A 57671-nucleotide genomic window follows, 5' to 3' on the forward strand; every position below is an offset into this window, starting at 1 on the left:
TCGTCTTTAAATTTTTCTGACATGCAAATTTCAAATACAATATCTTGACACATCCTATTTATAGTTTTGTAGCCATCAAAATATTTAAACGCTTTTAGTTCTTCTACTGATTCTTTTATTGTATTAACTGCATCTTCTGTAAATTCTAAGCCATACTTACTTAATTTATCTATGATATACTTTGTTAAATCATTTGAAGATGGATAATCTAATTTAACTCTTCTGATTCTAAAAAAAGTTGAAAGTATATATTCAGCCTCTTTTAATTCATCTTCGGTAAAATTCTCAGCAATGAAAATTATACAAACTCTATCATCAATGCTTGACAAGTACTCCATTATTCTATTAAAATAAATTTCTTTATAGTGATTTTTCCATGCACTTATATCTAAGGCAAGCAATCCACCATATTCACATCTAAAACCCGCTTTAGTATTAACTTCTCTAATTAATCTGGTTAACTCCATTAATTCAGTTCTAGGCTCGCAATAGTCTAATAAAAATTCAAAATACTTTACATCACCGTAAAAATCTATTAACCTAACAGAATTTAAGTATTCTGACAATAATTTTAATAAATGCGTCTTTCCAGCACCCGAACGTGTATCCCACAATAAATCTGGCAATACTATGACCATATCATCTGGAATTTTTTTCAAATTAGTTGATACCTTGTGAAATTGTTTCAATAATTTTTTAATATCATCTAACCCCGGCATTTCCATTATTTGATTATAGTATGGATTATTTTTCATATATTTCCCCTTGTTTAATTTATAAGTTTCTATTTTTTGACATTTATATTAATTATAGTATGTTATAATATATATATCAAGTATTAAAAAAAGTTAAGATTTTACATAGAAGGATGTAAATATCCAATTACTTTTCAAAAAAAAAGATTAAGATAAACATCATCTTAATCTTTTACTTATTATCATCAACTTTATATTCTACATCTTCAATAATTTCTTTACCATGTAAATCTTTTTTTGTCTTTTTACTTTCAGTTGTATTATCTCCATAATACTTTTGAGTTTTATTTTGAATCATATGTAAAGTAAAAATAAGTACTACTAAGTCATCTATTAATGAGAATCCCAAAATCGGAAATGGAATTAAATCTATCGGACTTATAATATAAATGGCAGGTAAAATTATCCACCATTTGTCTCTTAGTGGTATGTTTTTGTCAAATAAAAATTTAATCATTAATCTCAATCTCATAAAAATACTCATTTTAAATATCCTTTACGATATAAATTTTACACTACTTATTTTTTTTCTAAGCTTTTGTTCAAAATTTCTTGATGCTGTAATACCTGTTGTGTTACCTATAACAATATGTGTTATATTCTTATCCATTGCAAAATCTACTAAAGATGCTATTACATCCTTTGACCTCTTAATCACTAAATCTGCACCCAACTCTTTAGTTATCTCAAATAAATATTCTAGAGCATCACCATCACTTAAATTAAATAAAAGTTTGTCATTTTCATTTACAACGTGAATTACATATAATGCATTATTGTCATCAATTAAATCCTTTTTATACAACTCATACCCAGTTCTTATAAGTTTTTCGCAAGTTCTCTGTTGTGTCACACAAACCATTATATTTTTTTGCATATTATCTCCTTATTTTAGGAATTATATTTATTCATCCAATACTTTGTTAATAATTAAACAATGAATTATACATTCCTCATGTTTGTTACTATTGACTTATAATTTCATATACATTATATATTATTTCTATTTCTTTTTCAAGATTATTAAAATAATAATCTTAAATAATATATATATTAAGTCAGTTAATTTTCATTGTAATATACACAACTATATGTATGTATTATAACATTCCAATCTTTAAGAAATATTTAAACTAAACAAAAGATATTTAAACATAAAAAAAAACTAAGAATATACTATAATAATCCTTAGCTTTTTCCCTTTGGCGGGAATATGTGGGAATCGAACCCACCTAGGACGCTACTAACGCCCAACACGCGGTGTTGAAGACCGGGGAGCACACCAGCACTCATCTACTCCCATTACTTTGATAATATAACATATTTCCCTTGTACTATCAACTGTTATTTTTTAGTAACTTTCCACTTTTTTTGCTTACTACTTACTTCTTATTTCTAAAATAATATCCTGAGCCCCATTTTGTCAGTATATATTCATAGTTATGTGAATCTTTTTCTATTTTTTCTCTTAGTCTTCTAATATGAACATCTACTGTTCTTAAATCTCCAAAATACTCATATCCCCAAATTATTTCTAAAAGCTCCTCTCTTGAATAGATTTTACCTGGATTTGTAGCAAGTAAAAGCAATAAATCAAATTCCTTTGCAGTCAAATTAATATTCTTACTACCAATGCTAACTTTTCTACCTAATGTATTAATTACAAAATCATCTGCAAGTATTGTTTGCTCATTTGGCTTTTGGTTATTAAATTTAGTTCTTCTGAGTATTGCTTTTATTCTTGCTTTTAATTCTAAAATATTGTATGGTTTAGTTAAATAATCATCCGCTCCGTATTCTAAACCTAAAATTTTATTCATATCTTCATTTTTTGAACTTAAAATAATTATTGGTATATTATATTTTTCTCTTATTTTTTGGCATACTTCCAAACCATCAAAATCAGGTAAGATCAATTCTAGTATGATAATGTCAAATTCTTCAGTTGCAATAATATTTAGTGCCTCCTTACCTTCAAATACAGATACAACTTCATATTCGTCCTGTTCAAGGCTATATTTTAAGTTTTTAACTGAAATAAGTTCATTATCTACTAACAGTACCTTCATAATATATTCTCCTAATACTTCTCGATTTGCATTTATAGTATTTTATAACAATTTATAACATTTATATATATTATCATAACTAATTAATACTTATTTTTTACAATTTTGTAGGATAGTTGTTACAAAAATTAAATTTTTATCATAATAGTACATTTATTTCATCTTATTTGTCAAGTATTTTAATAATTTAAATTGAGTTTAGTTAAGCTTGTTTAAAATTCTATCATTTTCGATTCTTTTCGTAAATTTTATGCTATCAAAATATTCAAGTAGTGATATTGCTGATTTTCTATTTGTATTAAGTATATCCCTACACTCACCTGCTGTTATTTTACCATTTTTCTCTAAGTATTCTGTGATACATGTCTTGGTATTTTCAATGATAGTTGATGATGTAAATGTATCTTCGCAAACTTTTACAATTTCTTCTGTATCAAGTAATAAATTTAGTATATCCTCTAAACTAATGTTATCACTATCCAAAGCTAGTATTTCGCTTAATCTAACAAAATCCAACTTAGATTTATTTATTAAATTCACTATTTTTTTATAAAGTACATTATATTTATCGTCTTTTTTTATGATATATTCAGCTAAAAATAAATAATCTTTAAATTGACTGATTAGATTTTTGTTTATCATATTATTTATTATTTCATCAAAAACATTTTGCTTTAATTTTAAAAAGAATTTACTTTTTATTTCAGATTTTTTAATACCATATTTATATGGGTTTGCAACATTATAGTCTCCGATAAATTTGCATATTTCATCCTCTATCTGTCTTTCGTATCTTTTATGCCATATATACCTATCTTTTTTTAATTTGAATATAGTTATTTTGCCTTCTTCGTCAAGCTTCTTTATATTTTCACTCATTTCTTCTAATGAAAGCGCTGTGATTTTAGCTAGTTCACCTATAGTTGGTATGTTTTTGCTATTTTCAAGAATTATATTCTCTATAACATCTGTATGAGAACCTTGTTCTTTAATCTTCAAAATTTCAATTAATTCATTATCAAATCTCTTTTTTTTATTTGGAACTGGCTCTATTATTTCTCCTCCACCAACTGTCTCCATAGGTGAATAAAATCTTACAATAAACTTGTCCCCTCTTCTAACCGCTATTTCCTCTTCAAGTCTTAATTGAGCATAGCAGCTTTCTCCAGGAGATAGCAATTCTTTATCTAATAAAACAATCCTACACAATACTTCGCTTGTACCAGTATAAAGATGTAATCTACTCCTATTTTCTATAATACGCTTTGAAGACTTTAACAAATTAATTTTAACATCAAGCATCATAGTATTTTTCATACTATTGATAGGTGCTAAAACACAACCTCTATATAATTCCTTTTTTTTGATATTTGATAAATTTATAGCTGCTCTTTGACCTGCAAAACAACATTCCATATCAATTCCGTGTACTTGAATATTTCTAACTCGACATACTTTGTTTACAGGATAAATTTCGAGTTCATCACCTTTTTTTATTTGTCCTGAAATCAATGTTCCAGTTATAACAGTACCAAATCCAGAAATAGAAAATACTCTATCAATAGGTAATCTAGGAATAGTAGTAATATCTCTTTCTTCTAAATTTTCACTTGTAAGTTCTTGAATTTTATTTATCAACTCATCAATTCCTTGTCTTGTTACAGAGGATACCTCTATCATGGGTGAATCTTTAAAAAATGTATCTTCTAATTCATCCTTTATATCATCCTTAACAAGCTCTAACCATTCTTTATCTACCAAATCACATTTCGTTAAAACAACTATACCATTTTTAATACCAAGTAAATTCAATATATTTATATGCTCCTCAGTTTGAGGCATAATACCTTCATCAGCAGCTATAACTAGTAAAACCAAATCCATACCGATAACTCCAGCCAACATATTCTTTATAAATTTTTCATGACCTGGTACATCGATTATACCAATTCTGTTTTTGTTTGGAAGATCAAAATAAGCAAAACCTAAGTCAATAGTAATTCCTCTTTTTTTCTCTTCTTCCCATCTGTCTGTGTCTTTTCCTGTCATTGCTTTTATCAGAGTTGTCTTTCCGTGATCAATATGGCCCGCAGTACCTACTATAATATTCTTCATAAATAATTCCTTCCGTTAAATAAATGCATTTTTTATAGTCTGTGAAAGTATTTCTATTTCATTTGTAGCTATTGTTCTCATATCTATTATGGCCTTATCATTAGCAATTCTAATAATAACTGGGATTTGAGAATTTCTAAGCCTATTTTCAAAAATTTGTGTTGTAATACTATTAGGTTTTATAGATATACACTTACTTTTTATTCTTTCAAGTGGTAATGAACCACCACCTATTTGTGATAAACAATCTTCTATTTCTATCGTTGCCTTTTCTTTACAGCCAGATAATTTTGTCATCAAACTTTCTGCTTGCTTTTCTATCTCTTTAATATCTCTTGTAATCATTGAAAGTACAGGTATATTTTTTATAGCACTTTCTTCATCTAGGTACTCATGAAAAACTGCTTCTAATGCTGTTGCTGTGAATTTATCTATCCTCATAGCACGAGTTAACGGGTTTTTCTTCATTTTGTTAATTAAATCTTTACGCCCAACAATAATTCCTGCCTGTGGGCCTCCAAGTAGTTTGTCGCCACTAAAGCATACTACATCAGCACCATTTCTTATTGACTCTTGTACAGTAGGCTCATAAGCCAAACCATATTTACTCAAATCTATCAAAACTCCACTCCCTATGTCCTCGATAACTGGCAAACTGTGTTTTTTACTTAATTCACTAAGTTCCTTGATTCCTACAGACTCTGTAAATCCAACTATTCTATAGTTACTAGTATGAACTTTTAGGAAAGCCTTCGTTTCCTCTGTTATAGCATTTTCATAGTCTGATAAATGTGTTTTATTGGTTGTACCAATCTCTACGAGCTTAGAACCACTTTGAATCATAACATCTGGCACCCTAAAAGAACCACCTATTTCAACTAATTCTCCTCTTGATACTATTACTTCATTGCCTTTAGCCATAGTACTAAGAATTAACATTACTGCTGCTGCATTATTGTTAACTGCCATACATGCTTCAGCCCCAGTTATTCTGCATACAATATCCTCGAAATGAGAGTATCTTTCTCCCCTCTCGCCTTTTTCAATATCATACTCTAAATTAGAATAACCTGTAACAATTTCTTTAATTCTATCCGCTATTTTTTCAGATATTATAGCTCTTCCTAAATTAGTATGTAAAATAGTTCCTGTACCATTTATAACCTTTTTCATGTTTAGTTCAGTTATTTTATTAACACTTTTTACTATATCTACGATTAGATTGGCTATTCTTTCTTCTATAGCTTGTTCACTGTCAGAATTGGTTATGAATTTTCTCAATTCATCAGTTCTTTCCCTAATAATTTCTATCACTAAATCTCTATCATTTTTTTTAATAATATTCTTTATTCTTTCATCTTCAATAAGTATATCTACTTTTGGAATATTTCTAAAATAAGCATTCTTATTCATTATTTAAATTATCCTTTTCTCATGTTAATTGTGTAAATTTATATATTTATCCTGTTTTTCAACAACCTTTCCTATTATTGAAAATTTCGTATCAATACCTGATTTTTCTAAATCATTTATAATACTTTCGGCTTCATTTTCATTAACACTAACTAAAAGTCCACCTGATGTTTGTGGGTCAAACATTACATCTATATATTCTTCTTTTACTTCATTATAGTTAACTTTACCCTTAAAGTATGCTTGATTTTTATATGCCCCAGCAGGTATAAGCCCCATCTGTGCATATTCAATAATATTTGATATCATTGGAACATCTTTTATATTTATATCGAATGTAACATTGCTACTTTCAGCCATTTCAATGCCATGACCTATCAAACCAAACCCTGTTATATCAGTACAACTACTAATATTGTATTTTTCAAATACTTCTTTTGCTTTTTTATTTAAAGATGTCATAACAATTATAGCTTCATCTACAATCTCTTTTGAAGCCATATCTGCCTTTGCTGCTGTGTTTACAATACCAGAACCTACCTGCTTTGTTAAGATTAATACATCACCTGGTTTCGCTCCATAATTCTTAAATATTCCTTTTGGATTTACAAATCCTGTCACACATAATCCATATTTCGGTTCATCATCCTCTATCGAATGTCCACCTGCCAATGTAGCACCTGCTTCAATAACTTTGGATGCTCCACCACTCAATATATCAGCCATAACTGACGGATCTAGGCAATTTGGAAACCCAATAATATTTAAAGCAAGTCTTGGCTCTCCTCCCATTGCATATACGTCACTTAATGAATTTGCTGCTGCAATTTGTCCAAATACATATGGATCATCAACTACAGGTGTAAAAAAATCTACTGTTTGAATCATTGCTATTTCATCATTTATTTTATAAACTGCTGCATCGTCAGATGTTTCTAATCCAACTATTAATTTATCATCCTTAAATTTAGGTAACTTACACAAAACTTGTGCAAGGGTCTCAGGACCAATTTTAGCTGCTCAGCCAGCAGTTTTTGTCATTTGTGTTAATCTAACTTCTTTTTTGCTCATAAATGTACCACCTTATAATATATTTAATCGACTTTTATAAAGTCTTTTATATTTGCAAATCTTTTTTCGCCTATTCCACTTACATTCATAATTTCTTCAATACTATTAAACTTATGTTTATTTCTATATTCAATAATTCTATCTGCATATGATTGACCTATACCATTTAGTGTCATAAGTTTTTCTTTCGAAGCAATATTAATGTCTATTTTATTGGTAATGCTTTTGTTATCTTCACAATTATCATTAGTTTTGCTGTTATTTTCAATAAACTTTATTTGATCTACATCATCATCCATATTTGGTAAGTATACCTTATCTTCATCCTCTAAAACTTTAGCCTTGTTTATATTCTGTGATATATAATCCGAATTTGCATTTTCTGTAATTCCACCAGCCATTAGTATTAAATCATCTACCCTTGAACCATATTTCAATTCATACACACCTGGATTTTTAATTGCACCACCAATATCAACTTTAATGGTTTGCTTTTGTTTTTCAGTATTTTCACTGTCTTCAATGTTTTTTTCTTCAATTTCACTATTACTTATAGATTCTACTTGTTGCTCTTCCTTAGATATATAGTACCCCACAATCGTTATTATAGCAATAATTATTAAACATAACAATACTAATCCTTTTTTATAAATATCATTTTTCATACATACCCCTCCCTAAAACAAAATTCCCATCTAATTATACACAATATTATAAAAAATTACAAAAATTTTAATTTTATTTTTATAATTTTTCTGGTATAATATTGTTTGTGTGCAATTATTGTACATACACACATTAATATAGGAGCTAATTAATGAAAAAAAAATTTTTTGCTTTTTTTATACTTATATCATTACTATTATCTAACTTAACCAACATATACGCTTTAAGTACTAGTTGTGAAGCAATTTTACTATTCGATTTGAAAACACAAGATGTTTTATATAAAAAAAATTCTGATGTAAAAATGTATCCCGCAAGTATAACAAAGATAATGACTGCTACATTAGCTTTGGAACTTGGCAAGTTAGATGATGTCATAACCGTTGATGATAAAACACCATTTGAAATTTATGGCAGCCACGTAGCTCTTGAGCCTGGTGAGAAACTAACTCTTAAAAATTTACTATATGCACTACTGCTACCTTCTGCAAATGATGCCGCCGCTGTTATAGCAAAGCATTATGGTGGAAGTATCGAAGGTTTTGTAAAGCTAATGAATGACAAAGCTGTTGAATTAGGTGCTACAAATACACATTTCGTGAATCCACATGGATTACATGATGATAACCACTATACAACAGCACAGGATTTGGCTAAAATTACTACATACGCTATGAAAAATGAAACATTTCGTGAAATAGTTAAAACTCCAAGGTATGAAATACCAGCTACTAATAAAAAGGAAGCCAGAAAAATTATAACTACTAACAATTTATTGTTAAATACTTCCCCTAATTATCTGTATATTGATGGAAAATATGTAACTCGTGAATACGAGGGTACTCTAGGAATTAAGAATGGATATACTTATGAAGCTGGTAATTGCTTAATATCTTACGTTAAGAAAAACGGATTGTCGCTTGTTGCAATTGTACTAAAGGGTACTGGAGAACAATTGTACACAGATACGCATAATTTACTTAATTATGGATTCAACAATTTTAAAATTGTTAATATAGTAAATGCAAATGAATTTGTTGATGAGATTTCTGTTTTAGATGATACAAAAAAAATACCAGTAGTTACTGAAACAAGCGTAAATATAGTACAAGCAAAAGATAGTACCTCGAATTTAACACCCAAAACTACAATATATAAAAATATTTCTTTACCTATAGAAAAAGGCGATATAGTTGGTAAAATTGAATACTTTAAAGATGGCAAATCTGTAGCGTCAACTAATGTTGTTTCTACTACAACAGTCAATCCTAAGTCTGTAACTACAAATACAATAGGAAATGAAGATAAATCCAACACTACTAAAACAATATTAAGTATTTCATCTGGTTTGGTTATAGCATTCATAGTTTTTGCTATTTATAATAGAATAAGAATTAATATAATTAGAAAAAGAAAGAAAAAACAACGTGCTAAAAGAAGAAAAGAATATTTAAATAAATAAAAATCCGGCTATTAGCCGGATTTTTGTTTATTTCCAATTTTTAATTCCAAATTCTTCAGAATCTATAAATTCACCTTCATTCCAAAGTGTATCTAAATCATAGATTTCTCTTTCATCCTTATGGAATACATGTACTATAATGTCACCCATATCTATAAGTATCCATCTACCAGTATTCATTCCTTCTTTGTGGTATACCTCACAGCCTGCTTGCTCAGCTTTAAACTCTACCTCTTCTGCAATAGCCTGTGTTTGTCTATCACTACTACCATTGCATATCACAAAATAATCACATACTGAACTAACTTTTGAAATATCAATTACTGAAAAATTGTATCCTTTTTTATCATCACATGCTTCTAATATCATTTTAATTTTGTCTTTTATATCTACCAATATTTCCTCCTAATAATAAATATTATATATTTATTATATTTTATTTATTGCATTTCAGATACTCCAAGGTATCAATTGATTGTTTGTCTATTTCTATATCTTTAGATTTTAAATATGAAAATGTATTTTCCAGTGATTTAATAATTGCATAATCTATATCATTATACACTAATTTTCTTAATTCTGCTACACCATAATAATGTCTATTTGGCTCAATTTTGTCAGAAATATATATTATTTTTTCAAGCATAGTCATGTTTTTTCTTCCAGTTGTATGATAAAGTATGGCATCTAAAATTTCTTTATCTTCAATATTATATTCTGTGTTGGCTAACTTACTACCTAAAGCAGCATGTTCAAGAGAACCTATATTTTTTAGTTTCCCGCAATCATGTAATAATCCAGCAATAGAAGCCTGTTCAGTGTCCACACCATAAAATAATGCTAATTCTTTTGCTGTATTCATAGTATTGTTACAATGAAAAAACAATTTTTCTCCAATTTGAGTTTTTAATTTTATTTGCATTTGTTCTATATCCACCATTTTAACACCTCGTTAAATTATTAGACATATAATTTGTTTTTTAGTATGTAATCATTAACTGAATCTGGTAATAAATATCTAACTGTTTTACCTTCTCTAACTCTTTGCCTAATTTGAGTAGAAGACAAATTAATATCATGTCCATTTAACAAAAATATTTCTCCACCTAAATTATTTTTGATTATATTAATTTTATTTACTAAATTTTCATCTACATAATTAGGTCTGTTTACAGAAACAAATTTACATAATGACAATAATTCACGTGGTTCTTTCCATGTTGGAAGCTCCAAAATAGCATCTGTACCTGTAATAAAATAAAACTCTATATCAGGATGATTTAATTTTAATTTTCTAATAGTATCTACAGAATAACTTACATTGCTATTTAAAACTTCTAAATCACTAACTAAAAAATTAGGATTATTTGATACAGCAAGCTTTGTCATAGTATATCTATGAAAAGCATCTATATTAATATTTTGTTTATGCGGTGGTGTTCCGGTAGGCATGAATAAAATTTTATCTAATTTAAAGTTATCCAAAACCTCTTCTGCTATAAATAAATGTGCATAGTGTATCGGATTAAATGTTCCACCCATAATACCATATTTTAATGTTGACATATTAACATCTCCTAAGTAAATTGCGATTTTTCTGAATTTTTATTATATATCATCTATTTAAAATATGCAAGATTGATTTTTAGATGACTATTTAACAGCATTGTAAATTATACTTAATTATTTTTAATTTTTCTGTTCTTGATAATATTATATAAAATACCGGTTGACCTAATTATAATTGTTATACCTATTGATATAAATAAGTCAGTCGCTCTAAGTTTTAAACTATTTATCAAAGCTAAAGAATTATAGGTAATCAATGCAAATAACACTATATTTATCAAACTATAATTTCTTTTTATATGGCTTTGTTTTACTTCATTTATCCTATCCATTAAACCATTTTTTTGATTATAATACCCTTTTATAAAACCTGTGTAAGATATATAAAGTATAACAAATGATAGTGCCAAAGCTGTAATAATAACACCATATATATTTTTATTAAATGCAAAGACAACACAAATACTAATAAAAATTGGTGTTAATACTGTTTGAGTAAATGAATCACCCAGACCTGATACAACTCCCATCATGCTTCTTTTTAGTGTATTTATATCTCCATTGTATTCATTTTTAGAAAACTTTTCTTCAAGTGATATGACATAACCATGTATAGGTGTTCCCAAATTAGGCTCGGTATTAAAAAAATCTGTATAATATATTATTCTCTCAAGCCTTTTTTCTTTATCTATATATAATATATTGATAATATTTTTCATACAATGTGCAAATGCAAGTCCTTGCATTCTTTCAAAATTGTAGCAAGCATGAGAAAAATTCATCCATACAACCCAAGATTTTAATAAATCTTTATATTTTATAGTATAATTATCATTTCTATTAGCTTTTTTAATCAATTTAAAATCCTTATACATTAAGTATAATAAAAATCCAATGCATAAATAAAGTATACTAATTGATTTTGTAAAAACTAATACTAAAAGAGCAAATACAAATATAATAAGTAAATTTATTTTTTTAATTTTTTTAATATTTGAAATTATAAAATTAAAAACTAAAACTAAACCTATTAACATCAAAATGTAAGTAAATACACCATAGCGTAAGTTTATTATTACCATTAGTAATTTAATAATTACATAGCTAACTAATATAATAATTACACAAGACAATAACAAAAGTAACTGTGGATATAATACATTATATAGAAATATATTTGCTTTTTTATTGGCAGCTTTTTTAGAAAATTTACCAACAAAACATATATTCACCTTTAAACGATACTTCCAAATTAACACTCCTATAAATCCAACTGGCCATGCTATTGCTAACGCCTCTAACACTCCAATTTTTAATAAAATAGCACTTATAGCTGCTATTATTGCAGACAAGCATGGATCACCCTTTAAACTTCCACCAGTTGACACAAAATCTAAATATACTACATTTACAAGTGCTCCTACTAAAAAACCCGTTACTGCGTCACCAAATATTGCTCCAGCAAGCCCACCAGCAATTACAGGCCTATATAATGTATAATACCCTACTCCAAACGTCCAAGATGTACTACTTCCTAAAAAGTATATTAAACTAATTAATATGAAATTTACAATATTCATAATTAACCCTTCAATAATTCACTAAGAATATATTTTTTATCATTTGGTACCATCTGTATTTCCAAACTGCATTTTTTACTTTTATCAAGCTCAATCAATAAATTTTTTTCTTCATCATTTAGTGATATAAAATTCAAATATCTTGTTCTATCATTATTAAATCCTAATCCGCCAAGATTTATTCTATTAATATCAATATTATTATTAATTAAAATACAAAGGTTAGAAATTTTTTTGGTAAGAATTAATATCTTTTCACCATTTGTTTGTTCACTTAAGTATGATATAGATTCATTAATTGTTAAAATATTTACTAAAATATTATCAGGAGCTGTAGCTTTGATTAGTTCCTTTAAAAATTCATCTTGTGCACTTTCATCGTCTATAACCAACACCTCGTTTACATTTAATTTAGGTATCCATGACACTACAACTTGACCATGCAACAATCTGTCATCTATTCTTGCCAAAATAACATTTTTCATTAATTTAATCCTCCGCTTTAGTCAAATGTAAATCTTTCATTTACAAACACTATACTTTTCTTACCATTTTTTATTACCTTTTGCGCAATTTCCTCTATTGAATATGAAGTTCTATTAATTGCAATATCTATAAAAAGAGGGAAATTAATTCCTGTTAGATGATAAAAATTATTGTTTTTCATAAGTTTTGCTACTGCATTGAATGGGCTTCCACCATACATATCAGTAAACACTATCAAATCATCTTTATTTAGTCTTTCAACAGCTTCCTCTACACATTTTACTAGTTCATCATAGCTTTCACCTTTATTAAATGAAATTGATTCAGCATTATCTATCTTTCCAATAACCAATTCAGCGCTTTTAAGTAGCTCTTTTCCGAAATTTCCATGTGTCACTATTAATATATTTATCATTACATTTATCCTCCTGTATGTTTGTTTGATTTCTCAGTTATTCAAAATTTATTATAACATATAATTTCTTTTTTTAAAATTTAATGTTATAATAAATTATAAAAATATTTTTTTGACAATTTAGGAGGTTATATGTGTAAAGATAATTGTAAAAATAATTGTAATGATAGTAACAAGAAACAAACTGAGCATTATAAATTTTTTCAAAACAGAGAATGTGAATACTTTCCATGTCATAAAACTGATGATATAGAAAACTTTAACTGTCTATTTTGTTATTGTCCATTGTATATGCTAAAGGACAAATGCGGTGGTAATTTCGTTAAAAACCACGATGTTAAAGATTGTTCAAATTGTTTAGTACCTCATGCCAAAGGTTCATATGAAAGAATAATGTCTAAAATGAAAGAAGTTTTAGATAATGGTAGTGATTTTTAATACATACAAAGGGAGGTAGTAACACCTCCCTTTTATACATTTATTATGCAATTATTTTATATTAATTTATTTTCCTGAAAAATATTCTAAAAGTCCAGAATATATAGCCCATGCAACTTTTTCTTGATATTCTTTCGTACAGAGTAATTTGCTTTCAGTTGGATTTGAAACAAAACCACATTCAACTAGCACTATTGGTTTTGTCGCGCAGTCAATAATTCTAACGTCTCTTTTTATTTGAGGTACCCTATTGTTATTTTTGTCTAAAATATTTTTCATATTCTTTTGTATAATTTGTGCCGCTTTTTTACTATTTTCGTCCTTTGCTTTGTAAAATGTTTGTGCTCCATAGTACTTATCCTGTGAAAAAGCATTTAAATGTATGGATACAACAATATCGGCATTTGAATTATTGATTAATTCTACTCTATTCTTTAAGTCTTCATTTTTCTTTTCTCTAATTGTTGTATTTGCACCTTGATTATACAAAGCATCATCTGTGTATCTTGTCATTTCAACATTAAAACCAGTACTATCTAAAAATGACATTAGGTATTTTGATATTTTTAAATTTAGAAATGCCTCGTGCTCTCCATACTTGTTAACAGCACCTGAATCAACACCTCCATGACCAGGATCTATTAATATGCTAATCTTATCTTCCACAACATCTACATTTGTTTTCTCTGTTTCAGTATTCTTATATACAAAATAAAACACTACATTTATTAACAATAATATAATTATGGCAATTAAAAATACTATATTAACACTTTCTAATTTTTTCTCCATTACTCCTCCAAAAAAAAAGATTAATTATATCTATAATTAATCTTATGAGACTTTAGCTAGGTTAATGTATTAAATAATATACTTACTATATATTATTTTTCTTAAGAAAATATACAAACATAGAAGGAAGTAAAATTCCTCTAATTACACTCGAAATAGTAAGTGCCCACCATATTCCATTTAGTCCACCAAATAATTTAATTAAAACTATCGCCATAGGAATTCTGATAGCTGTAAACACAACATTTATTATTGAAGGAACAGTAGTCCTTCCAAATGCAGCAAAAGCACCACTTGTTACAATTTCTGTGCACATAAATAATTGTGAATATCCAAGTATTCTCAAATAATCGATACCTAAAGGTAAAAGCCCTTTTTCAGGTAAAAATATGTAAAAAATCGGTCCTGGTAAAAAAACTAAAAGTGAGGTTGTAAATAATCCTAAAATTATACTGATTTTGATAGATGTATAATAACCTTCTTTAGCCCTTTCGTTGTTATTAGCCCCATAATTTTGAGATATAAACGAATTCAATGCACTGGCAAATCCATCGGCAGTCATCCAAGACATTGATTCAATCTGCGAACCTACTTTTTGCACCGCTATAGCACTTGAACCAAAATCAGCAATTATTCTAGCTATTATAATAGCAATAATTGTAAACATTGCACTTTGAACCCCTGGTGGCAATCCGATTTTTACTATATCATTTACTAATTTTGTCTTTATTTTAGAGAATACATTTAAATCTACAAATATTAAATTCTCATTTCTCATATAATGTACATACAATGAAAAAACTATTCCTTGAGCTAAAACTGTTGCAATAGCAGCGCCTATCACACCTAAGCTTGGTATAATGCCTATACCAAATATCAAAATTGGGTCTAATATAATATTTACAACTAAGCCTACTGAATTAACCAGAAATGGTGTTTTACTATTGCCCGTTGCTGTTATCAAACCCGTAATTATTTGATTTAAGAATGTAAAAACAAGACCAATACTAATGTATATCAAGTATATTCTTGCATCATTAATTACATCTATTTCAGAAAAATTAAAAAATCCTATAAGTGGCTTTGAAAACACAATCATAACTAAAGTATATAACAATGCCAAAATCGCACCCATTTGTATAGCAGTTTTTGTATAGTCCTTCGCAAGATTAATATCGTTAGCACCAAGTGACTGTCCAACCTTAACTTGTCCACCTATTCTACATAATGTTATTAATCCCTGTGATAGCCACATAAACATTCCTGCGGTACCTACTGCAGCTAAAGCTTTACTACCTACTCTACCTATCCAAATCATATCTGTCATATTATAAGCCATTTGAATAAGTGAAGTACCCATAATAGGAATTGCTAATTTCGTTAATGTCGATAATATGTTACCTTTTAATAAGTCAATTCTTTCTTTCATGTCTCCCCTTCATACGTTGTAAACTAAAAATTATTTTTTAGTGTTTAAAAATAATTAGTCCAATATCCTACTATTTTATAATCCTTTTAATGAATTTGATATAAAGTTTTTATCATTTTTAATTTTTATAAGTTTATTCAATAATATTTCTTTATCTTTATTTAAAGTACCTTTTAGTATTACATGATTTGATATATGGTTTGCTCTAAAAATACAGTTTGTTAATTCTAAATTCTTTAGCATTATAATGTTTTCTTCAACAATTTCTTTTGGACTAAGCAATATAAATCTCTTGTCCTCGATATCCTTCATTAAATCGGATTCTTTATCAAGAGTTAAGCTTAATAACCCAAAATAGTCAGGATTAATTGCTGAAATTACTCTTGCTGACTCTATGGCATGTTCTTGAAAGTATTTTTTTCCACCAAGTCCTGAAATTATCATACACGATAAAATATATCCTGTATTTTTTGCTTTTCCACAACCTTCAATCATCTGAGATGAGTTTGCGCCTTTGTTGACATAAGATAAAACATTGTCAGAACCGCTCTCAACACCTATATATAACATACTTAAGCCTGCTTCCCTTATAATTGCTAAATCCTTACTTGATTTATTTATTAAATCATTTGCAGAACAATAAGAGCTTATTCTTTCAATTTCAGGAAAACTTAGTTTAACCTTGTTTATTATACTTAATATTCTTTCTATTTTAAGGCACATAAAGTTTCCATCTGCCAAAAACACCCTTTTTGGCGGAGTCTTATAATAATCTTTTAATTTTTCAAGGTGCGAATCTATTTCTTCATCAGATTTAACCCTAAAGGGCTTATTTTTGTACATATAACAAAATCTGCACTTGTTATAAGAACATCCTTCTGTAATTTGAATAATAAGGCTATATGCCTCACTTGGTGGTCTGTATAATGGATATGAATACACGTTTCTTCCTTCCTGTCTATTATTTATTATTTTATACTAGCGTATATATTGTTATCTTAATTTATCACTATAATAATATCATAAATACTATAATTAGCAACATTAAATTTAAGAGTTAATTAAGCAAAAAAACATAATAAAATAGCAGGTAATTTATTAAAAACTATCCTGCTATTTTGCTTTTTTCTTCTTTGTTAACTCATCAACAAAAACTGATGGAACATATGGAGCTATAATATTTAATTTTTCTTTTGCTCTTGTTAGCCCTACATAAAAAATTCTTCTTTCCTCTTCTAACGATTTCAAATATTCTTCAACTGATTCTTTTCGTCTATCTGGTGGAAATTCTCCATCAATATTGTCTATGAGGTAAACTATATCGTACTCAAGTCCTTTTGAGCTATGTATAGAGGACAAGGTTATTGCTGAATTTCTATTTTTAGATGATTCAGTTAATATACCTTGCAAACTATTAATCTTATCTTTAAATTCTTGTATATCTCTACAGTAGCCTGCAATTTCGTCAAGTATTTCAAGAATAATCAACGTAGATGACAAATTGTTTCGACCATCGTCATCCAGTTTTTCAAGATAACCTAGATACTCTAAATCTCTTTTTATGAATTTTATGATATCTTTCGGAGGTAGCTTTTCTAATTTTCTTATATCATACTCAAAATTTTCAATCCTATCTAACATATAGTACTGTAAATTCGGACACCTTTTTAGTATAGAAAATACAGATAATTTATCATTATCATAGTTCAAAACAAAATTGCACATATTTTTATTAAAGTAAGTATAGCTTTTATAATATATTCTTGAAAATGCATCTCTATCTTTGCTGTTTATAGCAAGATTTATAAATGAAAGCACGTCATATAGTACAAAGCTTTTAAAAAATTTTGTTTTATTATCTTTTATATAAAAACTAATATTATTCTCATAAAGTGAATTTGCAATTATCAAAGAAGAAATATTGTTTCTGTACAAAATACCAATGCTTTTGCCAGTTGTTTCTTTAATTTCTCTAATAATATATTTGCATTGTACTGCTCTACTAGTTGCTTTTATGATTTTCACTTCGTTTTTGCATTCTTTTATTGCTTCTATTGGTTTTTTATATCTTGTAGTATTATTTTCTATAAACCTTTTTGATATTTTAACTATATTTCCATCCGAACGATAATTATTGCTTAGATAAAATACTTTACCATCTTTATAAATATTATTAAAATTCAACATATACTCTGGAAAGCTTCCTCTAAAAGAATATATTGATTGGTCATCATCTCCAACCATAAACAAATTATTACTTGAAATTTGTCTTATAATAGCATGTTGAATTTTCGAAGTATCTTGCATTTCGTCAATTTGTATAAAATCATATTCATTGATTAGTTTATCTTTATAATAACTAACCTTAGATAAAAGCTTATATCCGTAATGTAATATATCATCAAAATCCATCAATAAATTTTTTCTCTTAAACTCATCATATTTTAAGCATATATCTTTTAAATTTTTCACATCAAAGCCATAGGTATCAATATCATCATAAGAAATCATCATATTTTTAATAAAACTTATCTTTGATACTATATTTTCAATTTCATCATCATTTACAGTACTAAAATATTCTCTTGAATATTGCTCTTTAAGTATTTGCCCAATAATCTTAAAGTTACTATCTAATAAGGTAAATTTTATGTTTTTCTTTCTGAAATAATCTAATATAATTTTATATAAAAAAGAATGAATAGTCGAAAAATATGTTTTGCTTCTAAAGCTATCATCAAAAACAAGGCTGAATCTACTCTTCATATCTTCAGCCGCCATTTTTGAAAATGTTATAGTTAAAATTTTCTTTTTTGAAATCTTTTCGTATATAAGTCTACCTGTTCTGGCAACTATAACTGTCGTTTTTCCAGAGCCTGCTGTAGAAAGTACTAATGCATTACCTTGATTAAAGCTAACAGCCTTTTTTTGCTCAGGATTAAGTTTTATTTTCTTATTTGTTTCTAAATACTCAAAATAATTCATATCATAATCTAAAAGTTAAAAAACTTTTAATATCCTTTATTACTGGTTAATTAATTTACTTTAAAAAAATTATACTTTATTTTTTTAGAAAAATATTGCTAACCCCGATGCTACTACTGATAAAACCATTAGAGCTGCTAGTATAAAGCAAACAGCTTTTTTCATTTTTTGCATACCACCGTACATAAAATAACCTCCAAACAATTTAATTTAAACTATATTTGTTATATCCCATAAATTATCAATTACATAATCTATTAAATATTTTCCTTTTAATTTATCAGCTCCTGAATGCCATCCAGTAAGTGCTGATAGAGTGCTTGCATTGTTTGCACACTCCATATCAAACTTTGAATCACCTACATAAAGTGTGTTTTCATTGCTTACACCTAATAAAGTCATAGCTTTCATTAGTGGTTCTTTATGTGGTTTATGATTTTCAGTATCATCAACTGAAATAATCACTTCAAAATATTGATTAATTTTTAATTCTTTCAAAGCATTTAAAATTGAATTTCTCATTCTAGATGTAACTACTGCCAATTTTATTTTTCTGTTTTTTAAATATTCTAATGTTTTTATTGCATTATCAAATAGTTTTACATCTATACTAAATTTCTCAGATTGATATTTTTTATATTTGTCAAATACTTCTTCAAAAGGTTCTTTGAATTCTCTTTCAATGGTTGTTTTCAATGGTTCCCCAAAAAATTCACTGATATACTCAGATGGTTTTTCTTCACCTTGAAACAATTTATATACAGCTTGAAAAGAATTTAGTATAAATTCAGAAGTATCCGCTAACGTTCCATCAAAATCAAAAATTACTGCTTCTATCATTATAATCTCCAATTAATTAGTTTTCATTGTCAATGCAATTCTTTGTCTTTCAATATCTATTGATTTAATTTTAACAGTTACGTTATCGCCAACCTGCACTAATTCAAAAGGATGCTTTATGTATTTTTCAGACATTTCTGAAAGATGAACCAAACCATCATTTTTTAATCCTATATCTACAAATGCACCAAAATCGACAACATTTCTAACAGTACCTGATAAAATCATTCCTTCTTTTAAATCTCCAATTTTTAATATGTCGTTTCTAAATATAGGCTTTGGCATTTCATCTCTAACATCACGACCAGGCTTCTTAAGTTCAGCCACCATATCAATTAATGTTGGTACACCAATATTAAATTCGTCTGCTAATACTTTTATTCTTTCATCAAACATTTCTTTAGCAGATTTCTTTTCTTCTTTAACTTTTAATATTGCTAATGATTCAAGACCTTTCAATCTTTTACCATTTGATACAATTTTCGAGCTTTTATTTTTTTCTTCTATTTTCAAAGTTGCTATTCTTTGATTAATATCTCTAAGTCTACTTTGTTTAACATCATCTATTGTATAATTTAATCTTTTTAAAAGAGCTTTTGCAGTTTCATACGATTCTGGGTGAACAGAAGTTTTGTCTAAAGGATTTTCTCCATCGGAAATTCTCAAGAAACCTGCACATTGCTCAAATGCTTTTTCTCCTAATTGTTTAACGTCAATTAATTGCTTTCTATCAGAAAATTTGCCATTCTTTTCTCTGTATTTAACCACATTTTTTGCAACTGATTTTGATACACCTGAAACATACTGTAATAATGCTGTAGAAGCTGTATTTAAATCAACGCCTATGCTATTTACGCAATCCTCTACAACTCCATCAAGCGCACCACCCAACTTATTTTGATTTACATCATGTTGATATTGACCAACACCTATGCTTTTAGGATCTATTTTAACAAGCTCAGCTAAAGGATCTTGTAATCTTCTCCCTATAGATATTGCACCCCTTATAGTAACATCTAAATCAGGATATTCCTCTTGAGCTAATTTTGAAGCTGAATAAACTGAAGCACCAGCCTCACTAACTATTGTATAAGTAACTTTTTTATCAATTTTACTTAACATATCAGCTACAACTTTTTCTGTTTCACGAGAAGCAGTTCCATTTCCTATTGTAATTATATCAATGTCATATTTATTAATCCAATCCGTCATTAGCTTTTGCGACTTTTCGACTTCATTTCTAGGCTCATTTGGGTATACAGCACAGTAATCCAATAGTTTACCCGTACCATCAAGTGCAGCAAGTTTACAACCTGTTCTAAAGCTTGGATCTACAGCAAGAACATTTACATCTTTAACTGGTGATATCAAAAGAAGATTTTTAGTATTTTTACCAAATACTTTTATTGCTTCTTCTTCAGCTTTATCAGTTAATATATTTCTAACTTCTCTCCCAATTGAAGGAGCAATAAGCCTTTTATAGCCATCTTCTATAGCTGATTTGTAAAACTTAAATGTTGACGCATTGTCATTATTAATTTCTTTTGTCAATAGATAATCTACTATTCTATCATCAGGAGTTTTAAGCTTAACTTTAAGCTTTTTCTCACTTTCTCCTCTATTTATAGCTAACACTCTATGATTCGCAATTGTTTTTACAGTTTCTTCATATTTATAATACATTTCATAAACTGTTTTTTCTTCTTCATCCACTGCTTCTGTAAAAATAGTACCATCTGCTAAATAAATTTCTCTGATTTTTTTCCTATACTCCGCATTATCCGAAACTTTTTCAGCTATAATATCCATAGCTCCAGCAAATGCTGCCTTAGTATTTTTGACTCCCTTGTCTACATCTACGAAAGGTCTAGCCATATCATCAAAATCTTCAGAAGTAGAATTTTGTTCTAAAATTATTAGCGCCAGTGGTTCTAGTCCTTTTTCTTTTGCTTTTGATGCTCTAGTTGATTTTTTTTGTTTAAATGGTCTATATAAATCCTCTAGTCTCTGAAGAACTTCTGCTTTTAATATTTCATTTCTCAATTCTTCAGTTAATTTTCCTTGTTCATCAATTAATCTTATAATCTCAACTTTTCTATCTTCTAAATTTCTAAGATAAATTAGTCTTTCATACAAATCTCTTAAAACAACATCATCTAAAGAACCAGTTTGCTCTTTTCTATATCTCGCAATAAAAGGTATAGTATTACCTTCATCAATTAATTTTACTGTATTTTCCACCTGCTGAAGTTTTAAATTAAATTCTTTACATAATAAGTTTATTATTTCCGACATCTTAATTCTCCCTTGTTAATAATTGCCTTTATTTACAAATACTTTTGTATTTCAAGTATTCATTAATAAATACATCTAAATTTCCATCCATAACAGATTGCGTATTAGCTATTTCTGTATTTGTTCTATGGTCTTTTACTAAACTATATGGATGAAAAACATATGACCTTATTTGGCTTCCCCAAGCTATTTGATTATATTTTCCTTGAATATCTTCTATTTTTTCTTTATGCTCAGTTTCTTTTATCTCAATAAGCTTGGCTTGTAGCATTTTCATTGCAAATTCTTTATTTTTGTGTTGTGATCTTTCATTCTGGCACGAAACAACTACACCAGTTGGAATATGCGTAATCCTTACAGCTGAATCTGTAGTATTTACAGACTGACCACCTGCACCACTCGAACGAAAAGTATCAATCCTTAAATCCGATTCATTTATATCAATTTTATCGGTATCCGCAATTTCTGGCATAACATCTACTGAAGCAAATGAAGTATGACGTCTATTATTTGAATCAAAAGGCGAAATTCTAACTAATCTATGCACACCTTTTTCACCTTTTAAATATCCATATACATTATCACCTGTTATAAGAATAGTAACACTTTTTATACCAGCTTCAGTATCTTTTAAAATATCCAGCATACTTATTTTATATCCATGAGACTCTGCCCATCTATTATACATTCTTAGTAGCATTTCAGCCCAATCTTGGGCCTCAGTTCCTCCAGCACCAGAATGTATAGATAAAATAGCATTATTATGGTCATATTCGCCATTTAACAGTGTTTTTAGTTTCATAGCTTCAAGCAACTTATCAATAGATTTCATTTCTTTGTTTAATTCTTGTACTTGACTTTCATCGTCTTCTTCTTTTACTAAATCCAATAACAACTCAAAGTCTTCAACTTGAGATACCATATCTTCATATTGCTTTAAAGTATCACTATTGTACTTCAAATTTTGAGATATTTGCTGTGCCTTAGCTGTGTCATTCCAAAACTCAGGACTTTGCATAAAATTTTCAAAATCTGCGTTATCCTCTTTTAACTTTGGAATGTCAAAGGGAAACACCTACCTCTTCTAAGATTATTTTAAATTTTTTCAATTTCTCAGTGAACTCATATAAATCAATCAAAATATCAACTCCTTAAATCTATTCATTTTTACCACAACATTTTTTGTATTTCAATCCACTTCCACATGGGCACAAATCATTACGACCAATTTTTTTCTCTTTTCTAACAACAGGCTTTTTCTTAACTTCACTATTTCCACTAGAATTAGTTCCAGTTATTTTAGCAACCGCTTTTCTTTGCATTTGTTGTTGAGGCATTACTCTAAATAACATTTTAACTGTATCATTTTTGATATTTTCAATTAATTCCTCAAACATATCATATCCTTCAACTTGATATGCTCTAACTGGGTCTTCGTTTCCAAATGCTCTTAAACCAATTCCTTGTCTAAGCTGATCCATTGCATCAATATGATCCATCCAAAGTGTATCTACACATCTTAACAGAACAATTCTTTCAACTTCTCTAAATTTATCTATACCAAATTCTTCTTCTTTTTTAGAATATATTGTGTCAGCAACTTGTCTGATCATTTTAAAAAGCTTATCCTTAGTCAAGGTTTCTATGTTTTCAATTTTCATATTGTAATTAATTGAAAATATCTCGCTTATATAAGCCTTTAAGCTTTCAAAATCCCATTCCTCAGGATATTTATCATCAGAAGTATACATTGCTATACCCTTATTGATTAAATCGTCTATCATACTGCTGATATTATCTTTAAGATTTTCACCAAGAAGTACTTTTCTTCTCTCAGAATAGATTACTTCTCTTTGCTTGTTCATTACATTATCATATTGAAGTACATGCTTTCTTATGTTAAAGTTTCTACCTTCAACTCTTCCTTGAGCAGTTTCAATAGTTTTTGTTAACATTTTATGCTCTAATGGTTCATCTTCTGGCAATTTCAACGTTTCAACTAGCGTTCTTATCCTATCTCCAGCAAACAATCTAATTAAATCATCTTCTAAAGAAATAAAGAATTTAGAAGCTCCTGCATCACCTTGTCTACCAGCACGACCTCTTAATTGATTATCAATACGTCTTGACTCATGTCTTTCAGTACCAATTATATATAAACCGCCTACTTCTTTAACCTTATCTTGTTCATCCTTAAGATCTTTTTTAGCTTGTTCTAAAAGCTCTTTATATACTTTTCTAACTTCTAAAACTTCTTCATCCTGAGATTCATTGAAACTATCGCAAACTGAAATCAACTCTTCACTGTAGCCTTTAGCTTTCATTTTATGCTTAGCTAAAAACTCTGGATTACCTCCAAGAACAATATCTGTACCTCTACCAGCCATATTCGTTGCTATTGTTACAGAACCAAATCTTCCAGCTTGAGCAACTATATCAGCCTCTTTATCATGTTGCTTTGCATTTAATACTTCATGAGTAATTCCATCTCTTTTAAGCGTTCTACTTATAAGTTCAGATTTTTCAATTGAAATTGTACCAACTAATATCGGTTGACCCATTGCATGTTTTTCTTTAATTTCATTTACGATTGCTTTGAATTTTCCTTCTTCAGATTTATAAACAACATCTGTTTTATCATTTCTAATAACAGGTTTATTAGTAGGTATTTCAATTACGTCAACACCATATATTTCCCTGAATTCTTCTTCTTCTGTTTTTGCTGTACCGGTCATACCTGAAAGTTTGTTATACATTCTAAAATAATTTTGAAATGTAATTGTTGCTAAAGTTTTAGATTCTTTTCTAACCTCTAATTTTTCTTTAGCTTCAATAGCTTGATGAAGACCATTAGAATATCTTCTACCATACATAAGTCTTCCTGTAAATTCATCAACTATTATTACTTCTCGGTCTTTAACTATATAATCTGTATCTAATTTCATAGTATTGTGAGCTTTTAATGCTTGATTGATGTGGTGTGTTATTTCCATATTCTCAGAATCAGCTAAGTTTTGAACATGGAAGAAATTTTCTGCTTTTTCTATACCTTTACTAGTTAATGTAACGTTTTTAGCTTTTTCATCAATTATAAAATCAAAATTGTCTTCTTCTTCATCAACATTGCCCATTAAATAATCCATCTTTGTTTTTTTATCTTCTGGAGTTTGAATTTTACCTTTAAGATATTTAACAAATGTATCTGCTAATGTATAAAGACTTGTAGATTTTTCTCCGTCTCCTGATATAATAAGAGGTGTTCTTGCTTCATCAATAAGTATACTATCTACTTCATCGACAATACAGAAGTTTAAATCTCTTTGAACCATTTCTTCTTTGTGAATAACCATATTATCTTTTAGATAGTCAAATCCAAATTCGTTATTTGTTCCATATGTTATATCAGCATCATAACTATCACGTCTTTCTTTTGAGGTTATTCCATGTATTATACAACCAACAGTTAATCCTAAAAAGTTATAGACCTTTCCCATCCACTCTTTTTGAGTTTTTGCAAGATAATCATTTACAGTAATAACATGTACACCTTTACCCTCAAGTGCATTTAAATATACCGGTAATGTAGCCACTAATGTCTTACCTTCACCAGTTTTCATTTCTGCTATTCTTCCTTGATGTAAAACTACTCCACCAATAAGCTGTACTCTATATGCTTTTAAGCCTATGGTTCTACATGCAGCTTCTCTAACTGTTGCAAAAGCCTCTGGTAAAATATCATCCTTAGTTTCACCATTTTGCAATCTTTTTTTAAATTCATTAGTTTTTTCTTTTAGCTGTTCATCTGTCATACTTTTATAATCATCTTCTAATTCAATAATTTTATCAACTATTGGTTCGATTCTTTTTACTTCTTTTTCGCTATATGAGCCAAAGATTTTTTCAAAAATGTTTTTCATTTAACTCTCCTTAATATTTTATATTATGAATGTATATATTAAAGTTTAAACTTATTTAGATGCATTATATCCTGCAATATATCCCGAACTCCATGCAAATTGTAAATTAAATCCACCACAATCACCATCAATATCCAGAATTTCTCCTGCAAAATATAATCCTTTTACTTTTTTTGATTCAAATGTGTTAATATCTATATTTTCTAGTGAAACTCCACCAGCTGTCGTTTGAGCTTGATTCCATCCATTATGACCTATAACTCTAAATTTCCACTCTTTAAGTATATTTACTATAGAGTAAATTTGTTTCTTATTAAGTTTCGAGTAAGTTAAATCTTTATAATTATTCAAAGCTTCTGACAATACCACTGGTATTAGTTTTTTGTTGAGTAAACCAATAAGAGTATCAGCTAAACTTCTATCCTTCAATTTTATAAACCTTTCTTTTAATAGTTCAAATAGTTCATTTTTTGATAAATTTGGAAAGCTATCGACTTGAAGATATACTTTTTGACCAGTATTTAATTTTTCTATAGTTTCTCTACTCAATTGCAATACTGGTGGACCTGATATACCATAATCAGTAAATAATATTTCTCCATCTTCTTTTCTTATAACTTTACTATTTACGAAAGAAGTAACCGCACCTTCATATCTAACACCAGAAATTTTTTTAAGAAATACTGATTCTAATTTTAATTGTACTAATGCTGGAAACGTTGTAACAGTTTTATGACCTAAGCTATCTGCCATTTTATATCCATCACCACTACATCCAAATTGAGAACCTGCTCTCCCACCTGTACATATAATTATTTTATCTGCATTGTATATTTTATCATCAGTAATTATATCAAATTGACCTTTTGATTTTCTTAAATTCCTAATATTACATTCTGTCAATTCTTTTACATTGTGTTTTACTGCCTCAAGTCTTAGATTATCTAAAACACTTGAAGCTTGTAATGAATAAGGATATACCTTTCCACTTTCATCAAAATAAGGATAAATACCAATATCTTCAAAAAAGTCAAGAGTATTTTGTACACTAAAAATATCCAATACATCATTTATAATATCTACATTTTTGCCGTGATAATTATTTACTGACGTATTAATATTTGTATAGTTACATCTTCCATTGCCAGTTGCAAGTATTTTTTTACCTACTCTATTCGATTTCTCATAAATTGTTACATCTGCATTATTTTTTGCAGCTACGATAGCCGCCATCAATCCAGATGCACCACCACCAATGATAGCTACTCTTGTTTTCATATAATCTCCTATTCAGTTATTTTGCAGGCTTATATTTTTTCATAATAGACTCTGCAACTTTTAAACCATCAATTGCAGCAGACATAATTCCTCCAGCGTAGCCAGCACCTTCACCGCATGGATATATTCCTTTTATACTGCTTTCAAAATTTTCATCTCTAATAATTCTTATTGGAGATGATGTTCTAGTTTCAACACCTGTAAGTATAGCATCTTTTCTATTATATCCCTCTATATAATTTCCAAACGCATTAATACCCTCAACTAAGCTCTCACATACATAATTAGGTAAGCATTCTCTTAAATTTGCAAATACTACACCTGGTCTGTAGGTAGGATATATTTTTCCAAAGCTTTTTGATAGTACATTATTAGCAAAATCTCCAAACAATTGAGCTGGAGCATTGTAATTTGAGCCTGCTATCTTATATGCAAGTCTTTCATATTTTCTTTGAAATTCTATACCTGCAAGCGGACTATCTGAATCAAAATCCTCTGGATTAACAGTAACTATAAGAGCACTATTAGCATTTTCTAAATCTCTGTCATGATAACTCATTCCATTAGTTACAACTCCTTCAGCTTCTGATGCAGCACCAGTTACCATTCCACCCGGACACATACAGAAAGTATAAACGCTTCTTCCATTTTTACATTTATGAACAAATTTATAATCTGCCGATCCAAGCTTTGGATTATTAGCCATTTCTCCATATTGTGCTTCATCTATCATGCTCTGTGGGTGTTCAATTCTAACTCCTATAGCAAATGCTTTTTGCTCTAATGTAACTGATTCATTTAACATTTCAAATGTATCTCTAGCACTATGCCCTATTGCAAATATAGCTACATTTGCATCCAATATGTCATTTTGTGTTATTAATCTCGTAAGCTTATTGTCTTTTGAGCATATGTCTAAAACTCTTTCCTCAAATCTAAATGTTCCACCAAGCTCAATAATTCTCTTTCTAATATTAACCAATATATTTCTTAGTATGTCTGTCCCTATATGGGGCTTATTTAAGTACCTAATTTCTGATGGAGCACCTGCTTTTATAAACTCCTCTAAAACCTTTTTTCCTCTTTTTGATCTATCTTTTATTAAAGTATTTAATTTACCATCTGAAAAAGTACCCGCACCACCTTCACCGAACTGAATATTTGAACGTTCGTTTAGTATCCCAACACTCCAAAATTTCTCTATATCTTTAACTCTTTCTTCTACCATTTTACCACGTTCGATGATAATTGGCTTATATCCTTTTTCAGCTAGCAATAAGCCACAAAACAATCCAGCTGGTCCGCTTCCAACAATTACTGGTTTGTTTTTAAGTTCTGTTTCTCCAGTAATTTCTACATTATATAAAAATGGTTCAACAACTGTAACACTTGTATTTTTCTTTGGTATTTTTATTTCTTCATTTAATTCTATGTCAACTGTATATATAAATAGTATTTTGTCTTTTTTTCTTGCATCAATTGATTTTCTAAATATTTCAATGCTCTTTATTATATCTTCAGAAATTTTCAATGTAGAAGCAATTTTTGCCTTTAGGTCTTTTTCACTATGGTCAACAGGCAATTTTATCTGTTGAATTCTAAGCATTTTGCACCTCTTTCAAAAAATTAATAATGTTTTTTCAACTTTACTATTATAACACAATACTTCTACTTTTACGAATAATTTTTTTGTTTAAATAAAGCTATTTGCTATGCATTGACAATTTATCCTGTTTTTCTTCTTAAAAACAAAATGCTTTAGTAGGATATTGTTTTTTATTAAATTTTCAATAGATGCATATAATAATAATACAAATTTCAAAGAAGGTAAATATGAAAAATATTAAGAACAAAACTATATCAATCGTATGTATGTTAATTTCAGCTTTGTCATTTTCAATTATTCAATTTTGTGTAAAAATAACACCAAATATTTCATTAATGCAAAAAATATTTGCAAGAAATTTTTTTAGCCTTATCTTAGCTTTTTTTATACTTAAAAAAAATAAAATTTGTTTACTAGGTAAAAAAGAAAATCAAAAATACCTTTTATTTAGGTCTATCTGCGGTTTATTAGGTGTAATATTATTTTTTTACGGTGCAATGATGGTTGATTTATCAGATGGTGCAATATTAAATAAACTTTCTCCTTTTGTGATTATTATACTTGCTGCTATATTTTTAAAAGAAAAAATCAAAAAATTTCATATAATTGCATTTCTTTTAGCTCTTATTGGCTCATATCTAGTTATAAAGCCTAAATTTGACTTTTCAATAATACCTTATACTATATTGGTGATATCAGCAATACTGTCTGGAATTGCGTTTACATCATTAAGAGCTTTAGGCGATAAAGAAAACACATATACAATAGTATTTCATTATTCATTAATTTCTGTAGTTAGTAGTATTCCATTTGCTTTTTTAAACTTAAATTTTGAGAACTATATAAATATTTTAATATTATTAGGTGTAGGTATATTTGCATGTGTTGGACAAATAGCATTGACTTATGCTTTTAAATTTGGGAAAGCATCGGAAGTTTCTATATATGACTATTCAAATATTATTTTTTCTACATTGCTAGGTTATTTTTTTCTAAATGAAACACCTGATATTTGGGACATGATTGGTGGTTTTATAATTATACTTTCTTCCATAATAATATATATTTTCAGTAAAAAGCGAAATATTTAATCAAAAAAACTGAAACCTTATGAGAATAAAGTTTCAGTCTAAGTGTATAATTTAAATAGGATTGTTTTCAATAGGACTTGATAATATAATGTATGTTTCAGTGTTACCGTAAGATTGAACTTTACCTACTAATTCTTCTAAATGAGCCATTTCTGTCAAATACGCTTTTAAAATCATACTATATGGTCCAGTTACATGATGGCATTCAACAATTTCCTTTGATTCCTTAGCAAATTTTAAAAATTTATCTTGTTTTTCTGGTTTAATAGCTGCATTAATAAGAGCGCATATTGGTTTTCCTACCTTACTATTGTTTATAATAGCTTTATATCTCTCAATGATACCTGCTTCTTCTAATCTTTTAACTCTTTCTGCAACAGCAGGAGGACTTAATGAAACAGTTCTTCCCAAATCTTTCATAGATATTCTTCCATCTTTTTGTAGAATATCAACTATTCTTAAATCTGTAATATCCAAAATACTCACCACCTTATTAAATTAATTGTTTGTTTAAATATTGTTGTTTAATTTAGATTGATAATAAAAATAACTAATGTTTATTATGTACATATTAGCTATTACATGATATTATAGCTATAGTCATATTTTTTATATTATAACATAATTATATTAGGTAAATCAAGTAATAACTTATTTATTAAAGTTCAGTTTCTGATATTTATTAGGATATAATTAATTAGATTTATTTTGTAAAAATAGTACTAATAAAATATAAATTTATTAAATTTATAAAAGAAGGGAGTAAATTAATGACAAAAGTTAGAATTACTGAAACGTCTTTACGTGATGGTCATCAATCTCTTATTGCAACTAGATTGTCCAGCAATGAAATATTACCAATAGTAGAAGAAATGGATAAAGCCGGATTCTATTCAATGGAAGTATGGGGAGGAGCTACTTTTGACTCATGCTTAAGATTTCTTAACGAAGACCCTTGGGAAAGACTTCGTAAAATTAGAGCTAAAACTAAAAATACTAAACTTCAAATGCTATCAAGAGGTCAAAATGTATTAGGATACAAACACTACGCTGATGATATAGTTGAAATGTTTTTAAAAAAAGCAATATCTGAAGGTATTGATATAGTAAGAGTATTTGATGCTTTAAATGATATTAGAAACTTAGAAAAATCAATTAATACAATAAAAAAAGAAGGTGCTCATTGTCAGTGTGCAATTTCTTATACAACTAGTCCAATACACACTAAAAAATTCTATATTGATTTAATTAAACAATTTGAATCTTGTGGTGCTGACTCTATTTGTATTAAAGATATGTCTGGTATTTTATTACCATACGATGCTTATGGGCTTATAAAAGATATCAAAAAGGTTACAAATTTACCTATTGAATTACATAATCACTGCACAAGTGGTATAGCTCAAATGACTCTTTTAAAAGCAATAGAAGCTGGTATTGATATAATAGATACAGCAATTTCTCCATTATCTTCTGGAACAAGCCAACCAGCTACTGAATCGATGGTTTATACTTTAAAGGGCACTGAATATGATACTGGAATTAATACAGAATGTTTAAGCAAGATAGCTGATTATTTCAAACCAATTATGAACAAATATGTTGAAAATAAACTTCTTGTTCCAAAGGTATTGATGACAGAGCCAAAAACATTAAAATATCAGGTTCCTGGTGGAATGATGTCAAACATGATTTCTCAAATGAAGCAACTTAACGCTTCAGACAAATATGAGGATGTTTTAGCAGAAATTCCAAGAGTAAGAGAAGATTTAGGATATCCACCGCTTGTAACTCCATTAAGCCAAATGGTTGGAACGCAAGCTGTATTCAATGTTATATCAGGTGGAAGATACAAAATAATCCCTACTGAAATCAAAAAATATGTTCAAGGATTATACGGTAGACCAGCTGTTAAAATTTCTGATGAAATTACTAAAAAAATTATTGGAGATGAAAAAGTTATCACTCAAAGACCAGCTGATTTATTAGAACCTGAATTTGATAAAAACAAAAAAGCGATTGGAGATTTAGCTGAATCGACAGAAGATATATTATCATACACTTTATTTCCACAAGTTGCTAAAGATTTTTTAGAAAAAAGACGTTTTGATGAATTTCAAAACTCTGAAAGAGGAACCATTTAATTTTTATTTAATCGAATTGTGGACTGCATAAACAAATTTGTTTGTGCAGTTTTTTTATGCAATAAAGCAAACTATCTTACTAAAAGAAAAAATATATCTATTGTTCACTATATTTTTCTTCTATATTTACTTTTAGTTTTTTTATTTTATCTTTTATTGACATTTAAAATGTATTTAGATAATATAATATCATATCGAAGTTAAAAGGCTTTTAATAAATGCTTTTTAAACAAAAACTAATTAAAATAGGAGGATATATGAACAACGGAATATTTACTATTAATGATTTTAAAAACGAACCAATATTAAATTACAGTATTGGAAGCAAAGAAAGAAAAGAATTAGAGACAAAATTAATGGAACTAAAAAATAATAATATAGAAATCCCACTTATTATAGGTGGTAAAGAAATAAAAACAAATAACACAAAAAAATGCATAATACCTTATGACAAAAATAAAAGTATCGGCTTTTACCATATTGCAGGAGAAAAAGAGATAAATATGGCTATAGAAGCAGCAATGGAAGCTAAAGAAAAATGGCAAAACATGAACTATGATAGAAGAATGCTAGTATTTTTGAAAGCTGCTAAGCTAGCATCTACAACTTGGAGAGCTACACTAAATGCTGCAACTATGTTATGTCAAAGCAAAACCTTTTATCAAGCTGAAATTGATTCAGCATGTGAATTAATTGATTTTTTCAATGCTAATTGCAAAGCACTTTGTGACATATATAAAATGCAACCTATGAATGGAGTTGACAGTGTAAATAGAGTTGATTATAGACCTTTAGACGGATTTGTATATGCAATTACACCTTTTAACTTTACTGCAATTGCATCAAACCTAATATCAGCACCAGCAATGGCTGGAAACACAGTTGTATGGAAACCTGCATCTTCTGCTGTTTATTCAGCATATGTTGTACTAAAACTATTACAAGCAGCTGGCCTACCAGATGGAGTAATCAATTTTATACCTGGAAATGCCAGTGAAATAAGCAATATAGTTATGGAAAATGAAAATCTTGCTGGAGTACATTTTACTGGATCAACAAATGTTTTTAACTCAATGTGGACAGCTGTTGGTAAAAATATATCTACATACAAAAGCTACCCTCGTTTAGTAGGGGAAACTGGTGGAAAGAACTTCTGTATGGTTCATAATACTGCTGATATTGATACAGTAGTTGCTGCGCTTATAAGAGGTTCATTTGAGTACCAAGGACAAAAATGCTCTGCAACCTCAAGAGCATATATTCCTGAAAGCATGTGGACTAAAATAAAAGAAAAGCTTATATCTGAAATTTCTACAATAAAAATGGGAGATGCAGAAACAAGAGAGAATTTAATGTCAGCAGTTATTGATGAGAAATCATATAAAAAAATAAAAACATATATAGAGTATACAAAAAATTCAAGTGAAGCTGAAATCATATGTGGTGGAAAGTATGATGACTCTATAGGATTTTTTGTCGAACCAACTGTTATAGTTACAACTAATCCCTATTTTAAAACAATGATAGAAGAAATTTTCGGACCAGTATTAACGATTTTTGTTTATGATGATAACAGTTTTTATGAAACTTTAGATAATTGTGCAAAATCAAGTAAATATGCTTTAACAGGTTCAATTATATCAAATGACAAAAACGTATTAAATAATGCAGAAGATATTTTACAATTTTCTGCAGGCAATTTATATATTAATGATAAAAGTACAGGCTCAGTTGTAGGTCAAAATCCATTTGGTGGTTCAAAAGCATCTGGTACAAATGATAAAGCAGGAAGTATTATAAACATGCTTAAATGGGTAAGTCCTCGTAGTATAAAAGAAACTTTTACACCTACATCAAATTATAGATATCAAAATATGTTATAAAATATATAATAAACAGTCGTATCATAAAAAATAATGATACGACTGTTTTAGTTTTAATAATATTTATTATTTTATTCTTTTTAATATTTCACATAAGTAATTAAAAGTACGTTCAACAGATCCAATATCTAAATGTTCATTTGGTGAATGAATATCTTCCATATTTGGTCCCATAGATATAGCATCAACCAATGATTTGCATTTTTTAAGTAAATAACCACATTCAAGTCCAGCGTGTATTGCTACTACTTCTGCATCCTTGCCTGTAAATTCTTTGTATGTTTCAGCACATATATCTCTTATCTCTGATTCTTTAGCATATTCCCAACCTGGATAAAAATCTCCTGCAGCATATTCAACATTTAAATATTTTGCTAATTGTCTCATAGAAGGTTCAAAACTATCTGTCAATAAAGACATAACAGAACTTCTAGGATGACAATTGATACTAACATAATTATCATCAGTTGTTACAATACCTAAGTTATTAGATGATATAACTAAATCTATAACTGTACTCTTAGACAACACTCCTATTGGAACTATGTTAATACAAGCTATAATTTTCTCAGCAACTTTTTTTGATAAAACTTGTTTTTCATCTTTTGTATTTTCAACAGTTATAACTACATTTGCATCACTGAATGTATATTCATTTTTAATAATTTTATCCCATTTGTCAACTTTTTGTTTCAATGAATCTATATTATTAGTTTTTACAACAGCTTTTGCTTCTCTAGGTATAGCATTAGGTTTAGAACCACCATTGAAGCTAACAAGTTCAATTTCATCTAATAAATCAAATAGTACTCTTGCTAATATTTTATTTGAGTTTCCTTTTTCTTTATCAGCATCTCCACCAGAGTGTCCACCTGCTAACCCACTAACTTTAATTAAACATGTATTACTTAATTTTGATTCTACCTTTTCTGATGGTACTTTAAATTCTATATCAGCCCCACCAGCGCATCCTGCAGTTAGAATACCTTCTTCCTCACTATCAAGGTTAATAAGATGTTTTGCTTTTATCATATCACCATCTAGCCTTTGAACACCTGTCATGCCCATTTCTTCATCAACAGTTATAAGTGCTTCTAATGCTGGGTGTTGTATTTCATCTGAATCAAATATAGCAAATATCATAGCAACAGCAATTCCATTATCTGCACCAAGTGTTGTTTCTGTAGCATATATTTGATTATCGATAATTCTTAATTTTAGTGGATCTTTAGAAAAATCATGGTTTATGCCTTCATTCTTTTCACAAACCATATCCATATGACCTTGTAACAAAATCATAGGAGCATTTTCGTATCCTTTAGTTGCAGGTTTTCTGATTATTAAATTTAAAGCTTTATCCTGAATAACTTCCCAGCCTTTATTTTTACATAAATTAAATAAATAATCTGATATTTGTTTTTCATGTTTTGAACCATGAGGTATTTTAGTTAATTCTTCAAAATAATAAAATACTTTTTCTGGCTTTAATCCTTCTAATACATTTTTCATAGTGAATCTCCTTTACTTTTATGCTAATTTAGCATGTTGTTTAATGAAATTTATTTTATTCAATTCTTCCAATTCTATTAAATGGGAAAAATCTAAACACAGCTCTTCCTCTAACTTCACTTTTATTTATAAAAGGTTCATTCCAATATCTTGCATCTTTTGAAACAGGTCTATTATCACCTAAAAAGAAAAAACAATCTTCAGGAATAATAAATGTTTGTTCTCTACAAGGCGTTGTTGTTGGAACAGCATATGGTTCATAAAGCTTAACATCGTTAATGTAAACATCACCATTAGATTTTATATCTACTTTTTCTCCAGGTAATCCAATAAGTCTTTTTACCAATAACTTATCTAATTCCTTCGATTTAAATACCAATATGTCTTCTCTTTCAACACTATCTACGTCCATAATTTTATTTACATACAACCTATCCTTTGGCATAATCGTTGAAATCATTGAACCAGTAGGCACTGTTACAAGTTGGAAAACAAATGCATTTAGTAGCAATACAATAACTAATGCAATTAATGCCGGTACCACCCACTCTTTTACAAAATACTTCATGTAATTTTACTCCCCTATTTATTTTTATGTAACTATTAATTTTGCAACTTCTGCCTATTAAAATATTTCTTATAAAAATATTAGACTTAATCATATATAGATATTTTACTTTGTATAATAATTTAAAGTCAAATTAATTTGTTCCAATTATAGCTACTACTTCTATTATAAAGGATTTATAACTTTTTACAATATTAAATTTGAAATAAAATATAATTTATATTAATAGACTGTTATACAATTATAGTATAACAGCCTAATCCATTACAAATATTGTCTAATATCAATTGAAAGTTTTTCTTCTATTGAGCATAACTTTTTAGCAATATTTTTTACCTTTTCTTCCGCTGCTTTGTATTTATTTAAATATTTATTTAATGATTTAACTCCCATATTGCAACCATCTGTAATTAAATCAGCTACTGTTGAATCAGATTCATGCAATGAGCATGAAATATTAGTTTTCATCCATGACATACTTTTTGCTATAACACTTGGTTCTTTGTCTTCATCATGATAATCATTTAAAATCTCATGAGTATCATCATTAATCATAATATTCTCCATTTCATTTTTTATTATATTTTGCATTTCTAAAAAATATATGCGTTTTAATCTTTCTTAATATGAATATTATTTTTAATATCGGTGATAATATTAGTACGGTGGTGATTATCATGAAGACAAAACAAAAAGCTGATATAAATCTTTATCCTCATTTTCTAAAGGATAGTAAAGTTTATATACCTTCAGAACAAGAAGTTTTAGATGAGAAAAAAGAAGTTGACGCGAACCAAAAATAATTTCCACTAAACATCAAAGGTAACTGTTATAGAAATTAACAGTTACCTTTTCTATTTTAATTATTTACTTTTCTGATTTTAAAAAAATATATAATAACACATATTAAATAGTTTATTATTATACCCACATATATTCCATTTAGCCCATATAAATTAGCTAATGCAAATATCCATATTATAGATGTAATTGAAATTATAGATGTAATTTTCAAAACAAATTTTTCGTGTCCTATTCCCTGTAAAAAACATTTTAAAATCTGTAAAATTGAATTAATAATTTGTATTATGATAACTAGCCAAAATATTTTAGTTGATTTTTCAATTAAATGTCCATCTTTTGTTATAAAACCAAAGGTAAGTTTCGGATTAAATATAACAAATATACATAACAAAGTGATTAAAAAAACAGTTTCAAAAGTAGCGATAGTTAAAATTTTATTTGATATTTCTTTTTTATTATATTGTATAGCTAATGTCATTGATGACTGTGCAAATGCAAATGCAGGAAGAATTATAAGACTACCTATGCTTTCGAGTAAATTAAATGATGCAATATCTGATACACTTAATCTTGATACAATAGCCATAAGCATCATTACAAAAACAGTTGCTTCGATAAAATCCTGAAATAATAATGGTACATACAATTTAAATAGCTTTTTAATACAACTGCCATCAAATGAAAATACAAATTTTAATTTATATTTTTTAATGAGAACAAAAATATATACAAGTATACCTGCAACCAAACCAATTACGCTACCATATGCTGCGCCCTTTACACCAAACTCTTTAAATCCAAATTTTCCGTATACCAAGCTAATATCAAAAAATATATTTATAACTGTCGCTACAAATGTACTATAAAATGAAACTTTTGTGTTTTGCTGATTTCTAAAATAAACAGAAAATATAAAAGTAGCCAAATTTAAAAGTACAGTAAATGAAGAAATATAAAAATAGTCTACAGAAAATACAGCTATTTCACCTTTTAACCTATAAGCATTTATAAAGAGTTCTTTCCCAAATACCAATGCTATTACTATAAATAAAAGTCCTATAGCAATTGAAATAGTCATCACTACATTAAATAGTTTGTTAAATTTCTCATCATTATGTTCTGACTTTAATTTCGCTGCCAATATATTGTATGCAACAGATATAATTCCTAATGTACCTGTTAAAGTATATATAATTTTTGAAGCAATACCAACTGCAGCAAATCCCGTAGTTGAATATCTTCCAACAATAGCTTTGTCCAAAACCTCAAATAATGTTAACAGAATATAATTCAAAAGTATTGGTAAAGCCATGTTATTTATTAATTTTGTATAATTTTCTTTTTCTTTAATCATTATATCTCACTTTCTCTTATTTATCTTTATGATAAAAGAGAATAGTTTCATGCCTATCCTCTCGATAGGCTGAATACAAACGCATTATTCATTGATTCACTTCCTTAATTAGCAAAGTACCTACTTGCTTAATTAGGTACTTTGCTTTAAAATTATTTATTTCTAATATTAAATTACTATTATTTCTTTAGAAGCATGGTTAATTACTTCTCTACCATTATCAGTAATAACTACTAAATCTTCTATTCTAATACCAAATTCACCTACTCTGTAAATACCTGGTTCTATACTAAATGCCATACCTTTTTCAAGTTTTCTTTTATTACTTTGCTTGATGTATGGAGCTTCATGTATTGAATATCCAATACCATGGCCAAGTCTTGTAATAAATGTTGATCCATATCCTGATTTTTCGACAACATCTCGTGCTGCTTTGTCTATATCAGGTATATACGCGCCTTCAACGGCCTTACTTTCACCAGCAATATTGGCTTCTAAAACATATTCATACATTTTTCTTTCTTCCTCTGTCACTCCACCAATAAATATTGTTCTTGTCATATCAGAACACATGTTATTGTATACACATCCAAAGTCCAATAAAAGAATGTCTTTTTTCTCAATCACTCTTTGATTTCCTGGATAATGAGGAAGTGCTGAATTTGATCCTGAACAGATTAATGTAAATCCAGGTTGAGCACCCTTTTCAATAAAGGTTCTATCAATAAAGTTTGCTACATCGACTTCTTTCATGCCAGGTTTTACAAATTTTAAAATTTCTAAAAACGTTTCATCTGTTATTTGAGATGCTTTTCTTAAATTTTCAATTTCTTCATTAGTTTTTATTATTCTCATTTCTTCAAGCATTGGTTTACCATTAATAAATTTGACATCTAAGTTTTCCATTATATCAAGTATCAAGCATGCTCTCTCAGTTGAGTTTACTCCTATAGTTTTACCTATTAATCCATTCTCTTCGAATGCCTTATTGACTGTATCCATATATCCGTCACCGTCAAACCAACCATAAACCTTGATACTTTCACCTAGAACTTCTTGGATTTCTGCAGCTGTCAATAAATTACATACATAAAAATATTCTCCAGTGTTTTTGATAATTAGAGCTTGAAATCTTTCACACAAATGTGTATTGTGTCCAATCAAGAATTCCATTTCCTCTGATGGACATATAAGCATCGCATCAAGCTTTTTTTTCTTTAAAATATCTACTAACTTGTTAATATACTCTTTTCTAACCATAATATCCTCCAATTTTTGTATTATGCTTTATTTTAAACACCCACTAATAAATGATATATTTTGATAATCATTATCTTTTACTAGTTACTTATCTTCTATCAGACATAGACGATTAAGTTTAGTATACCTATATTAATATATTCAATTGGTACACCTTCTATATTAATATATTCAATTGGTACACCTTCTATTTTAACACATTCATCAATTACGTCAATAACCATTATAACATCTTTATTATATTTTTTAACTGACTTTTCAAACCTATATTTGCACATACACTTATATTTTGTATACACTCCTTGTTCTAATAGAATATATTAATATGAAGGAGTGTTTTATTTATGGCTATAGAAAGTAAAAATCCAACTAATAAAGAATGTATTAAATATATAACTGATAAATCTAATCAATTAGGGATACCTGCTCGTCTATCCCTTGCAACTGCATGGATTGAAAGTGGATTTACGCAGTTCGATTATTTAGGCAATACTCTTAGAAATCCTACTTCTAATGACTTCGGAATTATGCAAATAACTATAGGTGCAAAAATGTGTATGTCAGACTGGGGGTATATAAGTAATAAGGACTGGGATAGATTACTTATAGATTGGAAATTTAATATTGATATAGGACTATCTGAACTTAAATCATGCTATGAACTATCCTGTAATTCAACCGAAGAAATACAAATAGGATGTAAACATTTTAATGGAATAACTACTGAAGATTGTATTGCAAGGGCTACATACAGTGCCTATAACGCAGGACCTAACAACATAAGCAGATATAGAACACCCTTTATTGTTTTAACTAGTAAAACTGAAAAGCCTTATATTTATGAAAACAGATATGATTATAGGGACATTAACTTCTGGACTATTTATTCTTGTAAGTCTTGGGAAAAAATTGTAATATAATATTTTCAAAAAAAGTTGCTTTACAAGCTATGTAAAGCAACTTTAGTCTCCTATGTGAACAATCTCTATATTATTAGTTTATTTTTTCATTAATTTGAGAATTATAATAATTTTCTATAAATATATTTTCTAAATTGTAAAACGATTTGAATTTTTCATAATCAATTTTTGCTTTTTCATTAATCTTAGTTTTTACTGCTCTTATCAAAATATTTTTAGGTGTATGCTCCATATCAACAAACTCTACCATTTGAACCTTATACCCCTTTGCCTCTAAGAACAGACCTCTTAAACTATCAGTTACAAGTGAAGATAGTCTCTCTTTAATTAAACCATGTTTTAACATTGGTTCTAAATTCAAATTATTGATTTTATTATAAAATTCATGTTGACAACAAGGAACTGAAAGAATTAAATCGGTATTCCATGTTATCGCTTTTACAAGTGCTGCATCTGTTGCATTATCACACGCATGCAGAGTTACAACAAGATCAATATTTAGATTTGTATTATAGTCCTTTATATCTCCATTTTCAAATTTCAAATGATTATATTGTAATTTTCTAGCAACATTATTGCAAAATTCAATTACATCAGTTTTTAAATCTAATCCTACTATACTTACATTAACTTTCTTTATTTTATAAAAGTAATAATAAAGCGCAAATGTTAGATATGCTTTTCCACAGCCAAAATCAATAATTTTATAATCTTCCTTTAAATCTGTTTTACTTACAACATCATCAACTATTTCAAGAAATTTATTGATTTGTTTGAACTTATCATAGTATTTAGATAAAACCTTACCATCCTTATTCATAACTCCAAGTTCAATTAGAAAATCACATGGTTTATTTTCTTCAATAATGTATTGCTTTATATTATTATGATATTTAATTTCTTGTTTTTTTGTAGCCTTACCTTTGATTATCTTCATATTGCCTTTTTTATTTACCAATAATTGATAATCAGCATCAACGGTAAAAATATTTGCATTTTTATAACTTTTTGACAAAGTTACAAGTCTATCCACTATAAATTCTATATCTAAATTTTCATGAAAAACTTGCTTATCAGTAAATTTTTCTATTTGATAAATTACACTTTCTTTAGATATTATAGGCTTAACGGTAATTTTTTTATATGCTTCTTCTTTTTTTATAGATGATGCAAAAACACAATATATAAGAGTTGTATTTTTGATATTTTCCTCTAATATTTCTAATAATTCCATTTCTTCTCCAACGAATTATTTGTAACTGCTTTTTAATGATACTATTTGATTAAATACAAAATGATTATCTGTTGAATCTCTATCAATTATAAAATATCCATGTCTTAGAAATTGGAATCTATCGCCAACTTTATGCTCATTAATATTTTTTTCAAGCTTGCAATTTTCTAAAACAACCTTAGAATTTGGATTTAATTTTTCTAAGAAATTAGTTTTATCGTAATCTTCATTCTCCATCATATAGTCATATAATCTAACAGTAGCATCTATACAATTATTTGCATCTACCCAATGCATAGTACTTTTAACTTTTCTACCTTTAAAACCACTACCACTCTTAGTTTCTGGATCATAAGTACAATATACCTCTGTTACATTGCCATTTTCGTCCTTTTTGAAGTCTTCACATTTTATAAAGTATGCGTGTCTAAGTCTAACTTCATTACCTGGATAAAGTCTAAAATACTTTTTAGGTGGCTCTTCCATAAAGTCACCACGCTCAATATATATTTCTCTTGAGAAAGGTATTTGTCTTTTACCCATTGTTTCATTTTCCGGATTGTTTTGAGCCTCTAGATATTCAACTTGATCTTCTGGATAGTTTGTTATAATTACTTTAATTGGATCTAATACAGCCATTGTTCTAGGTGATTTTTCCTTTAAATCTTCTCTTACAGCATTCTCAAGCATTGATATATCAACTTGGCTTTGAGATTTAGACACTCCTATATCATCAAGAAATCTGTATAATGCTTCAACTGTATATCCTCTTCTTCTAATACCGGCTACAGTAGGCATACGTGGATCATCCCAACCATCCACATATCCTTCTTCTACCATACGTTTTAAATATCTTTTACCCATCATTGTTTTTGATAAATAAAGCTTAGCGAATTCAATTTGTTGTGTTGGTTCATCCTTAAATTCATCAAGATGCGCTAAAACCCAATCATAAAAAGGTCTATGGTCTTCAAATTCAAGAGTACATACCGAATGAGTTACTCCTTCATATGCATCCTCAATTGGATGTGCAAAATCATACATAGGATAAATACACCATTTGTCCTTTGTATTGTGATGATATTCGTGCATTATTCTATATATTGCTGGATCTCTCATATTGATGTTAGGGCTAGACATATCTATTTTAGCACGCAATATTTTTTCTCCATTTTTATACTTATCTAATCTCATATTTTCAAATAACTCTAAATTTTCTTCTATACTTCTATTTCTATAAGGACTATTTTTACCTGGCTCTGTAAGCGTTCCTCTATATTCTCTCATTTCTTCTGCTGTCAAATCATCTACATATGCTAAACCTTTTTTTATTAGTTCAACAGCACATTCATACATTTTATCAAAATAATCGGATGCATATAATGCATGACCATCCCATTTTGGGCAAAGCCATTTAATATCATCAACAATTGATTTAACATAACTTTCATCTTCTTTAACAGGATTAGTATCATCAAATCTTAGGTTGAATTTACCGTTGTTTTTCATTGCAAGACTATAGTTTAAACATATTGATTTAGCATGACCAATATGCAAATATCCGTTTGGTTCTGGTGGAAAACGAGTCTGTACCCTCGCATCATATTTTCTATTTTTTATATCATCATTTATGATTTTCTGTATAAAATTCACCGATTCTTTATTGTCATTAGTATTAATATTTTCGCTCATTGTACACAACTCCTTTTTTGTTTAATATAGCTAAAATTAGCTTTTTTTATACATAAACTATTATCTTAATATGATACCATATAAATGTAAAATATAAAAGAAAAATTTAGTGCAATTCTGAACAGAAGCAATATATATACAAGCTAAGCCATTGTTAAGATTTCAGTTAATAATATAAGTCATCATAATCTGACGTATCCCCTGACATTTTCATATGACCTTTTTACTATAGCCGATACATTACCAAAATTACCTTCTGCTGTTTCAATCATTGTTTCTGTTATATTCAAAACAATTCCTATATGATCGTGAGCTTTATTTTCAAAAACATTATCAAACAATACAATATCTCCTACTTGTGGAGATTGTGTTTTTTCTATCCATGCATGTATTTCGAGTAATTTTGCCCACTGTTCCCATGCAATAACACCTGCAAAACTACAATTTACAGATTTATTTTGATAGCGAATAGGTAGCTCATATCCAGATAATTTTACACAATGATAAACAAAAGCTGCACACCAACAATTATCCCAACTATCAATCGTCCATGTATCCGAGTATGGGAATAAATCAGCTATTGGTTGTAAATTTGTTTTTGTCCCCATAACATTCCCATGGTAGAATTTTTGCGCTTCTTTCTTTGCAATATTGGCTAAACTACTGTTCATAATACACCTCCATAAAATACAATATTAATCTATATCACCTAAGCAACATCCTCATATTTTTAATATCAGCTTTACCAAGTCCATCTGAACCTTTAAGCCACATAGCATAAACATAATCTTTATCTATAAAGTAATTTTTTAATAAATAAATTATTTTATCTCTAATATCCATATTAACCTCTTTTTATGTTTCTATTATTGGAAATTCTTTAAGCATTTCTTCAAATTTCATTTTTACCTTCATTCCTAAATAAAGAAATTTTTCATTTTTAATTTAGAAATTTAAATGTATCATGTTCCCATGAATATTTTCTTTAACTAATTTTTATAAAATTTATTATTTATTATACTCTATATAATATGTATCGTATGGTTTGTCCATCACATAACCAAGCTTCTTAGCTAAACCAACTGAGTTTAAATTCGCCGCATCCCAACTTGGATATATTCCTCTATCTAAACAATCTATGATAAGTGCCGCACTCGCTATAGTAGCTAAACCTTTTTTCCTATACTCTGGGTCTGTATCAATTTCTATTTCAATACCACCGTCATAAATGCTGTACGATGTAGCACAGCATATAACTTTTTCTCCATGCATAATGCAATAACCAAATCCTCTATTCAGAAAATCTTCTACTGACTCATACTGTTCAGTGAAATCTTTTGTATGGTTTATAAAAAAATCGCTTTTTGTTATTTTCTCGTCTATTTTTTTAAGCTCATAGTCAACTGGCAATTTTGATATAAAACTTTTTATATGGTTATAATCTAAATACTTAGCATCCTGTTTAAAAGAATATCTATCAAATTTTTCATATCGACCTTTATGTATTTCTTCTATTTTATTTTTCCACTCTTCAGTTTCTACGATAACTAAAGAATCTTGTGGAAGATTACATAACAGTTCATCTACTACATCTAATTTCACATTTCCAGCATAAAAAATAAATAAACCTACAATTATTTGTGCAACTGTTGGATTATCTAAATTATCAACGTATACCTCACCCATATGTCCTTGCAAGCATGATAAAATCATTGTATCATCCATATCTTCAAACATAGGTATTATTTTTTTTCTTAAGTTTTTCTCAACTTTGTATATCACTTTATTTTCTCCTGTCTACAATTTTGCATATTATTTTTTTATGTATTATTTAAAGCTGTTTTATCATTAATACTTCGTCATATACAATTTTTCCCGTATTTTCAAAGCCCATTTTTTCGTATAAACCTAATGCTACTGTGTTAGTAGGTTCAGCACTTGTGTAAAATTTTACATTCCCATGCTCTTCTCTTACCACGTCAAACAATTTTTCAATTGCTAGTTTACCTATACCTTGGTTTTGATATTTTTTGTCTACCATAAGTCTACACATACCATACATATCTATTTCATCATCTAAATCATACATAACAAATCCAACTAATTCATTATCCTTATATATTGCAAAAGGATACATATCTACTTCATAATTTGCTTGTAGCAATGAAAAAGAGTTAGATGCAACAAATTTCTTTTGTTCATCTGCAACTTGTAATTCTATAACATCATACATATTTTCTCTGTCTATTGTTCTTAATTCTATATTCATTTTATTTTTCTCCTAGTTTAATTATTTTTTATGTTCTGATTCTAATATTGAGTAGTATTGTTGGTCTGTCCACTTACCATTCCAATCGAGTTCTTCTTTAAAAATTCCTTCTAATCTCATGCCACACTTTGACATCATTTTGCCTGAACCTATATTTTCAATGTTACACATACCAACTACTTTATGGGCTTTTAACTCTTCAAATGCAAATTTTAAAAGCAGTTTTAAACTTTCTGCGCCATAGCCTTTCTTTTGGAATTGGGGCAAAATACTATATCCAACTTCCCAAGATTTTCTCCATTCACAGTATTTCCATACACTTACAAACCCAATTTTTGTTTGAAGCTTGTCCCCCTTTATTGTTACAATAAAATCAAATGTTCTATCTCCATTAATACGAGTGATAAATTTTTCTCTTAATTTTTCATCATTTTCAGCAACATCTTCTTCATATATCCATAAACTTTTATCAGATTCAGCTCTACATAAAAATTCTATGTCCTTTTCTGTTGCACTAGTTAATATTATTTGATTACCTTCTATTTTCATTTTTCCTCCAAAATGTTTAGTATAACTCTCAAAAACACTAAGAGCTTTAAATTTAAATAATATTTTAGCAGAGCGTTTTTGTACTCTGCTAAACTGAGTTTCTTTTACTTTACAATGAAGATAATTTCAAAATTATACGTTTTGGTATTACACTTATATAATTTCGTCTAAATGTGCCTTATAGAATTTTGCTTTAAATGTTTGACTTTGGTCAAACTTGCTATATTCTCCAAACTTCAAAAATTTCAATCCGCATTTTTCCATAACCTTACCAGATGCAGGATTATCTATTGCGTGATTGGCACTGAAATCTTTTGCTCCAAAATTATCATATGCGAATTTCATCATACATTTTGTCGCTTCTGTCGCTAAACCTTGATTCCAGTAATCATACCGAATATTATAGCCAAAATCCCATGCACCCTTTTCACTGTTATATCCAATATCGCCACTACCAATCAACAAATTATTTTCTTTTAAAACAAAGCCAAAATTGTAAGTCTCAACTTCAGATTGCAGGTTTGCAAGCCATATTCTAACATCATCTAAGCTTGTATATGTCAGATAAGGCATATATTTAGTTACCCTCTCATCACTCACCCAAATATAAACTGCTTCCGCATCATCTACTGAAAGAGGACGTAATATTAATCTATCTGTTTTAAGAATAGGGATTTTCATAGCTACTACCTCAACAATCTAAATGTAATTATCTTTAATCTGTAAATTCTAACAATTTTAACTTAACTATATTGCTATTATATAACATATATTTCCAAAATACCACTATGAATTTCTTGCATAAATAGAACTGCCTCTTATGTGCTTTTCGAGACATTACAAATAAACTTTCCTTATGATTTCATTTATACGATAATAGAAATAATGGCTACACGAAAAACTACAGAGAATAGCTAGAACAAGACCACAGAGACTGGCAATAAAATGACCACGGAGGATAGCTATAATTAGGAAGACTACAGAGCATAGCTATAAATTATACAAAGACTATCTATAATAAGCCCATAAATAGAAAAAAGCTAATCTGCAATAGATTAGCTTTTTTATGTATTATTATATTATTTGCTGTAGTCGTAAAAACCTTTACCAGTTTTTCTACCAAGTTGACCTGCTCTAACCATTTTTTTAAGAAGTGGAGCTGGTCTGTATTTAGAATCACCAAGTTCGTTATAAAGAACTTCCATGATTGCCAAGCAAACATCAAGACCAATTAAGTCAGCTAATGCTAAAGGTCCCATTGGATGGTTACATCCATTTAAAACACCTTTATCTATGTCTTCAACAGTTGCAACACCTTCATCTGCTACAAATATTGCTTCATTAATAAATGGAATTAATACTCTGTTTACAACAAATCCTGCTTTATCTTGAACTTTTATCATTGTTTTACCCATTTGCTCTCCTAATGAGTAAATTGTATTATATGTATCTTCAGAAGTTTGATATCCCATAACAACTTCTAATAATTTCATAACTGGTACTGGATTGAAGAAGTGCATTCCAATAACTTTATCAACTCTTTTTGTTACACTAGCTAACTCTGTGATTGATATTGAAGATGTGTTACTTGCAAGTATAGTATCTGGCTTACAAATAGAATCTAATTTTTTAAAGTAATCTTTCTTTAATTCCATGTTTTCTGCTATAGCTTCTACAACTAAATCTGCATCTTTAGCATCCTCTAAATTATTAGTAGCATTGAAGTTATTTAAAGAATGTTCTTTTTGTTCTTCTGTCATTCTACCCTTAGCAACTAACTTATCTAATTTTTTTATCATTTTTTCTTTAACAACCTCAGGTTTTTTAGAAGTAACTACAGTTACATTAAATCCCTTTGTAATAGCAGTCTGACAAATACCTGAACCCATTGTTCCTGAACCAATAACAAATATCTTTTTAACTTCCATTTTAATCCTCCTATTAAATTCATATGTTATTTTTTTAACATTAATTATTAAAATTTTACTAAAATTAGTCTAACATATATTTCTGCATTTATCAATAGATTTTAGCAACTGTTATCTTAATTAATGTATTACTGAATAAATTTAATTTAGATAGTTTAATTTAAAAATTAACTAATTTAGTAAAGTTGAATTATTTTTTAACAAATGGTCGAAATATTTTATTTGTATTAATGACAAATATTTGATAAAATGATAATTAATAAATATAGAAAAAGGAGAATAAGTTGTGAATTTTTCATTGATTAAGAGATTTGCAAATAAAATTAGTGACGATGATATTTTTGCACTAAGTGCTCAATTCTCATATTATATAATTTTAGGTATATTTCCATTCATGTTTCTATTGGTAATATTTATGGGATACTATTCTAACTCACTTTTTGATATACTAAATTCATTTAAAAATTTTATACCTAAGGAAATATATTCTTTACTAATTAGCCTTACTTCTGACTCAGTTGCTAATTACAAGCTACCTTATTTTTCTGTTAGCATTATCGTTTTATTATGGTCCGCATCATCTGGAAGTGTTGGAATAATAAAAGGAATAAATAAAGCAAATGATTGCACCATAAAAAAGAATTATATTTTTATGAAGACATTTGGATTACTATTCACTCTAGCGCTTACTATATCATTTCAAATAGCTCTATTTGTAATAGTAATAGGTAGATATATATTAAATTATCTACCTAAAATAATAAAGGTTACACATTTCTTATTGACACTTATACAAGTAATTAGACTTGTATTACCCATATTGCTACTAGTTATAATAATATCATTGGTATATAAATTCATACCCTATAAGAAAATTAAATTCAAATCAGTTTTACCAGGATCTATAATTGCAACATTAGGCTGTATCATTAGCTCGTTGACATTTTCTGTTTATGTAAATTTCAAGAGCAATTTTTATAGTAATATTTATGGTAATTTGTCTGGTATATTTATATTACTTCTTTGGGTTTATATGACTAGTTTTATATTTTTGCTGGGTGCAGAAATAAATGCTTTTCTAATTAGAGAAAACATTACTTTCAAAAAATTCTTTAACATTAAGTGATGCCTTGTAAGCATCATTTTTTGATGCATTCTTTTCTTCAACTATTTCTTTTACTGCATCCTTTAATGAATATTGTTTCGAATATATCTTGTCAAATATTAAAGCCTCCAAGCTAACCTTGAAACCACTTTCATCTTTCTCAACAAAATCATTATTAAAACCAATAATTGCATACTCACCTCTTTCTGCGTTTTCATCGTTTTCTATTATTTCTTTTACTTCAGATACTGTTCCATATGTGATACGTTCATGCAATTTCGTTAATTCCTTACACACACACAATTGAGCATTTGGCATAACCTTATTTATACAATTCAAAAGATTTTTAATTCTTTTTGGTGACTCGTATATAACATAGGTTTTAATTAAATTTTGCTTAACTTCTTCAAGTGCTTCTTCTAATTCTTTGTCCTTCCTAGGTAAAAAACCATAAAATGAAAATCTGTCTGTATTTATTCCTGATACAGATAATGCTATAGTTGTTGCACAAGCACCAGCTAAACCAATAACCTCAATATTATTTTCTCTAGCTAATTTTACAATTTCATATCCTGGATCAGAAATACATGGTGTTCCTGCATCTGTTACAATTGAAACAATTTTATCGTTTATCAATATTTCTTCTATTATTTCTTCACTTCTCTTTTTCTCATTGAATTTATGATATGAGATAAGCTTCGTTTTTATTTCAAATACATTCAATAAATTTTGCGTATGACGTGTATCTTCTGCCAATATTAAATTGCTTTCTTTTAATGCTTCTATTGCTCTTGTAGTCATGTCATTAAGATTGCCAATAGGCGTAGGTACAATATATAATTTACTCATGTTTACTATCCTTTTTATCTTTAGTATTATTTTTATTTATAGTATAACATAAATATATTTGATTATAAATAAAAAACTCTATGCTTACCACAGAGTTTTATCAATATTAAAATCTCTATTTAATTTTATTTAGAAATTCATTTAATTTATTCTTTTGGTCTTTATTTAAAAACATTTCAAATTTTTTAATTTCATTTAATTTTTTATTAAACTCTTTTTCACCTAACTGACTTTTTAATTTTTGGCTATATTCATGAGCATCTTTTAATATTTCATCGTTTGACTTATCTTTATACTTTTCTTTAAACTGATTAAATTCATTTTTATTAATTATATTTTGAGTCTTTGGATCATTTATTATATCCTGTACTTCTTTTTTGTTCATAAGATTATTAACATTATTATCATCAAAACTCTTAAATATATTATTAGACATACAATACCCCTTTCATAATAATTTATAATTAATTCTATGAGTATTATATTTATATATTACAGATATGTTCATAGTTTATTAAAATTAAACAAATTAAATATAATGAACATTTTTGGTAGTTGAACATAAAATATATAAATATTGTATTTGTGTGCAAAAGAAGGTGATATTATTCCAATCCATTTGTTATTGTATTTAATTGGTGCTAGATACATATTTGGTAATAAAAATTTTGGTAATGCAACTCATATGCTATCCAATGTTGCTGGCAGCATAGTTTCTAATCCATACAAGATTGAGAGTACTCTTAATGTGGTTAGAATGCTTGCTCCTCTTACATCTGCTAAAACAGTTAGTAAAATCAATGTTTTTTTGCCAATAATTGAAAAGTTCAGTAGTATTCTTGGTATGTATAGTTTCCTTAACAAAGCACAGAACTATGCTCCAATACAATCGCTTAGTGATAAACCACCTCTAGAAAAAATTAGCGCATTAATTTCTAATGGGAATATACCAATTGGTAAAGTACTCGCTCAACCACTTATAGCTAAAAATATGGATAAAATTGTTGGTCAAGTGGTGCAAGGACTAGTAGCAAATAGTTTAAAGGATGGCAATATGGAACAGATGATTTCAAGTTTAATGAGCGAAATGTCATCAAATAGTAATTCTAAGAATATGAGTACTCAAGAAACTGCTGCAGCCAATAAGGATAATTCTGAAAATGGTAATTCACAACTAGATATAGGTAAATTGATAGAAATGTTTGGACCTTTATTAAATAATTCTTCAAATCAAAAAACAAATAGTTTTTAAAAGCTATTTGTTTTTTATTATTTGACGATTTTACTTAAAAACGTTATTATATATACAACACAAAAATTATACAAATAAAAAAGGTGATTAAGATGATAATTTTATCTTGCAATAACATTTCTAAAGCATATGTCGTAGATAATATAATAGAAAATATTTCATTTACTATAAATGATGACGAGAGAGTTGGATTAATAGGAATTAATGGTGCTGGTAAAACAACACTATTCAATATATTAACAAAAGAATTAGAGTATGATTCTGGAGATATAATAATACCTAAAAACAAGAAAATAGCTTATTTAAAGCAAAACACTAAAATTGAAAGTAAAAAAACTATTTACCAGGAAATGCTTACAATGTTTGATGATATCATAAATATGGAAAGCAAATTAAGAGATTTAGAAAATGAGATTAGTAAATTCACTACTCATGATCATACTGGAGAACTTGATAAGCTAATGGATACATATTCAAAGTTAAATGAAGAGTTTGATCATCTCAATGGTTATGGATACGAATCTCAAATACGAGGCGTTCTAAACGGTTTGAGCTTCAGCGAAGAAGATTTTGAAAAGCCAATAAATATTTTAAGCGGTGGTCAAAAAACCAGAGTAATGCTTGCAAAACTTTTGTTGGAAAAAGCTGATATTTTGCTGCTAGATGAACCCACTAATCACTTAGATATAACAGCAATTTCATGGCTTGAAAAATATTTAAGGGATTTTAAAGGTGCTGTAATAATTATTTCGCATGATAGATATTTTCTTGATAACACTGTTAACAGAATTCTTTTGCTTGAGAATAAAAACATTAAATCATATAATGGTACTTACTCACAATTCATGCAAAAAAGAAAATTGGAATTAGAGCAACAAATAAGAAAGTTTGAGAATTTTGAAAAGGAAGTTCAAAAACAAGAAGAAATGATTAATAGACTTCATGCCTATGGAAGTAAACGTAATATAAGACAAGCCTTTAGTAGGCAAAAGGCTCTTGACAAAATGAAAAAAGTTGAAAAGCCTATATTGGATAGTAGAAAAGTTAATTTAAGATTTACTCCTAAGTTAAGGAGTGGTATTGATGTCTTAAAAGTTGAAAATCTATCTAAAAGCTACAATAACAAAAATATTTTTGATGATATTAGTTTTAATGTTTATAGAGGTGAAAAGGTTGGTATTATAGGTCCAAATGGTATAGGTAAATCAACAATATTAAAAATAATAGCTCAAAAAATTAATGAATTTTTAGGCATAGTAACTCCAGGCCATTTTGTCAATATAGGATATTATGATCAAGAACAAACACACTTAGACAATGAAAGCACTATAATTGATGAAATTTGGGATGATAATCCTAAATTCAATTATTATGATGTTAGGTCACTTTTAGCGCAATTTTTATTTACTGGCGATGATTTATATAAAATCATTGCGGATTTGAGTGGTGGAGAAAAAGGAAGGTTATCGCTTTTAAAATTGATGCTTTCAGAAGCAAACTTTTTGTTAATGGACGAACCGACAAATCACTTAGATATTGACTCTAAAGAAATACTTGAAGATGCACTAATAAATTACGATGGAACCATCCTAGTTGTATCACATGATAGATATTTTCTAAACAAGGTAACTACAAAAATCATTGATATGTCAACTGAAGGCATATTCGAATATCTTGGAAATTATAATTATTATATAGAAAAAAAAGCTGAACTTGAACAAACAGACGAAGAAATAGTTATACAAAAAACGAAGACACAAATAAATGCTGAAAGAAAGAAAGAGAAAGAACTAAATGCAGTAAAGAAAAAAAAAGATAAAGAAATTAAAGATTTAGAAATATCTATTGAAAAACATGAAAATGATATCGCTGAGATAGAGACGCAACTCTGTGATACTGAAATCTATGAGGATACAGCTTTAGTTTTGGAAATTAATAATAAGCTTAAAAACCTCAATACAAAATTAGAGGAGCTTTATGATACTTGGTCAACTCTAAATGAATGAAAAAGTTGCTCAGTAAAAAATTATCCACCGGTTGTTTACAACATGTGGATAATTTTTTCTGTATTTTTACAACTTATCCTCTTTTATTAACACATGTGGATAAATTATTAACATTCTTTTGTATTTATATATTAAATGTCCAAATTTGGGTCTGCATTTAAATCATACCCAACAAATTCTTTGTTCAAAAATTTAAAATATGCACAGCTACCTATCATTGCAGCGTTATCTGTACACAGGATAGGCGATGGTCTGTAAAATTTTATATTATTTTTATCGCATTCATTCTTCAAAACTTCCCTAAGTCTAGAGTTTGATGCAACTCCACCTGCTAATGCCACCTGTTTACAATTTTTAATTTTTGCTGCTTTTATTGCTTTATTTACTAACACATCAACAACAGCTTCTTGAAAAGATGCAGCGACGTCAGCAAATACAATTTCTTCACCTTTTTGCTTTGATCGATTTACGTAGTTTAGTACAGAAGATTTTAATCCGCTAAAGCTAAAATCCAAAGTATCATCCTTAAGCATAACTCTAGGAAAATGTATAGCATCTTTATTTCCCGATTTAGCTAGTTTATCTACCTTTGGTCCTCCTGGATAGCCTAAATTCAAACACCTAGCTATTTTGTCATAAGCCTCGCCAGCAGCATCATCCCTAGTTCTTCCCATAACTTCATATTTATTATAACTTTCTACATAAACTAAATGAGTATGTCCACCTGATACAACCAAGCACATATATGGAGGTTCTAAGGTTTTGTCTTCTATATAGTTAGCGCTAATATGACCTTCTATATGGTTTACACCAATCAATGGTTTTTCCCAAGCATATGCTAAAGCCTTTGCTGTATTTATACCAACAAGCAAAGCACCAACAAGACCCGGACCATATGTCACTGCTACAGCATCTATATCTTCAATTCCAACGTTAGCTTCATCTAAAGCATCCTTAATAACAGTATCTATATTTTCAATATGTTTTCTAGAAGCTACCTCTGGTACAACACCACCATATTTTTTATGAATATCGATTTGTGTTGATATAACGTTAGAAAAAACCTCTCTACCATTTCGTACAACTGCTGCTGCAGTTTCATCACAAGATGATTCTATTGCAAGTATGTTTATATTCTTATTTTCCATTTCTATTCTCCAAATAAATATTCGTCAAGAGTTAATTCACTTTCATAAACCTTTTTGGCAAGTTCCTTACCTATATATCTTATATGCCAAGGTTCATACATATATCCTGTTATACTTTCTTTACCTTTAGGGTATCTTACTATAAAACCATATTTATATGAATTTTCATTAATCCATTTGCCTTCATCAGTATCACCAAAATCTTCAGTTAACTGTAAATTAACAGTTTCACTAGTTATATCCATAGCAAGCCCGGTTTGATGCTCACTTTGACCTGGTTTTGCACTAAATGTATCAGCGGCTTCTTGTCCATGGTTAGTAACATATCCATTATATAATGATACTTGTGTATTATACGACCTATATCCTGACCTAGCATAAAGCTGTATATCTAATTCCTCTTTTGCCTTTTCAAAAAGATCTGTTAACGCATCAGCTGCCTCTTTTTTTAACTGATTAACCTCAGGATTTGCTAAACATGTTGGTACATCAGTTAGGGTAACCAAATCTTCAGGTACATATTTTTCATCTAAATTACGCTGTTTATTTACTACAACTTCAATTGATTCAACATTGGTAACCACATTATTTTCATCTAAGAATGTTTCAACTACAGCTTCATCATCTTTACTATCATTACTACCTACAACTTCGTTCTCATTATCGTCTTTATTATCATTACTTCCTACATTTACATTATTTGTATCTCGATCGCTGTCCTTAATAACTATATTGTTATCTTTTGTACCCCTATCTCCACATGCATTTATAAAAACTAAAACTAATATTAAGCATACTAATAAAAATATTTTCATTTTCGAAATCTTATACATTTAACTAGCCTCATTTCCTAATTCTTTCCACATAATAATAGCATCTTCTGTAGGATTAGAATAATATTTTGGTCTTTTTCCACAATTTTCAAATCCAAGCTTAGTATATAAATTTAAAGCAACTAAATTTGATTCTCTTACCTCCAGAGTAAGCCTATTTATATTATTTTCAATTGACATTTCGATCATATCCTTCATAAGTAGCTTTGATATACCATGGCCTCTAAACGTACTTAAAATCGCTACATTTGTTATATGACCTTCATCATATATTTTCCATAACCCTGCATATCCTATAACATGTTCTTCGTATACTACACACAAGTACAAAGCCATAGGATTTGACAGTTCTTTTGTAAATGCTTCCCTTGACCAAGGAGTAGAAAAGGAATTGTTTTCAACCTTAACAATATCGTCAATATCTCCCTGTTCCATAGGTCTAATAATAATTTTCATTATCCTTTGCACATTCTTTCTGCTTGTGATGGTCTTAAATACTCAGGTGCAAACTCAAAACTTTTTATAACCTTATCATCTAAAATCATTTGATATGCAACATAACAAATTGATGATGCTTTCAAAATATTAAATCTTTGCGGTGCAAATTTAATTGGCACCTTAACATTTTGACTTAATATATCCTTATATACTACACTACCGTCTCCATTAACAACAACTCCACTTCCCAATGAATTGATAACATCAATCAAGTCCTCAATATCCGTTGGAAATTGTTCCTTAATTGTACATAGCTTATCGCCATCCCACTTGTATATACCAGCGTATGTCCTATTTCCTTTTGCATCAATAATTGACACAATATAGTTATTATAATCCAATACATTGCATGCTAAAGATTTCATAGTTGGAACTGCAACTATTGGCAAATTTTTAGCTAATGCAATCCCCTTAGCTATTGATGCACCAATTCTTAAGCCAGTATATGAACCAGGGCCTTTTGAAATTGCAACATATTGTATATCATCAAGCTGTATTGAATTATCCTCTAGAGATTGTACAATCAACGGCATCAATTTTTCAGAATGTGTTTTATTAAAACTTTGTGAATACTCACACAATAATATATCATTTTCTGCAACTGCACAAGAAGCAGTTATACTAGCAGATTCTATTCCAAGTATTTTCATAATTTTCTAATCCTTTTTTTAATGTTTCAAACTGTAATCCTTCACCTACAATATCAAACTCTCTAATATCTTTTTCATAATCAATATTAATTGTAATTGTTATTGCATGTTTTGGTATTAAGTTAAATATATTACTTGCCCACTCAATAATACATACCCCATTAGAGTAAATATATTCGTCATATCCCAAGTCGTACATATCATCTTCAGATTCCAATCTATATGCATCCATATGATATAATTTCAATCTTCCATTATACTCTTTAATGATAGTAAATGTTGGACTTGTTACATAATCATTTATATTAAGAGCTTTTGCAATAGATTGAGTTAGTGTTGTTTTGCCAGCACCTAAATCACCCTCTAAACATATTACAGTTCCACCTATAAGGTTTTCACCTATTATTTGTCCAATTTTATCTGTGTCCTGTAATTTTCTTGATATTATCTTCATAGTTACCTCAAACATGCTATTTTAATAAAATGTCGTCTATTTCATTGACATTTCCTGCACCCATAGTAATAATTATATCACCATGTTTTGCAAATTTCAATGCAAGTGCGGCTACATCATCAAAATTCTTCTCATAAAATGCATTTTTATTATATTCTTTTATTCTTTCTACTAAGTCTCTAGAATGAACTAAGCCTGTATCTTTTTCTCTTGCTGCATAAATATCTGTTATAATTACGTAATCAGTTAAAGCAAATACTTTTGCAAAATCCTCAAATAATGCTTTAGTTCTTGTATAAGTATGCGGTTGGAAAATTGTTATAACTTTCCCATTGGTACATTTCTTGGCAGAAGTCAAAGTTGCTCTAATTGCTTCTGGATGATGAGCATACTCATCAATTATTGCTACTCCATCTTTATGTCCCTTTAGCTCATATCTTCTTTTAGTTCCCCTAAAATCTTTCAAACCTTTTTTTATTGTATAAATATC

The 57671-nt window shown here is 28.4% G+C and carries 58 protein-coding genes and 1 tRNA gene (2 of these 59 running past the window's edge); 10 read left to right on the forward strand and 49 right to left on the reverse strand.

Going from position 1 to position 57671, the window contains the following annotated elements; all coding sequences use genetic code 11:
• The 9 genes from JYG23_RS06105 to JYG23_RS06145 all read right to left on the reverse strand — a co-directional run.
• On the reverse strand, window positions 1-755 hold the 5' portion of the coding sequence (locus tag JYG23_RS06105; protein WP_207237602.1) for a hypothetical protein. The gene continues 109 nt to the left of window position 1, outside the view; only the first 755 of its 864 coding nucleotides appear in the window; the start codon lies at window positions 753-755; its stop codon lies off the left edge, out of view.
• A 172-nt stretch (window positions 756-927) separates the two neighbouring features.
• The gene (locus JYG23_RS06110) at window positions 928-1239 is read right to left on the reverse strand and encodes a YkvA family protein (protein WP_207237603.1); all 312 of its coding nucleotides are present in this window, start codon (window positions 1237-1239) and stop codon (window positions 928-930) included.
• Window positions 1240-1251: 12 nt separating this feature from the next.
• Window positions 1252-1632: a universal stress protein UspA gene (locus JYG23_RS06115; protein WP_207237604.1), complete on the reverse strand. Its 381-nt coding sequence runs from the start codon at window positions 1630-1632 to the stop codon at window positions 1252-1254.
• Window positions 1633-1958: 326 nt separating this feature from the next.
• Window positions 1959-2056, reverse strand: a tRNA-Sec gene (locus JYG23_RS06120).
• A gap of 81 nt (window positions 2057-2137) precedes the next feature.
• The gene (locus JYG23_RS06125) at window positions 2138-2824 is read right to left on the reverse strand and encodes a response regulator transcription factor (protein ID WP_207237605.1); all 687 of its coding nucleotides are present in this window, start codon (window positions 2822-2824) and stop codon (window positions 2138-2140) included.
• A gap of 198 nt (window positions 2825-3022) precedes the next feature.
• Window positions 3023-4939: a selenocysteine-specific translation elongation factor gene (gene selB / locus JYG23_RS06130; RefSeq protein ID WP_207237606.1), complete on the reverse strand. Its 1917-nt coding sequence runs from the start codon at window positions 4937-4939 to the stop codon at window positions 3023-3025.
• 15 nt (window positions 4940-4954) lie between these two features.
• Window positions 4955-6352, reverse strand: a complete 1398-nt coding sequence (gene selA, locus JYG23_RS06135; protein WP_207237607.1) for an L-seryl-tRNA(Sec) selenium transferase — start codon at window positions 6350-6352, stop codon at window positions 4955-4957.
• Window positions 6353-6376: 24 nt separating this feature from the next.
• On the reverse strand, window positions 6377-7423 hold the full coding sequence (selD, locus tag JYG23_RS06140; RefSeq protein WP_207237608.1) for a selenide, water dikinase SelD: 1047 nt from the start codon (window positions 7421-7423) through the stop codon (window positions 6377-6379).
• Between the two features lie 23 nt (window positions 7424-7446).
• Window positions 7447-8088 carry a helix-hairpin-helix domain-containing protein gene (locus tag JYG23_RS06145; RefSeq protein ID WP_207237609.1) on the reverse strand — a complete coding sequence of 214 codons (642 nt, stop codon included), beginning with the start codon at window positions 8086-8088 and terminating at the stop codon, window positions 7447-7449.
• A gap of 152 nt (window positions 8089-8240) precedes the next feature.
• On the opposite strand from JYG23_RS06145, the gene JYG23_RS06150 reads away from it, so the two are divergent.
• Window positions 8241-9551 carry a D-alanyl-D-alanine carboxypeptidase family protein gene (locus JYG23_RS06150; RefSeq protein ID WP_207237610.1) on the forward strand — a complete coding sequence of 437 codons (1311 nt, stop codon included), beginning with the start codon at window positions 8241-8243 and terminating at the stop codon, window positions 9549-9551.
• Between the two features lie 27 nt (window positions 9552-9578).
• On the opposite strand, the gene rsfS is transcribed toward JYG23_RS06150, so the two are convergent.
• The 6 genes from rsfS to JYG23_RS06180 all read right to left on the reverse strand — a co-directional run bounded on the left by rsfS (window position 9579) and on the right by JYG23_RS06180 (window position 13601).
• On the reverse strand, window positions 9579-9947 hold the full coding sequence (gene rsfS / locus JYG23_RS06155) for a ribosome silencing factor (RefSeq protein ID WP_242631643.1): 369 nt from the start codon (window positions 9945-9947) through the stop codon (window positions 9579-9581).
• A 40-nt stretch (window positions 9948-9987) separates the two neighbouring features.
• Window positions 9988-10491 (reverse strand): bis(5'-nucleosyl)-tetraphosphatase (symmetrical) YqeK, encoded by a 504-nt coding sequence (yqeK, locus tag JYG23_RS06160; protein ID WP_207237611.1) that lies wholly within the window; start codon window positions 10489-10491, stop codon window positions 9988-9990.
• Between the two features lie 20 nt (window positions 10492-10511).
• Window positions 10512-11117, reverse strand: a complete 606-nt coding sequence (nadD, locus tag JYG23_RS06165; protein WP_207237612.1) for a nicotinate-nucleotide adenylyltransferase — start codon at window positions 11115-11117, stop codon at window positions 10512-10514.
• Between the two features lie 113 nt (window positions 11118-11230).
• Complete coding sequence (locus tag JYG23_RS06170; RefSeq protein WP_207237613.1) at window positions 11231-12700, reverse strand: PTS system mannose/fructose/sorbose family transporter subunit IID; 1470 nt, start codon at window positions 12698-12700, stop codon at window positions 11231-11233.
• A gap of 2 nt (window positions 12701-12702) precedes the next feature.
• Window positions 12703-13185: a PTS sugar transporter subunit IIB gene (locus tag JYG23_RS06175; protein ID WP_207237614.1), complete on the reverse strand. Its 483-nt coding sequence runs from the start codon at window positions 13183-13185 to the stop codon at window positions 12703-12705.
• 17 nt (window positions 13186-13202) lie between these two features.
• Complete coding sequence (locus JYG23_RS06180; RefSeq protein ID WP_207237615.1) at window positions 13203-13601, reverse strand: PTS sugar transporter subunit IIA; 399 nt, start codon at window positions 13599-13601, stop codon at window positions 13203-13205.
• 132 nt (window positions 13602-13733) lie between these two features.
• On the opposite strand from JYG23_RS06180, the gene JYG23_RS06185 reads away from it, so the two are divergent.
• A complete protein-coding gene (locus tag JYG23_RS06185) occupies window positions 13734-14039 on the forward strand; it encodes a cysteine-rich small domain-containing protein (RefSeq protein WP_207237616.1) in 306 nt (101 codons plus the stop codon).
• A gap of 66 nt (window positions 14040-14105) precedes the next feature.
• Here the strand turns inward: JYG23_RS06185 and JYG23_RS06190 are convergent, their stop codons facing one another.
• From JYG23_RS06190 to JYG23_RS06235, 10 genes are all read right to left on the reverse strand, one after another.
• Window positions 14106-14831: an N-acetylmuramoyl-L-alanine amidase gene (locus tag JYG23_RS06190; protein WP_207237617.1), complete on the reverse strand. Its 726-nt coding sequence runs from the start codon at window positions 14829-14831 to the stop codon at window positions 14106-14108.
• Window positions 14832-14916: 85 nt separating this feature from the next.
• Window positions 14917-16260 (reverse strand): MATE family efflux transporter, encoded by a 1344-nt coding sequence (locus tag JYG23_RS06195; protein WP_207237618.1) that lies wholly within the window; start codon window positions 16258-16260, stop codon window positions 14917-14919.
• A 75-nt stretch (window positions 16261-16335) separates the two neighbouring features.
• Window positions 16336-17103 (reverse strand): radical SAM protein, encoded by a 768-nt coding sequence (locus JYG23_RS06200; protein WP_207237619.1) that lies wholly within the window; start codon window positions 17101-17103, stop codon window positions 16336-16338.
• A 270-nt stretch (window positions 17104-17373) separates the two neighbouring features.
• Window positions 17374-19245, reverse strand: a complete 1872-nt coding sequence (locus JYG23_RS06205; protein ID WP_207237620.1) for an ATP-dependent helicase — start codon at window positions 19243-19245, stop codon at window positions 17374-17376.
• 210 nt (window positions 19246-19455) lie between these two features.
• A complete protein-coding gene (locus JYG23_RS06210; protein ID WP_207237621.1) occupies window positions 19456-20085 on the reverse strand; it encodes an HAD family hydrolase in 630 nt (209 codons plus the stop codon).
• A 12-nt stretch (window positions 20086-20097) separates the two neighbouring features.
• Window positions 20098-22380: a Tex family protein gene (locus JYG23_RS06215; protein ID WP_207237622.1), complete on the reverse strand. Its 2283-nt coding sequence runs from the start codon at window positions 22378-22380 to the stop codon at window positions 20098-20100.
• A gap of 28 nt (window positions 22381-22408) precedes the next feature.
• Window positions 22409-23519 (reverse strand): peptide chain release factor 2 gene (prfB, locus tag JYG23_RS06220; protein ID WP_207237623.1). Its coding sequence is split into 2 segments (ribosomal slippage): window positions 22409-23443 and window positions 23445-23519, totalling 1110 coding nucleotides; the frame shifts between segments, so codons are not numbered across the junction.
• Window positions 23520-23537: 18 nt separating this feature from the next.
• Window positions 23538-26297 (reverse strand): preprotein translocase subunit SecA, encoded by a 2760-nt coding sequence (secA, locus tag JYG23_RS06225; RefSeq protein WP_207237624.1) that lies wholly within the window; start codon window positions 26295-26297, stop codon window positions 23538-23540.
• 51 nt (window positions 26298-26348) lie between these two features.
• Window positions 26349-27575, reverse strand: a complete 1227-nt coding sequence (locus tag JYG23_RS06230) for an NAD(P)/FAD-dependent oxidoreductase (RefSeq protein ID WP_207237625.1) — start codon at window positions 27573-27575, stop codon at window positions 26349-26351.
• 16 nt (window positions 27576-27591) lie between these two features.
• Window positions 27592-29181, reverse strand: a complete 1590-nt coding sequence (locus JYG23_RS06235) for an NAD(P)/FAD-dependent oxidoreductase (protein ID WP_207237626.1) — start codon at window positions 29179-29181, stop codon at window positions 27592-27594.
• Window positions 29182-29408: 227 nt separating this feature from the next.
• Here JYG23_RS06235 and JYG23_RS06240 point away from each other — a divergent pair, with 227 nt between their 5' ends.
• Complete coding sequence (locus tag JYG23_RS06240) at window positions 29409-30272, forward strand: DMT family transporter (RefSeq protein WP_207237627.1); 864 nt, start codon at window positions 29409-29411, stop codon at window positions 30270-30272.
• Window positions 30273-30323: 51 nt separating this feature from the next.
• Here the strand turns inward: JYG23_RS06240 and JYG23_RS06245 are convergent, their stop codons facing one another.
• Complete coding sequence (locus tag JYG23_RS06245; RefSeq protein WP_371818632.1) at window positions 30324-30758, reverse strand: Lrp/AsnC family transcriptional regulator; 435 nt, start codon at window positions 30756-30758, stop codon at window positions 30324-30326.
• A gap of 284 nt (window positions 30759-31042) precedes the next feature.
• Here JYG23_RS06245 and JYG23_RS06250 point away from each other — a divergent pair, with 284 nt between their 5' ends.
• Entirely contained in the window at window positions 31043-32416 is a 1374-nt protein-coding gene (locus JYG23_RS06250; protein ID WP_207237629.1) for an oxaloacetate decarboxylase subunit alpha, read from the forward strand.
• Window positions 32417-32673: 257 nt separating this feature from the next.
• The gene (gene pruA, locus JYG23_RS06255; protein WP_207237630.1) at window positions 32674-34299 is read left to right on the forward strand and encodes an L-glutamate gamma-semialdehyde dehydrogenase; all 1626 of its coding nucleotides are present in this window, start codon (window positions 32674-32676) and stop codon (window positions 34297-34299) included.
• Window positions 34300-34365: 66 nt separating this feature from the next.
• Here the strand turns inward: pruA and JYG23_RS06260 are convergent, their stop codons facing one another.
• From JYG23_RS06260 to JYG23_RS06270, 3 genes are all read right to left on the reverse strand, one after another.
• Entirely contained in the window at window positions 34366-35808 is a 1443-nt protein-coding gene (locus JYG23_RS06260; protein WP_207237631.1) for an aminoacyl-histidine dipeptidase, read from the reverse strand.
• Between the two features lie 55 nt (window positions 35809-35863).
• Complete coding sequence (lepB, locus tag JYG23_RS06265) at window positions 35864-36376, reverse strand: signal peptidase I (RefSeq protein ID WP_207237632.1); 513 nt, start codon at window positions 36374-36376, stop codon at window positions 35864-35866.
• A gap of 264 nt (window positions 36377-36640) precedes the next feature.
• Window positions 36641-36967, reverse strand: coding sequence for a hypothetical protein (locus JYG23_RS06270; protein WP_207237633.1), 327 nt, complete (start codon window positions 36965-36967; stop codon window positions 36641-36643).
• Window positions 36968-37053: 86 nt separating this feature from the next.
• Between JYG23_RS06270 and JYG23_RS06275 the strand changes: the two genes are divergently transcribed.
• Entirely contained in the window at window positions 37054-37179 is a 126-nt protein-coding gene (locus JYG23_RS06275) for a DUF3787 domain-containing protein (protein WP_207237634.1), read from the forward strand.
• A 56-nt stretch (window positions 37180-37235) separates the two neighbouring features.
• On the opposite strand, the gene JYG23_RS06280 is transcribed toward JYG23_RS06275, so the two are convergent.
• From JYG23_RS06280 to JYG23_RS06290, 3 genes are all read right to left on the reverse strand, one after another.
• Window positions 37236-38534, reverse strand: coding sequence for an MATE family efflux transporter (locus tag JYG23_RS06280; protein ID WP_207237635.1), 1299 nt, complete (start codon window positions 38532-38534; stop codon window positions 37236-37238).
• A 168-nt stretch (window positions 38535-38702) separates the two neighbouring features.
• Window positions 38703-39794, reverse strand: coding sequence for a Xaa-Pro peptidase family protein (locus JYG23_RS06285; RefSeq protein WP_207237636.1), 1092 nt, complete (start codon window positions 39792-39794; stop codon window positions 38703-38705).
• Between the two features lie 98 nt (window positions 39795-39892).
• Complete coding sequence (locus tag JYG23_RS06290; protein WP_207237637.1) at window positions 39893-40072, reverse strand: hypothetical protein; 180 nt, start codon at window positions 40070-40072, stop codon at window positions 39893-39895.
• Between the two features lie 66 nt (window positions 40073-40138).
• On the opposite strand from JYG23_RS06290, the gene JYG23_RS06295 reads away from it, so the two are divergent.
• Complete coding sequence (locus JYG23_RS06295; RefSeq protein ID WP_207237638.1) at window positions 40139-40714, forward strand: transglycosylase SLT domain-containing protein; 576 nt, start codon at window positions 40139-40141, stop codon at window positions 40712-40714.
• A gap of 73 nt (window positions 40715-40787) precedes the next feature.
• Here the strand turns inward: JYG23_RS06295 and JYG23_RS06300 are convergent, their stop codons facing one another.
• The 9 genes from JYG23_RS06300 to JYG23_RS06340 form a co-directional block, all read right to left on the reverse strand.
• Window positions 40788-41948, reverse strand: coding sequence for an SAM-dependent methyltransferase (locus tag JYG23_RS06300; protein ID WP_207237639.1), 1161 nt, complete (start codon window positions 41946-41948; stop codon window positions 40788-40790).
• Window positions 41949-41963: 15 nt separating this feature from the next.
• Window positions 41964-43640 (reverse strand): glutamine--tRNA ligase/YqeY domain fusion protein, encoded by a 1677-nt coding sequence (locus JYG23_RS06305; RefSeq protein ID WP_207237640.1) that lies wholly within the window; start codon window positions 43638-43640, stop codon window positions 41964-41966.
• 182 nt (window positions 43641-43822) lie between these two features.
• The gene (locus tag JYG23_RS06310) at window positions 43823-44311 is read right to left on the reverse strand and encodes a CHAP domain-containing protein (RefSeq protein ID WP_207237641.1); all 489 of its coding nucleotides are present in this window, start codon (window positions 44309-44311) and stop codon (window positions 43823-43825) included.
• Window positions 44312-44345: 34 nt separating this feature from the next.
• On the reverse strand, window positions 44346-44483 hold the full coding sequence (locus JYG23_RS06315) for a hypothetical protein (protein ID WP_207237642.1): 138 nt from the start codon (window positions 44481-44483) through the stop codon (window positions 44346-44348).
• 165 nt (window positions 44484-44648) lie between these two features.
• Window positions 44649-45422: a GNAT family N-acetyltransferase gene (locus JYG23_RS06320; protein ID WP_207237643.1), complete on the reverse strand. Its 774-nt coding sequence runs from the start codon at window positions 45420-45422 to the stop codon at window positions 44649-44651.
• Window positions 45423-45471: 49 nt separating this feature from the next.
• On the reverse strand, window positions 45472-45909 hold the full coding sequence (locus JYG23_RS06325) for a GNAT family N-acetyltransferase (RefSeq protein ID WP_207237644.1): 438 nt from the start codon (window positions 45907-45909) through the stop codon (window positions 45472-45474).
• Window positions 45910-45930: 21 nt separating this feature from the next.
• Window positions 45931-46458 carry a GNAT family N-acetyltransferase gene (locus JYG23_RS06330; protein ID WP_207237645.1) on the reverse strand — a complete coding sequence of 176 codons (528 nt, stop codon included), beginning with the start codon at window positions 46456-46458 and terminating at the stop codon, window positions 45931-45933.
• A gap of 153 nt (window positions 46459-46611) precedes the next feature.
• Complete coding sequence (locus tag JYG23_RS06335; protein ID WP_207237646.1) at window positions 46612-47139, reverse strand: GNAT family N-acetyltransferase; 528 nt, start codon at window positions 47137-47139, stop codon at window positions 46612-46614.
• Window positions 47140-47537: 398 nt separating this feature from the next.
• Window positions 47538-48386, reverse strand: a complete 849-nt coding sequence (locus JYG23_RS06340) for a 3-hydroxybutyryl-CoA dehydrogenase (protein ID WP_207237647.1) — start codon at window positions 48384-48386, stop codon at window positions 47538-47540.
• 286 nt (window positions 48387-48672) lie between these two features.
• Here JYG23_RS06340 and JYG23_RS06345 point away from each other — a divergent pair, with 286 nt between their 5' ends.
• Window positions 48673-49512 (forward strand): YihY/virulence factor BrkB family protein, encoded by an 840-nt coding sequence (locus tag JYG23_RS06345; RefSeq protein WP_207237648.1) that lies wholly within the window; start codon window positions 48673-48675, stop codon window positions 49510-49512.
• Here JYG23_RS06345 and rsmI read toward each other — a convergent pair.
• The gene (rsmI, locus tag JYG23_RS06350; RefSeq protein WP_207237649.1) at window positions 49465-50340 is read right to left on the reverse strand and encodes a 16S rRNA (cytidine(1402)-2'-O)-methyltransferase; all 876 of its coding nucleotides are present in this window, start codon (window positions 50338-50340) and stop codon (window positions 49465-49467) included. The genes JYG23_RS06345 and rsmI overlap by 48 nt on opposite strands.
• A gap of 115 nt (window positions 50341-50455) precedes the next feature.
• Window positions 50456-50776: a hypothetical protein gene (locus tag JYG23_RS06355; RefSeq protein ID WP_207237650.1), complete on the reverse strand. Its 321-nt coding sequence runs from the start codon at window positions 50774-50776 to the stop codon at window positions 50456-50458.
• Between the two features lie 147 nt (window positions 50777-50923).
• Here JYG23_RS06355 and JYG23_RS06360 point away from each other — a divergent pair, with 147 nt between their 5' ends.
• Both JYG23_RS06360 and JYG23_RS06365 read left to right on the forward strand, forming a co-directional pair.
• A complete protein-coding gene (locus tag JYG23_RS06360) occupies window positions 50924-51592 on the forward strand; it encodes a hypothetical protein (RefSeq protein WP_207237651.1) in 669 nt (222 codons plus the stop codon).
• 92 nt (window positions 51593-51684) lie between these two features.
• Complete coding sequence (locus JYG23_RS06365; RefSeq protein ID WP_207237652.1) at window positions 51685-53598, forward strand: ABC-F family ATP-binding cassette domain-containing protein; 1914 nt, start codon at window positions 51685-51687, stop codon at window positions 53596-53598.
• Window positions 53599-53729: 131 nt separating this feature from the next.
• Here the strand turns inward: JYG23_RS06365 and tsaD are convergent, their stop codons facing one another.
• The 6 genes in view from tsaD to murC are tightly spaced (at most 18 nt apart) and all read right to left on the reverse strand, a layout consistent with a single transcriptional unit that may run on beyond the window.
• A complete protein-coding gene (tsaD, locus tag JYG23_RS06370; RefSeq protein WP_207237653.1) occupies window positions 53730-54746 on the reverse strand; it encodes a tRNA (adenosine(37)-N6)-threonylcarbamoyltransferase complex transferase subunit TsaD in 1017 nt (338 codons plus the stop codon).
• A gap of 2 nt (window positions 54747-54748) precedes the next feature.
• Window positions 54749-55561 carry a M15 family metallopeptidase gene (locus JYG23_RS06375; RefSeq protein WP_207237654.1) on the reverse strand — a complete coding sequence of 271 codons (813 nt, stop codon included), beginning with the start codon at window positions 55559-55561 and terminating at the stop codon, window positions 54749-54751.
• An 18-nt stretch (window positions 55562-55579) separates the two neighbouring features.
• Complete coding sequence (gene rimI / locus JYG23_RS06380) at window positions 55580-56035, reverse strand: ribosomal protein S18-alanine N-acetyltransferase (protein ID WP_242631644.1); 456 nt, start codon at window positions 56033-56035, stop codon at window positions 55580-55582.
• The gene (gene tsaB / locus JYG23_RS06385) at window positions 56035-56727 is read right to left on the reverse strand and encodes a tRNA (adenosine(37)-N6)-threonylcarbamoyltransferase complex dimerization subunit type 1 TsaB (protein ID WP_207237655.1); all 693 of its coding nucleotides are present in this window, start codon (window positions 56725-56727) and stop codon (window positions 56035-56037) included. Before tsaB ends, rimI begins: the two co-directional genes overlap by 1 nt.
• Complete coding sequence (gene tsaE / locus JYG23_RS06390) at window positions 56699-57181, reverse strand: tRNA (adenosine(37)-N6)-threonylcarbamoyltransferase complex ATPase subunit type 1 TsaE (RefSeq protein WP_207237656.1); 483 nt, start codon at window positions 57179-57181, stop codon at window positions 56699-56701. The genes tsaB and tsaE overlap by 29 nt, the downstream gene beginning before the upstream one ends.
• Before the next feature lie 16 nt (window positions 57182-57197).
• A protein-coding gene (gene murC / locus JYG23_RS06395) for a UDP-N-acetylmuramate--L-alanine ligase (RefSeq protein ID WP_207237657.1) crosses the window boundary here: on the reverse strand, window positions 57198-57671 show its final stretch. It continues 876 nt past the right edge of the window; the window shows 474 of its 1350 coding nt (coding positions 877-1350); the start codon falls outside the window, past its right edge; its stop codon occupies window positions 57198-57200.

It is taken from the genome of Sedimentibacter sp. zth1, assembly GCF_017352195.1.
In the GTDB taxonomy this organism is placed as follows: domain Bacteria; phylum Bacillota; class Clostridia; order Tissierellales; family Sedimentibacteraceae; genus UBA1535.

Excerpts from the sequence above, each read along its gene's own strand:
- pruA (WP_207237630.1), top strand. The coding sequence starts at position 32,674 with ATGAACAACGGAATATTTACTATTAATGATTTTAAAAACGAACCAATA.
- JYG23_RS06145 (WP_207237609.1), bottom strand. The coding sequence starts at position 8,088 with ATGAAAAATGATATTTATAAAAAAGGATTAGTATTGTTATGTTTAATA.
- tsaD (WP_207237653.1), bottom strand. The coding sequence starts at position 54,746 with ATGGAAAATAAGAATATAAACATACTTGCAATAGAATCATCTTGTGAT.
- yqeK (WP_207237611.1), bottom strand. The coding sequence starts at position 10,491 with ATGGTGGATATAGAACAAATGCAAATAAAATTAAAAACTCAAATTGGA.
- rsmI (WP_207237649.1), bottom strand. The coding sequence starts at position 50,340 with ATGAGTAAATTATATATTGTACCTACGCCTATTGGCAATCTTAATGAC.
- JYG23_RS06260 (WP_207237631.1), bottom strand. The coding sequence starts at position 35,808 with ATGAAAAATGTATTAGAAGGATTAAAGCCAGAAAAAGTATTTTATTAT.
- lepB (WP_207237632.1), bottom strand. The coding sequence starts at position 36,376 with ATGAAGTATTTTGTAAAAGAGTGGGTGGTACCGGCATTAATTGCATTA.
- JYG23_RS06300 (WP_207237639.1), bottom strand. The coding sequence starts at position 41,948 with ATGGAATTATTAGAAATATTAGAGGAAAATATCAAAAATACAACTCTT.
- JYG23_RS06285 (WP_207237636.1), bottom strand. The coding sequence starts at position 39,794 with ATGGTTAGAAAAGAGTATATTAACAAGTTAGTAGATATTTTAAAGAAA.
- nadD (WP_207237612.1), bottom strand. The coding sequence starts at position 11,117 with ATGTCAACATTAAAATATGGTATTATGGGTGGAACATTTAATCCGATA.
- JYG23_RS06150 (WP_207237610.1), top strand. The coding sequence starts at position 8,241 with ATGAAAAAAAAATTTTTTGCTTTTTTTATACTTATATCATTACTATTA.
- JYG23_RS06270 (WP_207237633.1), bottom strand. The coding sequence starts at position 36,967 with ATGCAAAATATAATAAAAAATGAAATGGAGAATATTATGATTAATGAT.
- selA (WP_207237607.1), bottom strand. The coding sequence starts at position 6,352 with ATGAATAAGAATGCTTATTTTAGAAATATTCCAAAAGTAGATATACTT.
- JYG23_RS06175 (WP_207237614.1), bottom strand. The coding sequence starts at position 13,185 with ATGAAAAATGTTATTTTGGCAAGAATAGATGACAGATTGTTGCATGGT.
- JYG23_RS06230 (WP_207237625.1), bottom strand. The coding sequence starts at position 27,575 with ATGAAAACAAGAGTAGCTATCATTGGTGGTGGTGCATCTGGATTGATG.
- JYG23_RS06125 (WP_207237605.1), bottom strand. The coding sequence starts at position 2,824 with ATGAAGGTACTGTTAGTAGATAATGAACTTATTTCAGTTAAAAACTTA.
- JYG23_RS06210 (WP_207237621.1), bottom strand. The coding sequence starts at position 20,085 with ATGATAGAAGCAGTAATTTTTGATTTTGATGGAACGTTAGCGGATACT.
- JYG23_RS06110 (WP_207237603.1), bottom strand. The coding sequence starts at position 1,239 with ATGAGTATTTTTATGAGATTGAGATTAATGATTAAATTTTTATTTGAC.
- JYG23_RS06290 (WP_207237637.1), bottom strand. The coding sequence starts at position 40,072 with ATGTGCAAATATAGGTTTGAAAAGTCAGTTAAAAAATATAATAAAGAT.
- JYG23_RS06170 (WP_207237613.1), bottom strand. The coding sequence starts at position 12,700 with ATGAATATTGTAAATTTCATATTAATTAGTTTAATATACTTTTTAGGA.
- JYG23_RS06280 (WP_207237635.1), bottom strand. The coding sequence starts at position 38,534 with ATGATTAAAGAAAAAGAAAATTATACAAAATTAATAAATAACATGGCT.
- JYG23_RS06240 (WP_207237627.1), top strand. The coding sequence starts at position 29,409 with ATGAAAAATATTAAGAACAAAACTATATCAATCGTATGTATGTTAATT.
- JYG23_RS06375 (WP_207237654.1), bottom strand. The coding sequence starts at position 55,561 with ATGAAAATATTTTTATTAGTATGCTTAATATTAGTTTTAGTTTTTATA.
- JYG23_RS06250 (WP_207237629.1), top strand. The coding sequence starts at position 31,043 with ATGACAAAAGTTAGAATTACTGAAACGTCTTTACGTGATGGTCATCAA.
- JYG23_RS06355 (WP_207237650.1), bottom strand. The coding sequence starts at position 50,776 with ATGTCTAATAATATATTTAAGAGTTTTGATGATAATAATGTTAATAAT.
- JYG23_RS06295 (WP_207237638.1), top strand. The coding sequence starts at position 40,139 with ATGGCTATAGAAAGTAAAAATCCAACTAATAAAGAATGTATTAAATAT.
- JYG23_RS06365 (WP_207237652.1), top strand. The coding sequence starts at position 51,685 with ATGATAATTTTATCTTGCAATAACATTTCTAAAGCATATGTCGTAGAT.
- tsaE (WP_207237656.1), bottom strand. The coding sequence starts at position 57,181 with ATGAAGATAATATCAAGAAAATTACAGGACACAGATAAAATTGGACAA.
- JYG23_RS06325 (WP_207237644.1), bottom strand. The coding sequence starts at position 45,909 with ATGAATATAGAATTAAGAACAATAGACAGAGAAAATATGTATGATGTT.
- JYG23_RS06195 (WP_207237618.1), bottom strand. The coding sequence starts at position 16,260 with ATGAAAGAAAGAATTGACTTATTAAAAGGTAACATATTATCGACATTA.
- JYG23_RS06190 (WP_207237617.1), bottom strand. The coding sequence starts at position 14,831 with ATGGAGAAAAAATTAGAAAGTGTTAATATAGTATTTTTAATTGCCATA.
- JYG23_RS06315 (WP_207237642.1), bottom strand. The coding sequence starts at position 44,483 with ATGGATATTAGAGATAAAATAATTTATTTATTAAAAAATTACTTTATA.
- JYG23_RS06305 (WP_207237640.1), bottom strand. The coding sequence starts at position 43,640 with ATGAGCGAAAATATTAATACTAATGACAATAAAGAATCGGTGAATTTT.
- JYG23_RS06205 (WP_207237620.1), bottom strand. The coding sequence starts at position 19,245 with ATGAATTATTTTGAGTATTTAGAAACAAATAAGAAAATAAAACTTAAT.
- JYG23_RS06200 (WP_207237619.1), bottom strand. The coding sequence starts at position 17,103 with ATGTACAAAAATAAGCCCTTTAGGGTTAAATCTGATGAAGAAATAGAT.
- JYG23_RS06310 (WP_207237641.1), bottom strand. The coding sequence starts at position 44,311 with ATGAACAGTAGTTTAGCCAATATTGCAAAGAAAGAAGCGCAAAAATTC.
- JYG23_RS06115 (WP_207237604.1), bottom strand. The coding sequence starts at position 1,632 with ATGCAAAAAAATATAATGGTTTGTGTGACACAACAGAGAACTTGCGAA.
- JYG23_RS06235 (WP_207237626.1), bottom strand. The coding sequence starts at position 29,181 with ATGCTTAGAATTCAACAGATAAAATTGCCTGTTGACCATAGTGAAAAA.
- JYG23_RS06180 (WP_207237615.1), bottom strand. The coding sequence starts at position 13,601 with ATGATAAATATATTAATAGTGACACATGGAAATTTCGGAAAAGAGCTA.
- JYG23_RS06335 (WP_207237646.1), bottom strand. The coding sequence starts at position 47,139 with ATGAAAATCCCTATTCTTAAAACAGATAGATTAATATTACGTCCTCTT.
- JYG23_RS06215 (WP_207237622.1), bottom strand. The coding sequence starts at position 22,380 with ATGTCGGAAATAATAAACTTATTATGTAAAGAATTTAATTTAAAACTT.
- JYG23_RS06340 (WP_207237647.1), bottom strand. The coding sequence starts at position 48,386 with ATGGAAGTTAAAAAGATATTTGTTATTGGTTCAGGAACAATGGGTTCA.
- JYG23_RS06185 (WP_207237616.1), top strand. The coding sequence starts at position 13,734 with ATGTGTAAAGATAATTGTAAAAATAATTGTAATGATAGTAACAAGAAA.
- rimI (WP_242631644.1), bottom strand. The coding sequence starts at position 56,035 with ATGAAAATTATTATTAGACCTATGGAACAGGGAGATATTGACGATATT.
- JYG23_RS06330 (WP_207237645.1), bottom strand. The coding sequence starts at position 46,458 with ATGAAAATAGAAGGTAATCAAATAATATTAACTAGTGCAACAGAAAAG.
- tsaB (WP_207237655.1), bottom strand. The coding sequence starts at position 56,727 with ATGAAAATACTTGGAATAGAATCTGCTAGTATAACTGCTTCTTGTGCA.
- JYG23_RS06275 (WP_207237634.1), top strand. The coding sequence starts at position 37,054 with ATGAAGACAAAACAAAAAGCTGATATAAATCTTTATCCTCATTTTCTA.
- secA (WP_207237624.1), bottom strand. The coding sequence starts at position 26,297 with ATGAAAAACATTTTTGAAAAAATCTTTGGCTCATATAGCGAAAAAGAA.
- selB (WP_207237606.1), bottom strand. The coding sequence starts at position 4,939 with ATGAAGAATATTATAGTAGGTACTGCGGGCCATATTGATCACGGAAAG.